This is a genomic window from Sinorhizobium fredii NGR234 (genome assembly GCF_000018545.1).
In the GTDB taxonomy this organism is placed as follows: Bacteria; Pseudomonadota; Alphaproteobacteria; order Rhizobiales; family Rhizobiaceae; genus Sinorhizobium; species Sinorhizobium fredii_A.
In genome coordinates, this window is the sequence record NC_012586.1 from 1,767,984 (window position 1) to 1,824,931 (window position 56,948).

General features: G+C 63.7%; 51 protein-coding genes (2 of these 51 cut by a window edge). 20 read left to right on the forward strand and 31 right to left on the reverse strand.

What is annotated here, in order from left to right; all coding sequences use genetic code 11:
• On the reverse strand, window positions 1-602 hold the beginning of the coding sequence (locus NGR_RS08340) for a phospholipase D-like domain-containing protein (RefSeq protein ID WP_164923968.1). Its footprint begins 1,018 nt before the window's first position; 602 of the gene's 1,620 nt are visible here — the first part of the coding sequence; it begins with the start codon at window positions 600-602; its stop codon lies off the left edge, out of view.
• A gap of 86 nt (window positions 603-688) precedes the next feature.
• Between NGR_RS08340 and NGR_RS08345 the strand changes: the two genes are divergently transcribed.
• Window positions 689-3,283: a malto-oligosyltrehalose synthase gene (locus NGR_RS08345; protein ID WP_032490825.1), complete on the forward strand. Its 2,595-nt coding sequence runs from the start codon at window positions 689-691 to the stop codon at window positions 3,281-3,283.
• Between the two features lie 212 nt (window positions 3,284-3,495).
• Here the strand turns inward: NGR_RS08345 and NGR_RS08350 are convergent, their stop codons facing one another.
• From NGR_RS08350 to NGR_RS08460, 23 genes are all read right to left on the reverse strand, one after another.
• Complete coding sequence (locus NGR_RS08350; RefSeq protein ID WP_015887813.1) at window positions 3,496-3,933, reverse strand: RpiB/LacA/LacB family sugar-phosphate isomerase; 438 nt, start codon at window positions 3,931-3,933, stop codon at window positions 3,496-3,498.
• A 39-nt stretch (window positions 3,934-3,972) separates the two neighbouring features.
• Window positions 3,973-4,740 carry a triose-phosphate isomerase gene (locus tag NGR_RS08355; protein ID WP_015887814.1) on the reverse strand — a complete coding sequence of 256 codons (768 nt, stop codon included), beginning with the start codon at window positions 4,738-4,740 and terminating at the stop codon, window positions 3,973-3,975.
• The gene (locus NGR_RS08360) at window positions 4,737-5,522 is read right to left on the reverse strand and encodes a DeoR/GlpR family DNA-binding transcription regulator (RefSeq protein WP_015887815.1); all 786 of its coding nucleotides are present in this window, start codon (window positions 5,520-5,522) and stop codon (window positions 4,737-4,739) included. The genes NGR_RS08355 and NGR_RS08360 overlap by 4 nt, the downstream gene beginning before the upstream one ends.
• 109 nt (window positions 5,523-5,631) lie before the next feature.
• Window positions 5,632-6,558, reverse strand: coding sequence for a sugar phosphate isomerase/epimerase family protein (locus NGR_RS08365; protein ID WP_015887816.1), 927 nt, complete (start codon window positions 6,556-6,558; stop codon window positions 5,632-5,634).
• 14 nt (window positions 6,559-6,572) lie between these two features.
• The gene (locus NGR_RS08370; RefSeq protein ID WP_015887817.1) at window positions 6,573-7,418 is read right to left on the reverse strand and encodes a TIGR01459 family HAD-type hydrolase; all 846 of its coding nucleotides are present in this window, start codon (window positions 7,416-7,418) and stop codon (window positions 6,573-6,575) included.
• Window positions 7,415-8,698: an FGGY-family carbohydrate kinase gene (locus NGR_RS08375; RefSeq protein WP_015887818.1), complete on the reverse strand. Its 1,284-nt coding sequence runs from the start codon at window positions 8,696-8,698 to the stop codon at window positions 7,415-7,417. The genes NGR_RS08370 and NGR_RS08375 overlap by 4 nt, the downstream gene beginning before the upstream one ends.
• Window positions 8,695-9,750, reverse strand: coding sequence for a class II aldolase/adducin family protein (locus NGR_RS08380; protein WP_015887819.1), 1,056 nt, complete (start codon window positions 9,748-9,750; stop codon window positions 8,695-8,697). Before NGR_RS08380 ends, NGR_RS08375 begins: the two co-directional genes overlap by 4 nt.
• A gap of 14 nt (window positions 9,751-9,764) precedes the next feature.
• The gene (locus NGR_RS08385) at window positions 9,765-11,276 is read right to left on the reverse strand and encodes a glycerol-3-phosphate dehydrogenase (protein ID WP_015887820.1); all 1,512 of its coding nucleotides are present in this window, start codon (window positions 11,274-11,276) and stop codon (window positions 9,765-9,767) included.
• Between the two features lie 10 nt (window positions 11,277-11,286).
• Window positions 11,287-12,324, reverse strand: coding sequence for a 2-hydroxyacid dehydrogenase (locus NGR_RS08390; protein ID WP_015887821.1), 1,038 nt, complete (start codon window positions 12,322-12,324; stop codon window positions 11,287-11,289).
• A complete protein-coding gene (locus NGR_RS08395; protein WP_015887822.1) occupies window positions 12,321-13,898 on the reverse strand; it encodes an FGGY-family carbohydrate kinase in 1,578 nt (525 codons plus the stop codon). The genes NGR_RS08390 and NGR_RS08395 overlap by 4 nt, the downstream gene beginning before the upstream one ends.
• Window positions 13,898-15,022, reverse strand: a complete 1,125-nt coding sequence (locus NGR_RS08400; protein WP_015887823.1) for an ABC transporter ATP-binding protein — start codon at window positions 15,020-15,022, stop codon at window positions 13,898-13,900. The genes NGR_RS08395 and NGR_RS08400 overlap by 1 nt, the downstream gene beginning before the upstream one ends.
• Window positions 15,019-16,137, reverse strand: coding sequence for an ABC transporter ATP-binding protein (locus NGR_RS08405; protein ID WP_015887824.1), 1,119 nt, complete (start codon window positions 16,135-16,137; stop codon window positions 15,019-15,021). The genes NGR_RS08400 and NGR_RS08405 overlap by 4 nt, the downstream gene beginning before the upstream one ends.
• Before the next feature lie 6 nt (window positions 16,138-16,143).
• Window positions 16,144-17,001: a carbohydrate ABC transporter permease gene (locus NGR_RS08410; RefSeq protein ID WP_015887825.1), complete on the reverse strand. Its 858-nt coding sequence runs from the start codon at window positions 16,999-17,001 to the stop codon at window positions 16,144-16,146.
• Window positions 17,002-17,010: 9 nt separating this feature from the next.
• Window positions 17,011-17,934, reverse strand: coding sequence for a carbohydrate ABC transporter permease (locus tag NGR_RS08415; RefSeq protein WP_015887826.1), 924 nt, complete (start codon window positions 17,932-17,934; stop codon window positions 17,011-17,013).
• Between the two features lie 133 nt (window positions 17,935-18,067).
• A complete protein-coding gene (locus NGR_RS08420) occupies window positions 18,068-19,513 on the reverse strand; it encodes an ABC transporter substrate-binding protein (protein WP_015887827.1) in 1,446 nt (481 codons plus the stop codon).
• A 118-nt stretch (window positions 19,514-19,631) separates the two neighbouring features.
• Window positions 19,632-20,591 carry a sugar-binding transcriptional regulator gene (locus NGR_RS08425; protein ID WP_164923969.1) on the reverse strand — a complete coding sequence of 320 codons (960 nt, stop codon included), beginning with the start codon at window positions 20,589-20,591 and terminating at the stop codon, window positions 19,632-19,634.
• Window positions 20,592-20,909: 318 nt separating this feature from the next.
• Window positions 20,910-21,878: a DUF3618 domain-containing protein gene (locus tag NGR_RS08430; protein WP_015887829.1), complete on the reverse strand. Its 969-nt coding sequence runs from the start codon at window positions 21,876-21,878 to the stop codon at window positions 20,910-20,912.
• Complete coding sequence (locus tag NGR_RS08435) at window positions 21,875-22,294, reverse strand: phage holin family protein (protein WP_015887830.1); 420 nt, start codon at window positions 22,292-22,294, stop codon at window positions 21,875-21,877. The genes NGR_RS08430 and NGR_RS08435 overlap by 4 nt, the downstream gene beginning before the upstream one ends.
• Window positions 22,287-22,895 (reverse strand): nutrient deprivation-induced protein, encoded by a 609-nt coding sequence (locus tag NGR_RS08440; protein ID WP_015887831.1) that lies wholly within the window; start codon window positions 22,893-22,895, stop codon window positions 22,287-22,289. Before NGR_RS08440 ends, NGR_RS08435 begins: the two co-directional genes overlap by 8 nt.
• Before the next feature lie 448 nt (window positions 22,896-23,343).
• On the reverse strand, window positions 23,344-23,580 hold the full coding sequence (gene rpsU / locus NGR_RS08445; RefSeq protein WP_015887832.1) for a 30S ribosomal protein S21: 237 nt from the start codon (window positions 23,578-23,580) through the stop codon (window positions 23,344-23,346).
• A gap of 119 nt (window positions 23,581-23,699) precedes the next feature.
• Window positions 23,700-23,987, reverse strand: coding sequence for a cold-shock protein (locus tag NGR_RS08450; protein WP_015887833.1), 288 nt, complete (start codon window positions 23,985-23,987; stop codon window positions 23,700-23,702).
• Window positions 23,988-24,153: 166 nt separating this feature from the next.
• Complete coding sequence (locus NGR_RS08455; protein WP_014331580.1) at window positions 24,154-24,363, reverse strand: cold-shock protein; 210 nt, start codon at window positions 24,361-24,363, stop codon at window positions 24,154-24,156.
• 268 nt (window positions 24,364-24,631) lie between these two features.
• Window positions 24,632-26,065, reverse strand: a complete 1,434-nt coding sequence (locus NGR_RS08460) for an FAD/NAD(P)-binding protein (protein WP_015887834.1) — start codon at window positions 26,063-26,065, stop codon at window positions 24,632-24,634.
• 230 nt (window positions 26,066-26,295) lie between these two features.
• Here NGR_RS08460 and tauA point away from each other — a divergent pair, with 230 nt between their 5' ends.
• The 3 genes from tauA to NGR_RS08475 all read left to right on the forward strand — a co-directional run bounded on the left by tauA (window position 26,296) and on the right by NGR_RS08475 (window position 29,027).
• Window positions 26,296-27,306 (forward strand): taurine ABC transporter substrate-binding protein, encoded by a 1,011-nt coding sequence (gene tauA / locus NGR_RS08465; protein ID WP_015887835.1) that lies wholly within the window; start codon window positions 26,296-26,298, stop codon window positions 27,304-27,306.
• Window positions 27,307-27,372: 66 nt separating this feature from the next.
• Window positions 27,373-28,176: a taurine ABC transporter ATP-binding protein gene (locus NGR_RS08470; protein WP_015887836.1), complete on the forward strand. Its 804-nt coding sequence runs from the start codon at window positions 27,373-27,375 to the stop codon at window positions 28,174-28,176.
• Window positions 28,173-29,027, forward strand: coding sequence for an ABC transporter permease subunit (locus NGR_RS08475; RefSeq protein ID WP_015887837.1), 855 nt, complete (start codon window positions 28,173-28,175; stop codon window positions 29,025-29,027). The genes NGR_RS08470 and NGR_RS08475 overlap by 4 nt, the downstream gene beginning before the upstream one ends.
• A gap of 362 nt (window positions 29,028-29,389) precedes the next feature.
• On the opposite strand, the gene kduD is transcribed toward NGR_RS08475, so the two are convergent.
• From kduD to NGR_RS08490, 3 genes are all read right to left on the reverse strand, one after another.
• Window positions 29,390-30,154, reverse strand: coding sequence for a 2-dehydro-3-deoxy-D-gluconate 5-dehydrogenase KduD (gene kduD, locus NGR_RS08480; RefSeq protein ID WP_015887839.1), 765 nt, complete (start codon window positions 30,152-30,154; stop codon window positions 29,390-29,392).
• On the reverse strand, window positions 30,151-30,999 hold the full coding sequence (gene kduI, locus NGR_RS08485) for a 5-dehydro-4-deoxy-D-glucuronate isomerase (protein WP_015887840.1): 849 nt from the start codon (window positions 30,997-30,999) through the stop codon (window positions 30,151-30,153). Before kduI ends, kduD begins: the two co-directional genes overlap by 4 nt.
• Before the next feature lie 95 nt (window positions 31,000-31,094).
• The gene (locus NGR_RS08490) at window positions 31,095-32,372 is read right to left on the reverse strand and encodes an ABC transporter substrate-binding protein (protein WP_015887841.1); all 1,278 of its coding nucleotides are present in this window, start codon (window positions 32,370-32,372) and stop codon (window positions 31,095-31,097) included.
• A gap of 194 nt (window positions 32,373-32,566) precedes the next feature.
• Here NGR_RS08490 and NGR_RS08495 point away from each other — a divergent pair, with 194 nt between their 5' ends.
• From NGR_RS08495 to NGR_RS08520, 6 genes are all read left to right on the forward strand, one after another.
• Complete coding sequence (locus tag NGR_RS08495; protein WP_015887842.1) at window positions 32,567-35,089, forward strand: hypothetical protein; 2,523 nt, start codon at window positions 32,567-32,569, stop codon at window positions 35,087-35,089.
• Between the two features lie 13 nt (window positions 35,090-35,102).
• The gene (locus NGR_RS08500; RefSeq protein ID WP_164924108.1) at window positions 35,103-36,197 is read left to right on the forward strand and encodes a glycoside hydrolase family 88/105 protein; all 1,095 of its coding nucleotides are present in this window, start codon (window positions 35,103-35,105) and stop codon (window positions 36,195-36,197) included.
• A complete protein-coding gene (locus tag NGR_RS08505) occupies window positions 36,194-37,528 on the forward strand; it encodes a glycoside hydrolase family 28 protein (RefSeq protein ID WP_015887844.1) in 1,335 nt (444 codons plus the stop codon). Before NGR_RS08500 ends, NGR_RS08505 begins: the two co-directional genes overlap by 4 nt.
• A gap of 103 nt (window positions 37,529-37,631) precedes the next feature.
• A complete protein-coding gene (locus tag NGR_RS08510; protein ID WP_164924109.1) occupies window positions 37,632-38,726 on the forward strand; it encodes an ABC transporter ATP-binding protein in 1,095 nt (364 codons plus the stop codon).
• A 2-nt stretch (window positions 38,727-38,728) separates the two neighbouring features.
• The gene (locus tag NGR_RS08515) at window positions 38,729-39,718 is read left to right on the forward strand and encodes a carbohydrate ABC transporter permease (protein ID WP_015887846.1); all 990 of its coding nucleotides are present in this window, start codon (window positions 38,729-38,731) and stop codon (window positions 39,716-39,718) included.
• 2 nt (window positions 39,719-39,720) lie between these two features.
• A complete protein-coding gene (locus tag NGR_RS08520) occupies window positions 39,721-40,779 on the forward strand; it encodes a carbohydrate ABC transporter permease (RefSeq protein WP_015887847.1) in 1,059 nt (352 codons plus the stop codon).
• A 45-nt stretch (window positions 40,780-40,824) separates the two neighbouring features.
• Here the strand turns inward: NGR_RS08520 and NGR_RS08525 are convergent, their stop codons facing one another.
• On the reverse strand, window positions 40,825-41,865 hold the full coding sequence (locus NGR_RS08525) for a LacI family DNA-binding transcriptional regulator (protein ID WP_015887848.1): 1,041 nt from the start codon (window positions 41,863-41,865) through the stop codon (window positions 40,825-40,827).
• 262 nt (window positions 41,866-42,127) lie between these two features.
• Here NGR_RS08525 and NGR_RS08530 point away from each other — a divergent pair, with 262 nt between their 5' ends.
• Window positions 42,128-42,325, forward strand: a complete 198-nt coding sequence (locus NGR_RS08530; RefSeq protein WP_015887849.1) for a hypothetical protein — start codon at window positions 42,128-42,130, stop codon at window positions 42,323-42,325.
• A gap of 36 nt (window positions 42,326-42,361) precedes the next feature.
• Here NGR_RS08530 and NGR_RS08535 read toward each other — a convergent pair whose 3' ends face one another.
• On the reverse strand, window positions 42,362-44,356 hold the full coding sequence (locus NGR_RS08535) for a glycosyltransferase (RefSeq protein ID WP_015887850.1): 1,995 nt from the start codon (window positions 44,354-44,356) through the stop codon (window positions 42,362-42,364).
• Window positions 44,338-45,570, reverse strand: a complete 1,233-nt coding sequence (locus tag NGR_RS08540) for an HlyD family secretion protein (protein WP_015887851.1) — start codon at window positions 45,568-45,570, stop codon at window positions 44,338-44,340. The genes NGR_RS08535 and NGR_RS08540 overlap by 19 nt, the downstream gene beginning before the upstream one ends.
• 351 nt (window positions 45,571-45,921) lie before the next feature.
• Between NGR_RS08540 and NGR_RS08545 the strand changes: the two genes are divergently transcribed.
• From NGR_RS08545 to NGR_RS08570, 6 genes are all read left to right on the forward strand, one after another.
• A complete protein-coding gene (locus NGR_RS08545; protein ID WP_015887852.1) occupies window positions 45,922-47,616 on the forward strand; it encodes a putative bifunctional diguanylate cyclase/phosphodiesterase in 1,695 nt (564 codons plus the stop codon).
• A 100-nt stretch (window positions 47,617-47,716) separates the two neighbouring features.
• Window positions 47,717-48,235 (forward strand): ubiquinone/menaquinone biosynthesis methyltransferase UbiE, encoded by a 519-nt coding sequence (locus NGR_RS08550; RefSeq protein ID WP_015887853.1) that lies wholly within the window; start codon window positions 47,717-47,719, stop codon window positions 48,233-48,235.
• The gene (locus NGR_RS08555) at window positions 48,232-49,410 is read left to right on the forward strand and encodes a class I SAM-dependent methyltransferase (protein ID WP_015887854.1); all 1,179 of its coding nucleotides are present in this window, start codon (window positions 48,232-48,234) and stop codon (window positions 49,408-49,410) included. The genes NGR_RS08550 and NGR_RS08555 overlap by 4 nt, the downstream gene beginning before the upstream one ends.
• The gene (locus NGR_RS08560) at window positions 49,407-51,767 is read left to right on the forward strand and encodes a SpoIIE family protein phosphatase (RefSeq protein ID WP_015887855.1); all 2,361 of its coding nucleotides are present in this window, start codon (window positions 49,407-49,409) and stop codon (window positions 51,765-51,767) included. The genes NGR_RS08555 and NGR_RS08560 overlap by 4 nt, the downstream gene beginning before the upstream one ends.
• A 4-nt stretch (window positions 51,768-51,771) precedes the next feature.
• Window positions 51,772-52,332, forward strand: a complete 561-nt coding sequence (locus NGR_RS08565; protein WP_015887856.1) for a slr1658 superfamily regulator — start codon at window positions 51,772-51,774, stop codon at window positions 52,330-52,332.
• Window positions 52,333-52,347: 15 nt separating this feature from the next.
• Window positions 52,348-52,686 carry a slr1659 superfamily regulator gene (locus NGR_RS08570; protein ID WP_015887857.1) on the forward strand — a complete coding sequence of 113 codons (339 nt, stop codon included), beginning with the start codon at window positions 52,348-52,350 and terminating at the stop codon, window positions 52,684-52,686.
• Between the two features lie 30 nt (window positions 52,687-52,716).
• On the opposite strand, the gene NGR_RS08575 is transcribed toward NGR_RS08570, so the two are convergent.
• Entirely contained in the window at window positions 52,717-53,874 is a 1,158-nt protein-coding gene (locus tag NGR_RS08575) for a helix-turn-helix transcriptional regulator (protein ID WP_015887858.1), read from the reverse strand.
• Between the two features lie 337 nt (window positions 53,875-54,211).
• Here NGR_RS08575 and NGR_RS08580 point away from each other — a divergent pair, with 337 nt between their 5' ends.
• The 3 genes in view from NGR_RS08580 to NGR_RS08590 are tightly spaced (each overlapping or abutting the next) and all read left to right on the forward strand, a layout consistent with a single transcriptional unit that may run on beyond the window.
• The gene (locus NGR_RS08580) at window positions 54,212-55,252 is read left to right on the forward strand and encodes a UDP-glucuronic acid decarboxylase family protein (RefSeq protein ID WP_015887859.1); all 1,041 of its coding nucleotides are present in this window, start codon (window positions 54,212-54,214) and stop codon (window positions 55,250-55,252) included.
• On the forward strand, window positions 55,252-56,235 hold the full coding sequence (gene galE / locus NGR_RS08585) for a UDP-glucose 4-epimerase GalE (protein WP_015887860.1): 984 nt from the start codon (window positions 55,252-55,254) through the stop codon (window positions 56,233-56,235). The genes NGR_RS08580 and galE overlap by 1 nt, the downstream gene beginning before the upstream one ends.
• A protein-coding gene (locus NGR_RS08590; protein WP_015887861.1) for a glycosyltransferase family 2 protein crosses the window boundary here: on the forward strand, window positions 56,235-56,948 show its beginning. 1,140 nt of this gene lie beyond the right edge of the window; only the first 714 of its 1,854 coding nucleotides appear in the window; it begins with the start codon at window positions 56,235-56,237; its stop codon lies beyond the right edge, outside the window. The genes galE and NGR_RS08590 overlap by 1 nt, the downstream gene beginning before the upstream one ends.

The following is a 56,948-nucleotide window of genomic DNA, read 5'->3' on the forward strand; positions in this document are numbered from 1 at the left end:
GGATTTCCATCGGGGTCTCGGCGCAACTCATTCTCGGCCAGATGATCCGGCGTGTCCCAACGCCGCGCGGTCAGATCGATGCCGCCGACGAAGGCGATGCGGTCGTCGATCGAGACGAGCTTCTGGTGATGCGAGCCGCGAAACGCGCGGTGGCTGGCAAAACGAAGTTCGATCTGCGGATGCGCCGCCCATTTCTGCTTGCGAAACAGCCGCAACGATTTCCCCGAATAGATAGGCCCCATCGCCCAGACCAGGATTCGAATCCTGAGCCTCGGCTTTTGCGCGATCAGCCGCTCCAGCTTGGTGCCGAGCGCCTCTGCGTCCGGATCATCCGGCCTGAGCTTGATGCGGGGATCGAAATCCCATCCGGTGATCCAGAGCTGTTCTTCCGCCTGCTCGAGCACCTGATCGAGACAGGCGTAGTAGGCGGCCCCATCGACGAGGAAGGACACACGCTCGGCAGGCGCGCTGCGCCAGATATTCTCGTCTTCCCTGACGATCGGCCGGCGCGCCCGGCGCCATCGATAGGGCGAACTGTCAGTGAAAACGGTCTTCCAGGCCAAGCTTCTTTTCCCGTGAGTGGCGACTGCAAAAAAATCCATTTCAACCGAGATTGTTCCCGTCAGAGCCGCCGGAACAAAGCTCGATCGAATGGTGTTGTGCTGAACAGATGTCAAACCGACCCGCCATGCCGCTGCCCAACGCGACCTACCGACTGCAATTTCGAAACGGGATGGACTTCGAAAGGGCCGCCGGGTTGATCCCGCATCTCGTCGGGCTCGGCATCTCTCATCTCTATGCGTCGCCGATCTTTTCCGCAGTCAGCGGCTCGACGCACGGCTATGACATCGTCAACTTCAGCGAGATCGATCCCGCCTTGGGCGGCTTGGAAGGGTTTCGCCGGCTCGTCGGCGAATTGAAGGCGCACGGGCTCGGCATCATCCTGGACATCGTGCCGAACCACATGGCCGCGCATCTCGAAAATAGCTGGTGGCACAGCGTCGTCGAATGGGGCCAATCGAGCGAATTCGCCGGCTATTTCGACATCGATTGGCCGCAGCCGCTCACCCTGCCATTCCTCGGCGCGAGCTTCGAGGAAGAGCTCAGCGCCGGAAAGATACGGCTGGCATTCGACCGAGACCGGAACTGCCTGGCCTTCGCGTATTATGACGCGCTCTATCCTCTCAAACCGACCTCCTACCCAGCAGCCCTGGAAGGCTGCAGTTCCGCTCTCAACGGGCTTGTCACGGTCGCCATCACAGCAGAAGCCAGCAACGCCGGCGCTTTTCACGCCGAGTTGAGCTCTCTGGTGGAATCGAGCTCTGCTACCGCCGCGCTCGACGAGCATCTCCGGCGGGTCTCCACCGACAAGCCGTTCTTGCAGCGGCTGCACGCGATGCAACACTGGCGGCTCACAAGCTGGAAAACCGCGCGGGACAAACTCAGCTACCGAAGGTTCTTCGAGATAACCGGCCTCGTCGGCCTCCGCGTCGAGGATCCGGCAGTCTTCGAAGCAACCCACCGGCTTCTGTTTGCTCTCGTCGAAGAAGGACTGGTCGACGGGCTGCGGGTCGATCACATAGACGGGCTTGCCGATCCCGAACGGTATCTCCAACAACTGCGAGAGCGCGCCGGCGACAGGACCTACTTGATCGTCGAGAAGATCCTGGAGTCGGACGAATCGCTGCCGGAAGAATGGCCGGTCGACGGCAGCACCGGCTACGAGTTCATCTCGACACTCGCCGACCTCCTCTCTGAGGAGGCTTCCGAACTTTGGGGCGACGGCCACCAAGCCGCAAGCGAAGGGGCGGTCATTGAATGCAAGCTGCAGGTGCTGAGCCACAATTTCAACGCGGAAGTCACTCGCCTTGCTGGACTGGCGGCGCGCCTGCAGGACGCTGATGGTCGATGGCAGGACCAGGAACGAATGGCCGCGGCCGTTCGCCAATTGATCGCAGCGATGCCGGTCTACAGGACCTATCTCAGCGATCGTGGCGCATCCAGGCGCGATAGCCAGAGGCTCGACGAGATCGAAGCGAAGGCCCGCGCTGCCGCACCAAAGGTCAACGCCGAAATCGCGATGATCGTCGATGGTGTGAAGGCGAATGAACAACCGGCCGCCGAATTCCGGACGCGCTTTCAGCAAATAAGCGGCGCCGTTATGGCCAAGGCGGTCGAGGATACGTTTTTCTATCGCCGCGGCGACTATCTCGCCGCCAACGAGGTGGGTGCCGCGCCCACCTGGGCACCGGGCGGCGTCGACCGATTCCATGAGCGGATGCGGGAGCGCGCCAGCAGAAGCCCCACCAGCCTGTCGGCGACCTCGACCCATGACACGAAGCGCGGCGAGGACGCCCGCGCCCGGCTCCATGTGATCAGCGAAGCACCAGACCTCTGGGCTAAAGCAGTCGGCCGCTGGCGCGACATTAATCGGGCCCGCCGTCAGGCCGGCGGCGAGGCACCGGAACCATCCGTCCAGCAGTTCCTCTATCAGAGCCTGCTCGGCACCTGGCCGATCGCACTTCTGGAACAGGATCTCCCTGCCCTGCGCGAGCGCATGGCAAGCTTCGCCGTGAAGGCACTTCGCGAGGCCAAGCTGAGGACAAGCTGGGACGCGCCGAACGAGCAATACGAAGCTGCGGTCAGCGGATTTCTGCGCGCTATTCTCGATCGAGGGAACCAGGCGTTTCTCGACGACTTCGAGAAAACCGTTGTCCCCTTCATCCGGGCCGGATTGATCAACAGCCTTTCGCAAACCCTGGTGAAACTGACGGCGCCCGGAATTCCGGACATCTATCAAGGCAGCGAGCGCCTCGATCTCTCCCTGGTCGACCCCGACAACCGCCGCGTCTTTTCACCTCGGCCCTCCCCGGCCGAGCTGCCGCAGCACCCAACGACCGCCGACTTCGAAGACTGCAAGCAGGCGCTGATCGGCCTCTGCCTGAACTTTCGTCGAGAAAGAGGAGCGGATCTGCTGGCGCGCGGCGAATATCGCCCCCTGTGCCTGCAAGGTCCCGGCACCCGGCACGCCGCTGCATTCATGCGCCGCACGCCGGATGCGCTTTCCGTCACCCTCGTCCCGCGGCTTGTTTTCCGCCATCTCGGAGACGGGCTCTCCGTTCGATCCGATCTTTGGCGTGAGACCTATCTGTCGTGGCCCGCCGATTGCGGGTTCAAGCGATTGCAGAACCTCGCAACGGGCGGGACGGTTCACTCTCAGCACCAGATTCCAGTGGCGGAGATTCTCGATCGCTTTCCGGTAGCATTCCTCGTTTCGCAATGACCGGGCGCGACACAAATGGCCGCTCTCCGAACCCGGCGGAACCAGTCCTTCTTTGCAGAGCTCTGTTGTGGTCGAGATCGAGCCGCGACCACAAGTTCGCTGACCTCCAAACTGTCGAGCTGCTCGGCACACACGAAAACACCCGGCATTGCTGCCGGGCGTCAACGCCGCACCGCACGAGGGAGGATCACGTGCGATGCAGAAATGGAGCCTTACTTACCGGCATCTAGGCGATCGATTGCCTGGACATTGCCGGCGGACGGCCCGTACGGATCGAATTCGGCGGCGAGCCAGGTATCGACGATCGATTTCGCCAGCTCCGGGCCGATGACCCGCGCGCCCATGGTGATGATCTGCGCGTTGTTGGACTTCGCGGCCCGCTCGGCCGAATAGGTGTCGTGGGTGAGCGCGGCCCGGATGCCGGGTACTTTGTTGGCGGAGATGCAGACGCCGATGCCCGTGCCGCAGATCAGGATGCCGCGGTCGTTCTCCCCGGCGGTGATCGTCTTTGCGAGATGCTCAGACAGGTCGGCGTAGAAGCCGGCCTGGCTCAGATCCTTGACCTCGACGTCGCTCCGGCCGGCGAGATGGGCGGCGATGACGTCGAGCAACGGCTTGCCTGCGCTATCGGCTCCGATTGCGATTTTCATGGGTGTTTCCTTCCGCACTTGTTCTAATCCTTCGGCCGGTCAGATCGTGCCGGCGACCCGCTCCAGAATGTCGAGGTAGCCGTCGACCTCCCAGGCAGAACGGCCGATGAAGAGGCCGTCGACATGGGGCTGCGCGATCAGTTCCTCGCAGTTTCCAGGATTGACGCTGCCTCCGTAGAGCACCGGCACGGCGACGCCGAGCGCCGCCTCGGCCACCTCGGCAATCCGCTGGTGGCGGGCATCGGCGTAATCGGCGGTCGCCGGTATGCCGTTGACGCCGATCGCCCAGACGGGCTCGTAGGCGAGCAGGATCGGCGCCTGTTTCGCGGCGCCATCGAGGAGCGCGAACGCCCCTTCCACCTGACGCTTCAACACCGCATCGGCCTCGCCCGCCTCCCGTTCGGCGAGCGTCTCGCCAATGCAGATCAACGGAACGAGGCCATGCCTGACGGCCGCCGCCGTCTTGAGACCGACGCTGCGATCGGTCTCGCCAAAATGTTCGCGCCGCTCGCTGTGACCGAGTTCGACAAGATCGAGCCCGCAATCCTTCAGCATCAGGGGGGAGATTTCGCCGGTCCAGGCGCCGGCATCCTCCCAATGCATGTTCTGTGCGCCGATCTTGACGCTCGTCTCCTTCAGTCTCTCCTTCATCTCGCGGACCACTGTGAACGGCGGAATGACGAAACGCTGGATGCGGTCGTCACGCTTCGCATCGGCGGCCGCAAGCCCATCGGCGAAGGCGATCGCCTCCGAGAGCGTCTTGTTCATCTTCCAGCTGGTACCGACCCAGAGCCGCGACTTGCTCATGTCTTCTCCGCCATTTGCCGATCCTCGACCGTGATGAGCTTGACGCCGGCATCGCCGAGCGCTGCGGCATGGCCTTGCGAAACCTCTCTGCCGGTCAGCACCGCATCGAAGACCTCGAGCCCGGTCAGGTAATGCAGGGCCGGGCGCCCGAACTTGTCGTGGTCGACGAGCAGGTATTTGCGCGTCGCCGATTTCACCATCTGGCGCTTCGTCTGCACGACCTCCTGGTCCTGGTGGAAGGCGGTTGCGCCTTCGATCGCCGAACTCGACAGGAAGGCGACGTCGGCTCTGAGCGAACGCAGCGCCTCCTCGGTGACGATGCCGAAGAAGCCGTTGAATTTCTTGCTGTACTGGCCGCCGAGCGCGATTAGGCTGATGCCCGGCGCGCCCGACAGCTCGACAATGACGCCGAGATTGTTGGTAATGACGGTGAGCGGGCGGATATCCTTGACGCAGGCGGCGATCGCGCCGGCCGTGGAGCTGTCGTCGATGATGATGCTTTGGCCCGGTTCGATCAGCGTCACGGCATGTTCGGCAATCCGCCGTTTCTCAGCCGTGGCGATCTTCTCGCGGTAGCGGAAATCGCTCTCGAACTGCGGGCTCGACTGGATCGACGCGCCCCCATGCACCTTGCGCAAAAGCCCGGCCTGCTCCAGGTCGTCGAGGTCGCGATGCACGGTCATCTTGCTGACGCCGAAGCGAATCGAAAGGTCTTCGACGGAGGCCGTTCCCGCCTCCATCAACACGTCCATGATCGCCTGTCGCCTGTCTTCCGGCTTCACTGTCATCGTCCCTTCGGTGCGGATCCAGCCCCCATCCCAACGAGAACATAACACGGATATGTGATCTTTCAACTCATTATATGTTATTTTGTGACATTACATTGTTATTTTACCGGTCATTAAACCCCGTATCGATGTGAGGCTCCCAGAACGCCACCGACTCCCGGATCATCTCGACCACCCGGTGATCGGTCGGCTCGCGTTCGCGGAACGACAGTTCAAGGCAGATCTCGTTGTCCGTCCCGCCGCCCTTCCTGACGGCATCGAGCAGGCGCTCCGGCGTGATGCGACCGTCCCTGTTGTAGGCGGCGGTAAAGGGCCAATGGCCACCCTTGTTCATCGACGACTGCTTAATATGGATGATCGGCGATTGCCGCGGAAAGGCCTCCGCCCAGGCATAGGGATCGACATCGGCGGGGTTGTCCGAGGTCACGTCGCCGTGGTCGATATCGACCATCATCTTCATCGGGATCGGCAGCTCGGCCTCGGCGAAACGGCGGTCGAGCGCCCGGCATGCATCGATCGTATGGCCGAATTCACGGCCGACCGACATCGGCTCCCAGAAGACATAGGAAAGACCCGCCGCCTTGGCGTGCTCCGCCACCTCGCGCCAGCAGTCGAAGGCGATCGCCATCAGTTCCTCGCGCCGCACCGGCTCGTCGTAATCCTTGAGGGTGAAGATCGCGAACTGCGTGCCGATGCCGGAGGCGCCGAGTTCGGCCGCGATATCGGCGAAGGTCTTGAACCAGTCGACATAGTAGCGGCGCACATCGGGGTCCGGATGGCCGAAGTGGTTGAGCCGACCATAGGGACCGGTCATCCCTGAGGTGATCTTCACGCCGGTGCGGACAAGGGCCGCCCGGAATTGCCGGGTTACCTTCCTGATTGTCGCCGCCGGCCAGGCCGGATTGACGAATTCGTGGGTGAGTTGCACGTAGCCGATCCGGATCTTCTCGGCGATCGTGTCGATCAGGTCGTCCGGCTCGGCAAAGCGGTTGACGAGTGGATTGGTGTTGAGCGACAGCGTGAAGGCCATGGCCGGTCTCCTGGCTACCAGAGAAATCTCGGGAGAATGAAATCGGGCGTGACGCCGTGCTCGTCGAAGAGCCTCCGACGCTCTTCCTCCGACTGGTGCTCGAGAATGCCGGTGGTGACCAGTACCGATCCGAGTCCGGCTCCGGTCGCGCCGGCAATGTCATGCTCGATGCTGTCACCGATCGCACAGACCCGCGCCGGATCGGGCCGGCCGAGGAAATCGAGCGCCAAGTCGTAGATGTCGGGGAACGGCTTGCCGATCCAGCGCACCTTGCCGCCAAGCCCTTCATAGAGCTCGGCGATGCGGCCGGCGCCGAAGGCTTGGCCGCTCGGCGTCAGCATCACCTTGTCCGGATTGGTGCAGAGACAGGGAACACCGCGCCGCGCCGCCGGTCGAAGCAGGTCCTCGTAATGGGCAAGCGGATAGACGTCGCCCTCGCTTGCCGCGATGAGCACGATATCGGCCGCCTCGCCGCTATCGGTCCGGACGAGATCGAGACCGTTGAGCGGTGACAGGTCTCCGTCGCGGCTGACCAGCAGGCATTTGCGCGTCCCGCCCGCCGTGGCCGCCGCTTCCTGGTTCAGAAGCTGCCAGGCAACCTCCCCCGAGGTCAGGAACCAGTCCCAGCTGCCGGGCTCGAAGCCGAGCTCTGCCAGCCGGCGGTCGTTTTCGGCCGAGCGCTTGCCGGAATTCGATAGAATGATGATCCGCTTGCCGGCCGTCTTCAGGCGGACGAGCGTCTCGGCGGCACCGGGATAGGGGCCGCGCCCGTCTCGCAAGACCCCGAATTGATCGACCAGGAAGGCATCATAGGCGTCGGCGATCACGGATAGGCCGAGGATTGTACGAACGGCGCTCATAGCACGCCCGCCTTTCTCGCGCCGGAAAGCGCCAGCCGCGCTGTGCCGGCGGCCGCCTCCTCGGATTTGGCCGGCAGAAACGGCACGCCGAGTTTGCGCTCACGGATCGCCGCCCAGGCCGGGTTCCTGGCGCCGCCGCCGACGGTGCGGACCGAGCAAAGCCGGGGGCTGCCAAGTGAGACGAGCCGTTCATAGGCCAGTGCCTCGACGCCGGCGATCCCTTCGAAGATTGCCTTGAGGAAGTCGCCGTCTTCTGCGGGGCGCGGCGTCATGCGCGGCATCAGCTGCGGATCGGCGATCGGGAAGCGTTCGCCGGGCTTGGTCAGCGGGTAGAAATCGAACCCTGTCTCGGTCGCGGGATCGATGGTTTTGGAAAGTTCGGCGATCCGCTCGGCGCTGAAATGGGCGGCGAGGACCGCACCGCCCGTGTTCGAAGCACCGCCGGCAAGCCACATGTCGCCGATCCGGTGGCTGTAGAGCCCGTATTCCGGGGCAAACAGCGGCCGGTCCGACAGCATCTTCACCGTCAGGGTCGTGCCGAGCGCGCTGACGCCGTCGCCCGGCCTGTCCGCGCTGGTGGCCAGGAACGAGGCACAGCCGTCTGTCGTGCCGGCAACGACGACCACGTCGCCCGGCAGGCCGAAGGCATCCGCTGCCGCAGGCGAAAGCGTCGCAACCGGTGCGCCGGCCGGCAGGACGTCCGGCAGCAGTCCGGTCCGCGCGCCGGTCCGCGCCAGCCAGTCCGGCCAGCAACGGCTGGCCGGATCGTAGCCGGTCTTCAGCGCATTGTTCTCGTCGCTAACGTCGTAGAGGCCGGTAAAATGCCCGGCGAGCCAATCGGCCTGGTGGATCACGCGGAAGACGCCGGGGAGCGATTGAAACGCCAGGAGCTTGGCGACACCGGAGGTCGCGCCGTGGGCGGCGCTTTCCTTCGGCGCATGCGCGGCAATGCTGTCGAGAATGGCGGGGTCTGCGACCGGGTCGTTATACATCAGCGGAGTCGCAAGCGGCGCCCCGTCGGCGGCAACCGGCAGCATCGTGCCGGAGGTGCCGTCGATGCTGATCGCCCGCACGCGCGCCGGAGCGATCGTCGCCAGCGTCTCCAGAAGCGCTGCCTGCAGCGCCTTCCACCAGCCGAGCGGATCACGATGGTCCCCGGAAAAGACAGCGAGCTTGGCTGCACCCGTCGCGACGATGTCGCCGGCACTATCCATCGCAACGGCACGTGCCCCGGAGGTGCCGACATCGATGCCGAGGACGAGCCCGTCTTCCCCACTCATTGCAGCACCTGCCCGGCCCGGTTCAGCTGTTGGCGGTATTTCTCCGCATCCCAGCCGAGCAACTCGGCATTTTCGGCATCCGTCAGATAGCGCAGCCGGGCGCTCGCCGGGATGCGTGCGGCCACATCCGAAAGGCAGCGGGCCATGGCAAGCGCGCCGGCGGACGCATCCTTCAGCACCAACGCCCCCTTGCCGGGGAACAGAAGGAGCGGTGGCAGCGCCCCTCCGGCGCCACGAAAGCGCTCCTCGATCGAAAGGGCGGTATCCCCGGGCGCGGCGATGACCGAACCCTTGCCGAGAAAGATCACATGGTCGGGATAGAGGCTGCCGCCGGCAGCGATCCTGCAGCTTTCGAGATCGGTCGCGGCATCATGCAGCCTTTCGTCATCCGGAAGTCTGTAGGCGCTGTTGACGGCCAGGCGTGCAAGCGCCTGGAAATCAGCTGCCGGAGCCTGGCGCACGAGCCCGCCAAAGCGATCGGAGACCTCGACAAGAAGAAGCGCCGCGTCCTCGATCGTATCGCCGGCGACCGCGAGGCCGTGATTGCCGAGCACCAGCACGGACGTCTCCGCATCGATCCGTTCGCCGATCGCTCTCGCAAGCGGCAGGCCGGGGCGCGCATAAGGAACGAAGGCGTAGGGAATGTCGGCAAGTCTTTCAGCCGCGATCGCCGCGGCATTGGTCTGCACCACGGTTGCGATTGTCGACACGCAATGGACATGGATCACCACCTTCTGCGGCAACAACGCGTGCACGGTGGTCTCGATCGACGGCCTGAGCCCGGAAGGGTTGAGCTCCCGGATGACGAAATCCTGCGCCCTCTCCGCCGCCGGATCGCCTCGCTCCAGGGCATCGAGCAGCGGGTCGAGCGCGACCGGCACCATGATGTCATCGGCATGCGCCTGGGCGAGCCAGAGTCCCGAGGCCTTGATCCAGAGAGTATCGCCCTCCTTGATCGAGGTATTTCCGCCTGCACCCTGGACAAGCTCCGGATCGGCGCCGATGCGCGCCGATAGATCCAGAAGCGCTTCGAACTCGGAGCTTCGCAACATCGCCTGCCCCTTTCTCATGCTGCTGCCTGCTGGCCCTCGAGCCAGCCGCTGAAGGACCGCTTTTCGGCTTCGCTCATATGCAGTCCATGCTTGGTGCGGCGCTGGAGCAGGTCTTCCACTGTCCGCGCCCATTCTGTCTCGATCAGGAAGCGGGCCTCTCGCTCGCGGAAGAGGCGGCTGAAGGCGGTGCCGAGTTCCTCGAGCGAATTGGCGTCGCCGATCAGCGCATGGGTCCGCGTGCCGTAGAGCCTTGCATAATGTTTGGCGAGATCGGCCGGCAGCCAGCGATAGCGGCTCCGGAGCTCGCCGAGGAACCGGTCGAAATCCGCGTCCGCCATGTCGCCGCCCGGCAGATGGGCGCGCGCCGTCCAGGCCGGTCCGATCTTCGGAAAAAAGGGCTTCAGCCGTTCCAATGCATGCTCGGAAAGCTTGCGGAAGGTGGTGATCTTGCCTCCGAAGACGGACAGCAGCGGCGCCTCTCCGTTTGCCGCATCCAGCTCGAAAATATAGTCGCGCGTCACGGCCGACGGATTTTCGGCATTGTCGTCATAGAGCGGCCTGACACCCGAGAAGCTCTGGATGATGTCCGCATCGCTAAGCTGCTGCTTGAAATAGCGGTTCACCGATTTCACGAGATAGGCGATCTCGTCGGCGTCAGCCGCGACGTCCTCCGGCCGACCGTCGTAGGGGATGTCGGTGGTGCCGATCAGCGCCAGATCGTTCTGATAGGGGTTGATGAAGATGACGCGCTTGTCGGGATTCTGGACGAGATAGGCCTGTCGCCCCTCCCAGAACTTCGGCACGACGATATGGCTGCCCTTGACGAGCCGCACGCTGCGCCGGGAATTGAGCCCGGCGACCCGGCCGATCACGTCGTTGACCCAGGGGCCGGCAGTGTTGACCACGCAGCGCGCCCGAACTTCGGCCTTCGCGCCGGTCACGGCGTCGGTCATCTCGACATGCCAGAGATCGCCGCGGCGGCGGATGTTCGAACAGGCGGTGCGGGTCAGGATACGGGCGCCCCGTTGTTCGGCATCGAGCGCATTCAGGACGACGAGCCGGGCATCGTCCACCCAACAGTCGGAATATTCGAAAGCCCTGCGATAGGCCGGCTTGATCGGCGCACCTTCCGGCGCCGTCCTGAGGTCGAGCGTCCGCGTGCCCGGCAGGCGCTTGCGGCCGCCGAGATGGTCATAGAGTAAGAGCCCGAGGCGGACGAGCCATGCCGGCCGGTCGACGGGATTGTGCGGCAGCACGAAGCGCATCGGCCAGATGATGTGCGGCGCCGATTGGAGCAGCACCTCGCGCTCGATCAAAGCCTCGCGCACCAGACGGAACTCGTAATATTCGAGATAGCGCAAGCCGCCATGGACGAGCTTTCCGGACCGTGAGCTGGTGCCCTGCGCAAGATCGTCCTTCTCGCAGAGCAGCACGGAAAGACCACGTCCCGCCGCATCGCGGGCAATGCCCGCGCCGTTGATGCCGCCGCCGATGACGAAAAGATCGTATGTGCGGGTGTCGCTCATCGCCGCCCCCTCAGCACGGATTGACCGGCGGCAGGCCGGCGATGTAGCGGCGCACCTCCTCCGCCGCCATTTCCGCCGCATGAGTGACGGTCCTGACCGAGGCGCCGGCAATATGCGGCGTGAGGGTGACGTTGGGCAGCTTGAGCAACGGCCAGTCTTCCGGCACCGGCTCGACCGCGAAGGTCTCCAGCATGGCGCTCGACAGATGGCCGCTGACAAGGCTCTCATAGAGCGCCTCATAGTCGCAGAGCGGCCCGCGTGCGGTGTTCACGAAGACCGCCCCCGGCTTCATCTTCGCGAAGGTCTCCGCATTCATCATGTTCCGCGTCTCCGCCGTGACGCGCGGGTGCAGCGTCACCACGTCCGATCGGGCCAGCAGGTCGTCGCGCGAGACATGCTCGACGCCGGCATTGCGGTCCTCGGCGCTCAACTGCACATAGGGATCATGGACGAGTACCTCGGTGCCGAAGGCACGCAGCAGCCGGACGACCTTGGTGCCGATATTGCCGTAGCCGATAACGCCGATCGTCAGTTCCGAGAGTTCCCGTCCCGTGCGGTCGGCACGGTAGAGATCGCCCCGCCATTCGCCCTTACGCAATGCTTCGTGGCCGACCCGGATCAGCCGCGTCTCGGCGAGGATGGCGCCGATGGTGAATTCCGCGACGGCACTCGCATTGCGGCCGGGCGTGTTGACGACCCGGACGCCGGCATCGCGGGCGGCATCCATGTCGATATTGACCGGACCGCCGCGGGAGACGGCGACCAGCTTCAGGCGCGGCAGTTCGGAAAACATCGCCCGAGACAAGGGCGCAAGCTGCGTCACCAGGATTTCCGCATCGCCAATGAAATCAACGATTTCCTTGGGTTTGCCAAGATATTCCTTCAGCCCGTCCATGCCTTCGACGGCGTAGCCATGTTCCATCGGCACGTCCGGCCAGGGCTGTTCGAGCGTACGGATGTCGTGCCCGTCGCCGCAAGCCGCGACGATCTTGTCGCGGAACACATCCGGCAACATGAACCGGTCGCCGATGATGGCTATCTTCTTCATTTCTGTCTGTCCTGTTGATCTGCCGATCCGGCCGCGTGGGAGAGCGCATGCCAGACGGGCCTGAGCGCGAGGCGCGACTGCTGATAGGCTGGGAAGAGCGCGTCATAGCGGCGGACGAGCTCCTCGTCGGCCGGTTCGGCCGGGCGTTGGTGCGGCCGCACCCAATCGGCGACGCAATCGGCCATCGACGGGTAGATGCCGAGCGAGACCGCGGCGATCATCGCCACGCCCGCCGCCCCCGCCTCTTCCCGTTCGCTCGTCTGGATGCTGGCGCCAAGCGCACCGCCAAGGATGCGCCGCAGAGAGGCGCTGCGCGCCGCGCCGCCCGTCAGTCGAATACGCTCGGGCAGCGGGCCCATTTCGGCATAGCAGTCGCGGGCGGCAAGGGCGAGGCCGTCGAAGACCGCCCGCAGCATGTCGCCAAAGCCATGGGTGCTCGACAGGCCGACGAAGGAAGCGCGCGCCGAGGCATCGACGAAGGGACCGCGCTCGCCGGCTTCGGAAATATAGGGTTCGAAAAGAAGCGGCGTGCCTTTCGCTTCCTGGAGCCAGCCATCGACATGGGCGAGCAGCTCGCCCTTGGACTTCTCGACGCCCATGCCTTTCAAAACACCGCCGGCGATCGAGAGTATCCAGTCGATATTGAGCGTTGCCGCCATGTTCGACTGCATCTGCGTAAAGGTGTCGGGGATCGGCATGCACATGGTGTAGCCGGTCAGATCCCGGTTGAGCCGCACGTCCTCGGCACTCGTCGCGAGGCGCATATGCATCCCGGTCGAGCCGATGATCGAACAGCCCGCATCGGTCCCCGGATCATAGAGGCCGGCCCCCAGCGCCGTGCAGACCACGTCGACATAGCCGAGCACAACGGGTATTCCGGCAGGTAGGCCGGTCGCCGACCCGGCCGCCTTTGACAGCGCATGATGCGACGTCGCCCCATCGACGATTTCCGGCAGCAAATGCCTCAGCTTTTCTAGGCCGAGGAAGGAAATAACCTCGTCGCTATATTGGCGGTCCCGGAAATTGCCGAAGGTGAAGTTCGCCTCCGACGGATCGGTGGCGCGTTGTCCGGTGAGATTGAAATAGAGCCAGTCCTTGCAGTGGAAGGCCGTCGCCGCGCCGGCAAGCATTTCCGGCGCATGATCCATCATCCAGCGCAGTTGCGGCCCCTGCTGGCAGGCTGCGAGCCCCGAACCGGTGCGCGCGAAGCGCTCGACATCGCCGCTGTCGCCGCGCAGCCGCTCGACGGTTTCGCTGGCCCGCGCGTCGAGCCAGAGCCAGCCCTTGCCGACCGGCTCGCCGTCGCCGTCGATCATCCAGGTGCCGTCCCCCTGACCGGTCACCGCAATCGCGGCAACACGGCCAGGGAGGTTCTCGACCCCGGCCGAAAGCTCGACCAGGGTTTTGACGGTATCCGCCCAGGTGCGGCTGAGATCCTGCACGCTGCCGGTCCGCCCCACCGCCTCATAGCTGTTTGGGACGGCGGCGATCGCGAGCTGCCGGCCGCCGAGGTCGAAGGCGACCGACTTGATGACCGACGTTCCCGCATCGATTCCGATCAGGACGTCGCGCATCAGGCGAGCTCCTCTCCATGCGAGATCGCCTTGCCGCTGTCGCCGTCGAAGAGGTGCAGGCTCGCCGGCTCGAGACGGATGCCGATCGGCTGGCCGATCTCGAGTTTTGCGCGATCGTGCTCGACCAGCACCAGGGTCCCGCCGGCGAAATCCGCGGCGATATGGGTCTGGTCGCCGAGCCACTGATTAACGGCGACGCGGCCGGTGACACCATCGGAGCTTCTCTTCACCGCGTAGGGCCTAACGCCGAGAACGACACGCTCGCGCCTCGTCAGCGCGTCGCGGACGGCATGCGAGAAATCGGAAGCCGCGTATTCCAGCCGGATCCCATCCTTCAGGCTGAAGGCAAGGCGGCTCTCGGAGGCAGTGACGCTCGCCTCGAAGACGTTCATCGGCGGCTCGCCGACGAAGGTGCCGGTGAAGAGATTGGCCGGTCGCTCCTTTATCCGCTGCGGCGTGTCGAACTGCTGCAGCACGCCGCCCTCCATGACGGCAATGCGGTCGGCAAGCGCGTTCGCCTCGGTCTGGTCGTGGGTGACGAGAATGGCCGTTAGCCCACGCTCCTTGATGTAGTGTTTGATGCGGCCGCGCAGCACCGCGCGCAATTGCGGCTCGAGCTGGCCCATCGGCTCGTCGAGCAGGTGCAGGCCGGCGTCGCGGATTAACGCCCGGCCCAGCGAGGCGCGCTGCTGCTGGCCGCCGGAAATCGAGCTCGGATAGCGGCCGAGTATGTCCTCGATCTCGAGCAGCCTTGCGATGCCCGCCACCTTCTCGTCGACTATACTCGGCGATAGCTTCGAAGCCTTCAGCGCAAAGGCGATGTTCTCCCTGACCGTCAGCGGCGGATAGAGCGAATAGCCTTCGAAAGCCATCGCCACGTTGCGGCGGACCGGCGGGAATGTCTGGATCTCGCGACCGCCAAGCGAGATCTTGCCGCGCGACACCGCCTCGAAGCCGGCGATCATCCGCAAGGTCGAGGTCTTGCCGCAGCCGGACGAGCCGAGAAGCGCGACGATCTCGCCCTTCCTGACATCCATGCTGAGCTTCCTCACGGCGTGAACCCCGAAGTCGATCGGCCCATAGAACTTGTCGACGTCCTTCAACAAAAGCGCGATGTCGCTCATGCCGCTTCTCCGTTCCGCTTGGAGGCGAGCTCCGAGGGCCGCATCAGCCGGCCGCTTTCCTTGTCGAACAGCAAGGTTGCCCGGCTGTTGATGGCAAGATACGCCGGCCCGGTTTGCGGGCCCGGCATGCCGGCTGGACGCGACACGAGGATTTCGCGGCGCCGGGCGGTCAGAGCCAGGGTGACGGTCTTCTCGTTGAGTGGCGTTTCAGCTTCGACCGTCACCGGGATCGCCCCAGGAGCCGACGCATCCGTGAAGACGATGCTTTCCGGCCGAATCCCGAGCACGCAGGATTTTCCGACGATCTCCGGCCCGAAGCCCGGCAGGCGGAGGCGGACGTCGGAGAGTTCCACGAAGGCGCCGTCCGGCCCGCGCTGCGGCACGACGTCGAGCAGGTTGATGGTCGGGTCGCCGAACAGCCGGGCAATCTCTATCTCGGCCGGCGTATTGTAGATATCCGCCGGCGTGCCGATCTGGCGGATACGTCCCTCGAACATCACGGCGATCCGGTCGCCAAGCGCCATCGCCTCCTTGTAGTCCTGGGTGACATAGATCACGGTCGCGCCCTGCGCGGCGAGCAGCCGCGGCAGCTCCAGGCGCATCTCGAAGCGCAGCTTGGCATCGACGTTCCTCAACGGGTCGTCGAGGAGCAGCAGTGGCGGCGAGCCGACCAGCGCTCGGGCCAGCGCCGTGCGCTGCTTCTGCCCGTTGGAGAGCGCCTTCGGATGGTGGGTGAGCACGTGGTCGATCTTCAGGAGCTTCGCCACCTTCCCGACCCCGGCGGCGATCGCCTCCTTCGAAAACCGGCGGGCCGTCAGGGCGCTGGCGATATTGTCGAAGGCGCTCATATGCGGGAACAGCGCGAAATTCTGGAAGGCCATGCCGACGCCGCGATACTCCGCATCGACCTCCGTCATGTCCTCGCCGCCGATCAGCACCCGCCCCTCGTCCGGGTCGATGACACCGGCGACCAGCCTCAGGAGCACCGTCTTGCCGGCGCCGGAAGGGCCGAAGAGCACCAGGCGCTCGCCATCGGCCACCTCGAGCGACAGGTCGTCGAGAACCGTCTGGCTCTTGTAGCGCTTGACGATGTTCTTCAATTGCAATGTCGTCATCAGCGATTATCCCTTCACCGCACCGAGCGACAGGCCTTCGACGAGGTAGCGCTGGGCGTAGAGTGCGAGTGCGAGCGTCGGCGTGATCGACAGCACGATGGCGGCGGCGATCTGGCCGTATTGGATGCCGGAGGCCGTGACGAAAGCAAGGGCGCCAACCGTCACCGGCTGCTTGTCGGCCGATGCCAGCACCAGCGCGAAGACGAAATTGTTCCAGGCGAAGATGAAAGCGAGCAGGCCGGCCGCGGCGATCCCCGGCCCTGCCAGCGGCAGGGCGATCTTGCGGAACGTCGAAAACCAGGAATGGCCGGCAATGCGATAGGCATATTCGACATCGGCCGAGATATCCTCGAAATAGCCGCGGACGATCCACAGGATGAGCGGCAGGCAGATGAGCTGATAGACCCAGATCAGTCCGAAATAGGTGTTCGAGAGGCCTAGCCACTGGAAATATTGCGTCAGCGGCAGGAGCACCAGCAAGGGCGGCGCGAAACGGAAGGAGAGCAGCGTGAAGGCGATGTCCTCCGACCCCTTGAACTTGTGCCTCGCGAAGGCATAGGCCGCCGGCACGCCGAGGGCGAGCGCCACGGCGACCGAGACGACCGACAGGAACACCGAGTTCCCGAGGTTGCGCATGAAGGCGATGTCGAGCGTTCCGGCTGCGGTCTGCAGCTTGCCGGTGATCAGCGCCGCGTAATTGTCGAGCGTCGGCGTGAAAACCACCGATGGCGGTATCCTGAGGATCGTCTCGTTGGTCTGGAAGGACATCAGGAAAATCCAGACGATCGGGAACATGAAGAAGACGACGACCAGCGTCAGCGCGAGGCCGCGCAGCAGCCGTTCGAGCGGAGACATGGTTTCCATCTTGCCCTCCTATGCCTCGCCGCGGGCGCGTTCGCGCAGGCGCAGCCAGTTCTTGATGAAGACGTTCGACAGCGTGTAGGTGATCGCCCACAGGATGATCAGCAGCGCTGCGGAACGGCCCACATTGGTCGACTGGAAGAAGTTCAGATAGGCCTCGACCTGGAAGACAGTGAGCGTATCGCCCGGACCGCCCTGGGTCATCGCATAGATGATGTCGAATTGCTGGATCGAGTCGAGCAGCCGGAACAGCGTCGCCGTCAGGATATAGGGCGTCAGCATCGGCAGGGTGATGCGGAAGAACACGAAGGTGCGCGGCACGCCGTCGAGTGCGGCCGCTTCGAAGGGCTGGGTCGGCAGGGACCTGAGGCCGGCAAGCAGCAGGATCATGATGAACGGCGTGTAGACCCAGATGTCGACGAGCACGACCGTCAGCAGCGCCGTATCCGGCGACGAGGCCCAGCGGAAGTTCTCGAGACCGATCAGGCTTGCGAAATAGCTGAGGATCCCGAAGCCCGGATTGGTCATCAGTTTCCACATCAGCGCCGCGAGCGCCGGTGCCGTCATCAGCGGCAGGAGCAGCATGATCGAGATGAAATTGTTGACGGTCGAGCGCCGCTGCAGGAGCAGCGCGATGCCGAGACCGAGCAGCAGTTCCAGGATCACGGTGGTGCCGGCGTAGAGCAGCGATACCCTGAGCGTGTTCCAGAAGCCGGAATCGGTGAAGAAATTCAGGTAGTTCTCACCCCAGTTGAACTGGCGTGCCCAGGGCTGGCTCAGCCGGTAGCGCTGGAAGGAATAGATCACCGCTGAGAAAAACGGGATCAGGATACCGATGCAGACGAGAAGCGCCGGCAGGGAAAGCACGTAGGGCAGAACCCTCTTGCTGATCCTGAAGCCGCGGGTCCCTGTCCCGGATTGCGTCACTGAAGCCATGACCAGTTCCGTTCAATGCCTTGTCGATGGCGATGAAGGGGCCGGCCGCGGCCGGCGCAGCCAGACCCCCTCCTCGTATGCACATTCGTCTTGTGATGACCGGCCCGCCTTGGCGGACCGGCGTCGCTCACGATCAGCCGAGGCCCGCTTCCGCAAGCTGGCGGTTGATGCTTTCGGCCAGCTTGTCGAGCCCCTCGTCGACCGGCACCTCCTTCGCCACCATCTTCTGGAGCGTCGCCGCCCATTCGGTGGTGAGGTCGAAGAACAGCGGCTGGGCGGTGAAGTGGATCTTTGCGCCCGGCGCCGAGACGTCGTGCATCTCCACATAGCCCGGATAGCTCTTCTTCAGCCGCTCGCGGAAGATCTCGTCCTTCCAGACGGAAGCCCGGACCGGATTGACGAAGTCCATCTTGGTTGCGCCGAAGATCGCATGCTCGAGACCCGACGCCCATTGCAGGAAGTACCAGGTCGCATCCTTGTCCTTGGAGAAATTGGACATCGACAGCGACCAGATCCAGATGTTCGGCGTCGGTGCCGAGGCGGCCGGGTTGGCGGCGAAGGGCGCATAGGCGAGCTTGCCGGCCATCTTGTTGTCGCCGCCGTTCATGAAGTAGCCGAGGATGTCGGCGTCGTAGATCATCGCCGAAGCGCCGGCGCCGAGGTCGGTGCCGACCTGGTACCAGGTATAGGTCGACCAGTCCTTCGGGCCGCTTTCCTGGATCATCTGCACCCATTTGGCGTGGAAAGCCTTGGATTCCGGCGTGTTCATCGCGGCCGAAAGCTTGCCGTCAGCCGAGACGTTCAGGTCCTTCTGGCCGAAGTTCGCGTAGCCGGAGAGGAAGCCCGGATGGATCGTCGCCCAGGAGCGCGAGCCGCGCACGCCGATGCCGTAGACGCCGCCACCGACGTCCTTGGTCAGTTTTGCGGCCGTGGTCAGCAGTTCATCGAGATTCTTCGGAACGCCGACCCCGACCTTGTCGAACATCTCCTTGTTGTAGGAGAGGTTGTTCTGCTCATAGCCCCAGGGAATGCACCATTGCTTTGCGTCTTCCGAACCCAGCGCCCCGCCCGGCTGGCCGTTCCAGGCGCAGGACGCCTTGACGCCGGGCAGGAAGTCGTCCCAGCCATATTGCGGGTTGGTCTTCGAGGTATCCTTGATCCACTCGTTAAGGTCGGTGATCCAGCCGGCCGGGCCGTAGGTCCAGGTCATGTAGGCGCCGGTCATGAAGGCGTCGTATTCGGTCGAGCTCGACGAGAGCGCCGCGGTCACCTTGTCGAAATAGACGTCCTCCGGGAAGACGTCGTAGGTGACCTCCATGCCCGTCAGGTCCTTGAAGGTCTGCAGGTTGGCGATCATCGCATCGGCATAGGGATGCTTGTTCAAGAGCAGCTTCACCGACTTGCCGGAATGCGCCTTCCAGTCGAAGTCGGCGGCAAGCGCCTCAGTCGACATCATGTTGAACAACGTGCCGGCGGTGCCGGCTGTAAGACCGGCCGCACCAAGGCCCTTCAACAGGCCGCGGCGGTCCACCTCACCGCGCAGGAAGGCGCCAATGAGGTCTTTCTCCTTCTCATACATCTCGTTCTCTCCTCCGTTGCGGGTAAGAATGCTCCACTGAGCTGACCGGCTACCCGACCGGTATGCCTCCCGGCCGCGGTGGTTTCCTCCCCCCTTCCGCGGCCGTCGAAATGCTCCTTCAGGCGGCGAGCGCCTGCGCCGTACGCTCATCGGTGATCAGCCCATTCAGGAGCCCGCTTCCGAGCACGGCGCGGATCGCCCGCGCCTTGATCCTGCCGCCGGCGACCGCCACGGTGCGGCGGTTCCGCAAATCCTCCCGGCCGAGCGTGAAGGTGCGGTTGGAAAGCGCCGTCTCGATCGGCCGGCCCTTCTCGTCGAAGAAATGGCCGAGCAGTTCGCCCATGGCGCCGCTCTTCTGAATGTCCTCGATTTCGCTCATCTCGATCATGCCGGTGGCGACCAGCGATGCCTCGCGCTCGGCCGTGCCGATGCCGACCATCAGGAGGTCGGCCGATTTCGCAAGTTCGAAGACCTCGCGGACGCCGCGCTGGCTGAAGAGCACGTCGCGGTCTTCCACCGTGTTGGCGAAGAACGGCACCGGCATCACATAGGCTTCGGCACCGGTGCGCTCCGCCAGGCGGTGGATCACGTCGTGCGGATTGGCCGAGAATTTGCGGGTCAGGCCGCCGAGCAGCGAGACGAAGCGGGTGTTGTTGCTGGCGGTGCGCGGCAGGTATTCGACGCAGGCGGCAAGCGTCCGCCCGTGGCCGACGCCGATCAGCGCCGTCTCGCCGCGCTCGATCTCGCGCCTCAGGAATTGCGCGCCCGAGATACCGAGCGCCTTCAGCGGCAGGTCGTCGCTGTCGAAATCCGGAACGACCTCGCAATAGTCGAGACCATAGCGGGCGGACAGCTTCTGCTCGAGCTCGACGCATTCGGAGACGTCGCCGTCGATATAAACCTTCACCAGGCCTTCCTGGTTGGCCTTCATGATCAGCCGGTGCGCCTTCAACGACGTCAGGCCCAGGCGCTTGGCGACTTCGGCTTGCGTCAAGCCGCCGGCGTAGTGCAGCCAGGCCGCCCGCGTCGCCATGCTGACTTCATCATCCCGAACCGCGGTTCCCCCGATGATTGCCATCGCCTCCATCCGAATGCTGCGTTGCGTGATATTTTTTGCATTGCATGATATTTTTATCTCTTGCTGAAAGAAATTTCACGTTCTGCAAAAAATGTCAACAGCGGGGTGGGACCGGTCGAGATAAAAGGTTCAGGGGTCAGGCTCGGAATAGCTGGGGCGGAGCGCTAAATCGTCCACGCCGGCCACGTTTTTGCAGCGGGCGGTCCCACTCAGACTATCGCGGACAGGATGGCGGCGGTCCTTCACTGCCGCGAGGAATGTCGGCAGCGGACGACACCCGAAGCGGTGTCGCCCGTCGAATTGTCCGAGCGGAAATCGTCATTCCCGAAGCGTTTCGCGGACGCGGTCCCTGGCAGCGTCGTGCGCCTCCAGGGCGGCATTGCTCGTCTTGTCCAGCATGTCTTGGGCCGTGCCCATTGCCTCGCCGACTGCCGCGTTTGCCTTGGCGGCTAGGCTGCTGCGCACTTCGTCCGCCGCCTCGCCCATCGCATCGTCCTCAGTGTCCGTGTGGGGCAACGCCGCCCCGATGGCTGCGCCGACGGCGAAGGCAAGCGCCCCGCCGACCAGCGGCTGGTCACGGAAGTGCTGGAGGATCGCCGCGTTGAGGCGCGCGCCCTGATCTTCCAGCGACCGTCCCGCCGACTGGGCGCTGCCGGCGAGAGACTTGCCGGTCTCCGAGATGGTATCCGACAGGCGGCTTGCCGAAGCACTGACCTGCCGCCAGGTCCTCGATGCCCAACCCGAGGCCTCGTCGAACAAATTGCCGGTCTCATCCCGTATGTCTTCGATCTGTTTTCCGGCCGCGTCGGCAAAGCCGCGATAGACCTTGCCGCTTTGATCGACGAAGTGGCCCGCCCGACGCCCCGCGGCATCCGTCATCGCCCTGAAACGATTGCCGCTTTCATCGGCGAAATGGCTGTACCGCTCGCCGAAGCTATCCTCGACCGGGCCGGTACGTTTCACCGAACCCGTCACGCTCGCAAGCGGATACTCGTCCGCAGCGTTGTCCGAGAACCGTGGTGCGCGCGAGCCCGGATTGGCAAGCAGCCAGGCGAGGCTTACCCCCATCAGCGCAACGGGGATGGGATTCGCCTTGAACGCCACGCCGAGATTGCTCAGATATTCGGCGCCGCCGCTCGTCTTGGCATAGTCGAGCACCTCGTCCATCAACTGACCGGGCGACATGCGCTCCTGGATGGCGTGCAGCTTTTCCTCGATCCGCTGGCGGTCGGCCTCGATCTCGCGCTGCAGGTCAGCAGCCGAGTGCGTGTGGGAATAGTCGTTCATTGCACTCTCTCCTTCACCACGTCGATGTCGCGCTGCAGGGAACTGGTCGTTCTATCGAACTTGAAGCTGCTGCCGCGCAAGACCGAGAGACTGCGGGAGATCATCGCCCAGGCGAGGAGCGCGATTGCGACGCCTATGATGACGGCAGCCAGGGCATCGGAGTTCGGCTCCGTCATGCCCTGCGTGACGAGAAAGGCCGCCAGTCCCTGGACGGCCGCACTCAACAACACGCCGATCGCCCCGATTGCGAAGATCAAGCCGATGAGAAGCGTTTCAAGGCTGCCTATGGCCCGGTTGACGTTCTCGGATGCCTCTGCCTTGGCCAGATCGATTTCCTTGCGGAAGAGCCCGGATATATCCGCCACCAGACCCGTCATGAGTTCCGACAGGGGGCGGTCGTCCCGATGATTAGCCATTGCGCCGATCCTCCTCGAAATTCCAGCCGCTTTCGCTTGTTCGGGTGCTTGCCGATGGCGACGACGAAGACGGTTGGGAAACGGGTCGCCTGCTGCGGCGATGAGCCGAGGCCGTCAGGAAGCGGCTGGCCGCCAATCCGGCGATCGCCGCCATGCCCAGAAAGGCGAGCGGCTGTTTTCGGCCGAAGTCTTCCGCCATCCCGGCAATTTCCCCGAGGTCACGACCTTCGATGCCGCGTGCCAAACCCTGAAGCGAACTGCCCATCTGCCTGGCATATCGGCCGAGCGCCCGTTGATCCGACTGTTCCAGCTCGCCGCCGACTTTCTCAAGGGCGGTCGCGACGCCGCTAAGCTGGCGTGCCGTCAGCTTTTTCTCGTCCTCGGCGATCCGGCTGACAGCTTGCTTGGCTTCTTCCGTCTGCTCATCGGCAAATTGGCGGAGTTCATCCAGATCCTCCCGCACGGCCTGCTGCAGGGAACGGTCCGTGGCGCCCTCGCCTTCCCTTGATCCCATGCCAGGCTGGTTGCGGGTATCTTCCGGCGTCGTTGCGGGCCAACCGGGTTGGTCGGCGGGGCGACGGCCGCTTATATCATTGTTCATGTTTGCTTCTCCCATGGCGGAATGACTGTTTATGTCATTCAAACCAGCCACTTGCGGGCTTGTTCCATGGCAGCGGAGCGAGCTGAGCAAGCCCGCGCCCCTTCTACCGGGTGCCACTGACGTGCACTGGCCGTCTGTGGGCCGAAGTCACCGTGCTCCTGCAGCGCCGTGCGTCTTTTCAGACGCACAAAGATAGCTGTGGCACATGAGGTAAATGCAGATCATTTTCGACACACCCTACCGGCCCGATTTTATCGAGGAGCTCGAAATCAGGAACTTGCGGATCGGATTCCGTCGACGTGGTCGCCAGCCGCTCCGGCACAGGCGTCGTATTGACGTGCGGGAGCGGCGCGGGCATGTGCGCGTCGTAACGCTCGTGTGAGCGAGTCCGCGCTGACTTACAGTGCCGCGCGTCTTTTCTGACGCGCAAGCGAAGGAGGAGACGCGATCACCGCGTGCGTGCCACTTTCTTCGGCGCGGGCAGAAGGCCTTCGCGCTGCAGTTTCTTGCGCGCAAGCTTGCGCGTGCGGCGAACGGCCTCGGCCTTTTCGCGAGCGCGTTTTTCGGAGGGCTTCTCGTAGGCGCTGCGCATCTTCATTTCGCGGAAGACGCCTTCGCGCTGCATCTTCTTCTTGAGAACGCGGAGAGCTTGGTCGACGTTGTTATCTCTGACGAGTACCTGCAAAATATATCCTTTCCGTGTTGATCTACGACATGTCCCCTCGGGCTGAACCGAAGGAGGGCAATTTCAAATGCTGCGGCGACCTCGGCGGGGATAACACCTCGGAGCCGAGGGCGACCATTTCACTTGGCTGCCCTGACACGTAACGGTTTAAGCCAGGGCCTGCCATCGACAGTTGCCGCCGGACTGTTCGCCCTGACCGGCGAGGCCGTTTCCGCAGCATCGATATCGTGTTCGAAGATGCGACGCTCAAAGGTCTCGGTACCGAGCCGGATGCGATACTGCGCTTCTCCGTGTTCGGCGGCGGGCAGGATGCCGACGATGCGGCAGGACCTGTCGGCGACCAGCATCCGCAATAGGTCGGCCTTCAGCACAACCGTATCGCCGACGCTGTAGGTGTTCCGGCTCATCGCCATCTCCTTCGTCTGTGCACCTTCGGGTGTCACAAGCAAAAAAGGCCGGGCGTTACCCCGACCTCCTCTTGAGCGCCGCGCATCCTTTCAGACGCGCAATGGCGCTCTGTCATTCAAGCGCTCCCTGCCAGTACATCCGTGGTCAGCGGAGGCGAATGACAAATCATGCAGCCCGCAGATTATCTGCCGAGCTCTTGCCGGACCTGTTGTCCCGGACGATGTCGTAGGTAACCTTCTGGCCCTCGACGAGCGAGCGCAGCCCGGCCCGTTCAACGGCGGAGATGTGAACGAAGACGTCCGTCGAGCCGTCGTCGGGCTGAATGAAGCCGAAGCCCTTGGTGCTGTTGAACCACTTTACGGTGCCTGAACTCATAACGATTTCCTTTCAATGGTGGAGATTGCGAGCGAGTACTCGCCCGATTTGATCGATATTTGAAAGGAAATCTGGCGAAGCGCCTCGGCGCGTAGACAAAGGTCACAAGCAATGTTCGACGGGGGTATATATAGACCCCGCTTTGAGATATGCAATGGAAAAACCAAATTTAAATGGCGAAAATGGCCTGAGCCACTCCAGAAATTGCACTTCGAAATATATTGCCTCTGAAGTGAGAGCAGGTGACGAATGCGCCGCGCCTTTGCGCTCAGCCGGCGCCGGGCTGCAGCCGGCTCGCTTCGTGACGTGAAAGCAGCGTCTCGATTTGGCGGGCGACGAAAACCGCATGCTCGGTCACCTGGGGCAGTCCCATTAATTCGCCGAAAGTGCCGCGCGCCAGCGGTCCGGCGATGAAGAGGGTCGGCTCCACCCGCCCGTTCTCGTCAACGGCGCGAGCTTGGAGATCGCAGGCGATCCCAAGACCGGTTTGGCACAGGGTGAGCACGCCCGCCCTCTCGAGTCCCGACAGAAAGGGTTGGGATTTCAGTATCTCACCATGGGCGGGGCCGGTGGTCACGACGATCGCGTCCACGAGAATGCTGCGCAACGCGTCGCGGCCCCGCTGCCTGAGTTCTGCCCTGATCTCTCTGCCATCCATCGCCACCGACGCGATCGAGGCGGCAAGAACTTCGAGCCGGCCGTCCTCGACCGCCTGATCCAGCACGGTTTCGACCTGCGGCGCTATGCGAAAACGATGCACGTCCCAATAGGCACGCGCCAGCCGGGCGATGCGGCGGCGCTCGCCGATCGGCAGGGCTTGCCAGATCTGCTGGCCCTGTGCCCGCACCGCATCGATAACCGGGTGCCAGCTCAATCCCTGTTGCCTGGCGATCCGCAGCGTCCGGCGGATGCGGCGAAGCAATTCGGATGCGCGGGTGATCGGCTCGGAGAGAAAGTCGCCAAACGGATCCTGAGCATCGGCGGGATGGCCGCGGGACCGCAAGCCGTGCCGCGATATGGAAATGACCGGCCCGCGGTGGCCCCTTTCGGTAAGCGCGGCAACCACGTCTGCCGCCGTCAGACCATTGCCGACGATGAGGACGCGATCCGTCGGCGCGATGCCGTCCAGCGCATCGGCCCTGGTCGAATCGGTGACCAGTTTCGGAGAGGACGAAAGCGCCAGCAACGCTTTCGGCAGCGACGGAGCCGGATGGCTGACCGCCAGCACGACGACGTCGGCGACAAGCGTTTCGCCATCCTCCGCATGAAGCGTCCACCGGCCCTTCGAGCGCGCGACCTTGCACACCCGTTTGGGCCGATGCTCGATTGCCCCGCTGGCGACACGGGGAGTGAGTTCGGCCGCAACATAGTCGCCGAACACCGATCGCCGTGGATAGGCTATGCCATCGGCGCTGCAGGCGCCCGGATCGGCGGCGAGGATATCGGCCCTTATCAGATAGTCTGCAAAGCTTTCCGGTTCGTCCGGATAGAGACTCATCTTGAAAGCGGGGACATTGATCCGGTGGGCGGGCTCGGGCGTGTCGTAGGCAAGGCCGGCACCAAGCCTGGCGCGCGGTTCGAAGACGACGATACGGACCGGTCGCTCCGCGCCCAGAACGCGCGTGAGATGCAGCGCCACGGCGCCGCCCGTGAAGCCGCCTCCGATGATCGCCACGACCGGCACGGGTTCGAATTTTCGCATGTGGCGCTCCCGAAGTTCTCGGCGCCCGGACACCGTCGAAGGGTGGAAAGCGACCGTTCGCCTGGCGCCGCAATCGATGCAGGCGCAACTCGAACCTCGCATGCGACGCGTTCGAAGGAAAGAACTCACACGCCTCCTTCGAAAAAGAGAATCATTTATCTCTACTAAATTTATCGATTAAATAATCTTAAATTGAGACTGGCCTTCGCCCGCCACTTCAGGAGAGGAAAATGACGATCCATCGTAGATCCTTCGCAGCACTCACTGCCGGCGTGGCCCTGGCCCTCGCACTCCCCACTTCCGCGGCATTCTCGGCAGACGTGACGCTCAACATCGGCTATCAGCCGATCGTCGAGCCGTCGCGCGTTCCGCAGGCTGACGGCACCTACGAGAAGGCGACCGGCGCCAAGATCAACTGGCAGAAATTCGACGGCGGCGCCGATGTCATCGCGGCGATCGCCTCCGGTTCCCTCGACATCGGCTATGTCGGTTCCTCGCCGCTCGCCGCGGCCGCCAGCCGTGAGTTGCCGATCGAAACCATTGCGCTCGTCGGCCTGATCAGCGAGGCCGAGGCTCTCGCGGTGCGCGGCATCGACAAGCCGGAACAGCTCGCCGGCAAGAAGATCGCCACACCCTTCGTGTCGACCGCCCATTACAGCCTGCTGACCGCCCTGAACCACTGGAACGTCGATCCGAAATCCGTCGAGATCCTCAACCTGCGCCCGCCGGAGATCGCCGCCGCCTGGTCGCGCGGCGATATCGATGGCGCCTATGTCTGGGATCCGGTGCTCGCCGAAATCAAGAAGACCGGCACTGTGCTTGCGACGTCGGCCGACGTCGGCAATTGGGGCAGCCCGACCTTCGACGCCTGGATCGTCAGCAAGACGTTCGCCGAGGCGCATCCGGACGTCGTCGCGGCCTTCGTCAAGGTCACAGGCGATGCGACGGCCGCCTATCGCGCCAATCCCGAAGCCTGGGACGCCAAATCACCCGAGGCGGAGAAGATCGCCCGGCTGACCGGCGCCAAGCAGGACGAGGTTCCGGCGCTCCTCAAGGGCTACACCTTCCCGACACTCGAGGAACAGGCCGGCACCGATCTTCTCGGCGGCGGCACGGTCAAGGCGGTCGCAGCTACCGCAGCCTTCCTTAAGGAGCAGGGCAAGATCCCGACGGTGCTGGCGGCTTACGGCGCCTATGTCTCACCGCGCTGGGTGCAGGACGCAGCCAAGCTCTCCTTCTGAGACATGGGACAGCGCGACGACGCGACCGCCCGCGGGCCGCGTCGTGGCAATTTCAAGGAGGAAGCCATGAGCCAATTATCGTTCAACGAGGCCAGCCTTATCTATCCGGCGCGCGGCCGTGATGGCGCGGCGCAACTGGTGCTGGACCGGATCAATCTCTCCGTGTCGACCGGCGAGTTCGTCGTTGTCATCGGCCGGTCGGGGTCCGGCAAGACGAGCCTCCTCAATCTGGCGGCGGGCTTTCAGGAGCCGAGCGAAGGGAAAGTGGCACTCGACGGCAAGATCATCGAGGGGCCGGGCAGCGACCGCGCCGTCGTCTTCCAGGACGATGCCCTCTATCCCTGGCTCGACGCCCGCGACAACGTCGCCTTTCCCCTGAGGATCAAAGGCATGGGCGAGCGCGACCGACGCGCCCGGGCCGGCGAACTGCTTGAGCTCGTCGGCCTTCCCGAGGCAGGGAAACGGCGCATCTGGGAGCTTTCGGGAGGCATGCGCCAGCGCGTCGGCATCGCCCGGGCGCTCGCCGCCGAACCCCGCTTCCTCCTGCTCGACGAGCCGCTCGGCGCGCTCGATGCCCTGACGCGCAGCCGACTGCAGACCTTTCTCCTGGACGTCTGGCGGAAGAGCCGCTCCGGCGCCCTTCTGATCACCCACAGCATCGACGAGGCGCTTCTCCTCGCCACCCGCATCGTCGTCCTGTCTCCCAATCCGGGCCGGGTCGCCGCCGACATCCCGAGCAGCTTTGCCGCCGACATTCTCGCCGGGGCGCCGGCAAGCGAGGTGCGCGCCTCGCCGGCCTTCAAACGCATGCATGACGGCCTGACGGGTCTGATCCAAGCCATCGGCCCGGAAGAGGAGCTTGCCGCATGACACTGACAACCGACCTGAACCAGTCCTATGGCTACGATGCCACTGCAGAAAGGCGCGAGCCGGAACGACCGCCCGTCCGAAGGAGACAGGTGCCGGTTTGGCTGATCTCGCTCCTTACGGTCATCAGCCTCTTGCTGATCTGGGCGGCCGCCGCCTCGGCCGAACTCGTCTCCCCCGTCTTCCTGCCCTCCCCGGCCGTCGTCGCGTCTTCGCTCTGGAACCTCGTCACGGTCGGCTTCGTCGACTCGACTCTTGCACAACACGTGCTCGCCAGCCTTGGGCGCGTGCTCGGCGCGCTCGGCGTCGCCGTGCTGATCGGTGTCCCCGCCGGGCTTGCCATCGGCACGAGCCGCATCGGCCGGGGCATTCTCGACCCGATCGTCGAATTCCTGAGACCGCTGCCGCCGCTGGCCTATCTGCCGCTGATCATCATCTGGTTCGGCATCGGCGAAGTCTCCAAGATGACCGTCATCGCGCTGTCGATGCTGCCGTCGATCGTCATCTCGACGGCGGCCGGCGTGCGCTCGGTACCGAAGGATCATATCAACGCCGCCCGTGCCTTCGGCGCCACCAGGCGCCAGGTGACGCTCCACGTCGTCCTGCCCTCCGCCCTGGCATCGATCCTGACCGGAACACGCATTGCCCTCGGCACCGGCTGGTCGACGCTGGTCGCGGCGGAACTGGTCGCCGCCACGCGCGGCCTCGGCTTCATGATCCAGTCGGCGGCCCAGTTCCTGGTCACCGATGTGGTGATCGCCGGGATTGCCGTCATTGCGCTGATCGCCATATTGCTCGAGATCGCCGCGCGCGCCCTCGAAAAATGGCTGGCGCCCTGGGCTTCGGCACGGTGAGTGCCGGCCAGACTCTCAATAGTCTCCGAAGCTATTCCAGCATGGTCGCGGCGATCGACGGCCTGCGCCTGCACCCGGATATCCGGTACTGCCGTGATCTCCCAGAACCGGCCGGCCGTCAAAGCCCCCGACCGCATAAAGGCCGGCCGCGCTCGCCTTTTCCGCCGAGGACGCGCGAGCCTGCATCGACGGAGAGGCCGAGACCGAGCAGGTCCCGTGTGATCAAGCCTTGCTGCTGCATTTGCTTGAGCAGCGGCGAATGGGCGACGCCGGCGCGCTCCATTCCGGTGCAATTGACGATCCGCGACAGAGAAACCATCCGGCCAAAGGCAACGCGGTCGATCAGGACGATCTGACCGGAGCTAGCGGGCCAGCCATCCGCCGTCGACGGCGAGGACCTGCCCGGTAACGTAGCTGCTGGCGGGCGAAGCAAAGAACAGGACCGCGGTGTCCAGGTCGCTCGGCTCGCCCCAGCGGCCGGAGGGAATGCGCTCGATAATGGCACGATAGCGGTCAGGATCGTTGCGCAGCGCTTCCGTATTGTCGGTCACCATATAGCCCGGTGCGATCGCGTTGACGGTGATCCCCTTGGCAGCGAGTTCGTTGGCCATCAGCTTGGTGAGCCCCGCCACGCCATGTTTGGAGGCCGTATAGGAGGCGACGCGGATTCCGCCCTGGAAGGAAAGCAGCGAGGCGACGTTGACGATCCGCCCCTTGATGCCGCGTTCGAGCATATGCCGGACCACCGCCTGGGAGAGCACGAAAGCGCTCTTCAGGTTGATGTTGAGGACGTCGTCCCAGTCTTCTTCCGTGAATTCGGTGAAGTCGGACCGCCGAATCTGGCCGGCATTGTTGATCAGGATATCGACAGCCGCGCCGTCTTCGACGAGGCCGGCAAACATCTTCGCAATGCCGCCCGGGTTGCGCAGATCGTAGACGACCTCTTCGAACCGCCTTCCGAGTGCCTCGACGGCACGCCGTGTCTCGGGCATGTGCTGCGATCCGAGCCCGATGATGTCGGCGCCGGCGGAAGCAAGCGCCAAAGCGAGGCCCTGCCCCAGGCCGGTGCGCGCCCCGGTCACCAGCGCGCGCTTTCCGGATAGGTCGAAAAGGCCTGCGGCGGTCATCGGATATCCCCCATCGGCACGAAGTCCATGTCCTTGAAGGACTTGTTGTCGCCGGCCATGCTCCAGATGAAGGCATAGGCCGAGGTTCCGGCGCCGCAATGGACCGACCAGGGCGGCGAGATGACCGCCTGCTCGTCCCGGACGATCAGGTGGCCCGTCGCTTCCGGCCGCCCCATGAGGTGGACCACGAAAGCATCCTTCGGCACTTCGAAATAGAGATAGGCCTCCATTCGCCGGTCATGCGTGTGCGCCGGCATGGTGTTCCAGACGCTGCCCGGCTCGAGACGCGTCATGCCCATCAGCAACTGGCAGCTCTCGACGACATCCGGATGGATGTACTGGTAGAGCGTCCGCTTGTTCGAGGTCTGCCCGTCGCCGAGGTTGAGCTCGATCGCTTCCGCCTTGCGGATCTGCCGGGCCGGAAAGGCGGCATGCGCGGGCGCGCTGTTGATGTAGAACTTGGCAGGCGCCGAAGGATCAGCGCTCTCGAAGGAGATGCTCCTGGTCCCCATGCCGAGATAGAGCGCGTCCTGGAAGCCGATTTCGAAAACGGCGTCGTCCGTCCTGACGATCCCCGGGCCGCCGATGTTGATCAGCCCCAATTCGCGCCGTTCCAGCAGGAATTCGCCACCGACGACGCGCGCCATGTCCTCGCCGAGGCTGATCGCCGCCCGGTCCGGCATCACGCCGATGAGGAGCAGCCGGTCATAATGGGTGTAGACCGCGTTCGCGCCGCCCGCCGAGAAGAGTTCCTCGATCAGGAAGTTCTCCCTTAACGCGCTCCCAGTCATCGTTTCCGACTGCGTGTAGTGAACCGCGTGGCGGACAGTTATGGACGATTGCATGGCTTCCTTTTCCTTTGGCTCGATCGCGAGAGACGACGCGCCCGCCGATCGGGCACGTCGTCCAGCCTGGGAGGTTTTTTTTGAAATGTTGCCGCTTACTGGGACGCCCGCGCTTCGTTGATCTTGCGGACGTCATCCTCCAGGACCTTGTAGGTTTCCTCGAGCGACAGCTCGCCGACGATCAGCTGGCTCATGCGCTGCACGATCTGCTGGTACATCGCCGACCCGCCCTTCTGGCGCTCGAAGTCGCGCGCCGCCTGCGGAACGTTCTTCTTGTTGTCCAGGAACACCGCCATGGCGGACTTGGCGTTCTCGCTCGAAAGCTTGTATTGCGGGTCCTTGATGTCGGCACCGGTCAGGATGACGTAGTTTTCGGCGATCTCCCGCTGGATCTTCTCGGAGCCGAGGAACTCGATGAACTCGGCCACCGCCTCGGGATGCTTCGTGCGCTTGAAGCCGACGATCGCCGTGGCGCCGGGCATGGCGTAGCATCCGGCCTCGCCGCAGGGCGCATTGATCGCCGTCCAGTCGAAGGCGTCGCCGATCTTCGTCTGGAACGGATTGACCATCCAGTTGCCGGCCAGATAGGTCACGACATTGCCGTTGACGAACTCGTCACCCATGTTCTTGTACTGCGATCCGCCGGCCGCGCCCCACATCTCCTTGGGGAAGCTGCCGTCCTGGGTCCAGGAATAGACGTCGGCGATGTATTTCTTCGCCGCCTCGTCCGGGAAGCTGAACCTGCCGTCCTTCACATAGGTCGCACCGTAGGAGAAGGCCGCACCCGAGAAGCGGTGGCCGGAGCGGTCCATGGTGAACGGAACCTGCACGCCCGTCGCCTTTGCGACCCGCGCCGAGGCTTCGACGATTTCCTTCAGCGTTGCCTTCGGCCCCGGCAGGGGCTCGCCGGCCTGCTCGAACAGCGTCTTGTTGACGAAGGGCAGGTTGAGCGTCTGCGACGCCACATAGCCGTTGATCGAATTCGGCTCGTTGATGTTCGGCAGGCGGAGCTGGTCAAGGCTTGCGCCGTGGAGCTTTGCGTAAGCCTCCGGGTCCTTCATGTAGGGACGCATGTCCAAGTAGTAGGGCGCGAGCTGCCAGTCGGTGATCTTGGCGAGATCGGGACCCTCGCCGACCGCAAGCTGCACCGGCAATTGCTTGGCGACGGCATCGTAGCCCGACGAAACGAAATTGACCTTCACGTCCGGGTGGGTGCTCTCGAATTCCTTGCTGAGCGCGGCCATGCGCTCGACATAGCCCTGGTCGTCATCGGTGAACAGAAAGGTGATCGTCTTGGATTCGGCATGAGCCGCACCCACTCCGACAAAACCGGCGAGTACCAGTGCGCTTACGCCTGAAAAGAGCTTCGACATGCATAATCCTCCTCATGAAAACTTTTTCATAAATCGAACCGGAGCTCCTCTTCCGAATTCGATTTTCACCTTTTTGCGACTTGACAGAGCAAACGTCAAGCTGTTTGTTTTGCGGAAACCTCATGGCGACACGCATTGAATGCAGCTTTCGCCGATGATGAAAACATTTTCATACGATCGATGGGAGGCGGTCTATGAAGGACAATTCCCTCGTTACGGCAGTATCTCTTGATCCGACCTATGACGTCGCCAAGGGCGAGACGATTACCGCCTGGATCGTCTCCGATCTGGTCGCCGCAGACTTCCCCGGCATCGCGGCGCCGGCGGAAGACCGTGTCAACTATCGCTTCATCAACGGCTTCGTCGATGTGGGCGACCTGCCCTGCCGCAAAGCCTTCTGGGCCGAAATGATCGGCCGGGCGATCGAACCGGACAGCGACTGGACGGCCGCGCATCTGAACCTGCCGGGCTCCAATCGCCGCGTCGAATTCACCGGCTTCTGGCATGTGCCGACCCATATCCGCCGCTGGCTGAAGGGCACCTTCCGGACCGAAGCCCCGCGCCGGCTTCACCTCCGGCTCCGGACCTGCGGCGGCGTGCGCATCTGGGTGAACGGCGTGGAGCAGGTGCGCTTCGAGCCGTTCCGCCGCAATGTCGAAAGCGCATCGGACGTGATGCTCGAGCTTCGCGCCGGCGACAACGAGGTGCTGCTTCATACGGAAGATCTCGCCGAAAGGGATACGATCTGGTTCTTCGAACTCGAGCTCTTGGATGAGGCGCCGCTGACGGTCGTCCTGCCGGTTCCCCTCGACAGCGAGGAGGTCGGCCGCCTTGCCGCACTCGTACGCGACGTCCGGCCGAGCCAGGATGTCTTCGTCGGTTCGGCGCTCGAGCTTGTCTTCGACGCCCCGCCCGAAAGCGACCTTCCGCTTCTCGTCGAGGTCGTGAGCCATGGCCACGACCGTGCCGTTCTGGCGCGCGCCGCCGAGACGCTTGGCGCCGCCGAGACGCGACTTGCCATTCCAGAGACGCTCGGCATCCCCGACGGCTATCACGGTGTGCGGCTGACGATCGGATCCGGCGCAGGCACGGTCACCCGGTTCATCGATGCGGCCTTCCTCGGCCGGCTTTCGCCGGTCTCATCGGCCGGCGACATCGCCGAGCGAAAGCGGGCCGCCCTCGATTTCAGTGCCGCTCACGGCGCCGAACGCATCGGCCGGGCCCTCGCCATGGCTGCCACCGGCAGCGACGACCGGTCGACGTTCGACCGCCTCATCGCGACGACGCTGCGATCGATCGACCGGCGCGAGGATTGCTCCGACTTCGTCCTGGTGCCTCTGCTCTGGCTGGTGCGTGCCTACGGCGACCGCCTTGGCCCCGAGACCGTCGAAAATATCCGGGCATCGGTTCTCGGCTACCGCTACTGGGTGGATGAGCCCGGCAATGACGTCATGTGGTTCTGGAGCGAGAACCACGTGCTGTGCTTCCATGCGAGCCAATTGCTGGCCGGCGAGTTCCTGCCGGATGCCGTGTTCGAGGCTTCGGGACGCAGCGGACGCGAGCAGGCGGCGCTCGCCAAGGCTCGCCTGCACCGCTGGTTCGACAGCGTCGAAGCGCACGGGCTGGCGGAATGGAACTCGGCCGCCTATTACCCGATCGACTTCATCGGCCTTCTGGCGCTCGAGCATTGGGCGGAGCCTGAGCTTGCCGGCCGCGCCAGGCACCAGCTCGACCTGATCTTCGAAATGATCGCGCTCCACACGCTTGCCGGTGTGCCGGCGGGCTCGCAGGGGCGTGCCTACGACAAGGAGCTGCGCGCCGGGCCGCTGACCGAACTCGCGCCCTTCGCCGCAGTCGCCTTCGGCGAGGGATGGCTGAACGGCGGCGTCGCCTCGCTGCCGATGTTCTGCTGCTCGGACTATGTCCCGCCGGCCCATCTCTCGCCGCTGGCAAGGCTGGAGCCCGGTCGCGCCATCGAGGCACGCTATGCGCAGGGGCTGGATGCGGGCAAGCTGGTTCTCTTCAAGAACGCGGCGGCGCAGCTTTCGACCGTCGTCGACCACAAGACCGGCCGGAAGGGACACCAGCAGCACGTCATGGACATCCGTCTTGCCGGCCATCCGATGGCGCGGCTCTGGGTGAACCATCCGGGCGAGGATGATCCCTGGGGCAACCAGCGGCCCTCTTACTGGGCGGGCAGCGGCATCCTTCCGCGTGTCGCCCAGCACCGCGACCTGGCGCTGATGGTCTTCGACACGCAGGACCATCGTAATGGCTGGACGCACGCCTATCTCGGCCGGGACGGCCTCGACGATGTCCTCGTCGAGGACAACTGGCTGATCGTCCGGTCTGGCGCTGGCTTCGCCGCCCTCCACGCCACTAACGGCATCACGATGGTAACGCAGGGTGCCACCGCCGGACGGGAGGCCCGCTCCGAGGGGCGCCTCTGCGGTTGGGTCGGCGCGATCGGCTGCGGCAACGACGGCAATTTCGGGCGCTTCCGCGAGCGGATTCGCTCGACCGTCGTGACCTTCGATCGCGATCGGCGCATGCTCTCGGTCACCCCTCCGGACCGCCCGGAGTTGCTGCTCTCCTATGACGGCGCCTTCTCGCTCGGCGGGGAGCCCCTGGCCTTCGAGCACACACAGCCGAAGCCCGAAATCACTTTCGACAGCACGGGTCTCGCCGCTCCGGCGGACCGTCTCTTTTATTCATGAGTGGACCATGCAGATGAACCAGATCAGCATCGAGCGATCGACGCTCAAGACCAAGATCGACAAGGTCGCGGCCGCCTTCAGTCGGCTGAAGGGCATCAAGGAGGGCCTCGTCGGCGCCGAGCATGCCGGCGGCATCCAGTTCGACGAATGGGATTGGGAGGTCGGCGTCGGTCTCTATGGCTTCCTGCGCCGCGCGATTGCGACCGGTGACCGCAAGGCAATCGACGATCTCGTCGCCTGGTATGCCTGGCAGATCGACCGCGGCCTGCCGCCGCGCCAGATCAATAGCTCCGCGCCGATGCTGCCGCTCGTCATCCTGACCGAGCATGTCGACCGTCCCGATTTCCGCGCCCTTGTCGAGGACTGGGCCGACTGGCTCGTGCACAAGCTGCCGAAGACCGAGGACGGCGGCTTCCAGCACGTCGTCAAGGAGCGGTTGAACGATGGCGAGCTCTGGGACGACACGCTGTTCATGGCCTGCCTGTTCCTCGCCCGCGCCGGGGTGATCTGCGAGCGCCGCGACTGGATCGACGAGGCGGTCTACCAGTTCATGATCCACACGCGCTATCTCTCCGACCCCGCCACCGGCCTCTGGTATCACGGCTGGACCTTCAACGGCCGGCACAACTTCGCCAAGGCCTTCTGGGCGCGCGGCAATGCCTGGATCACGGTGGCGATCCCCGAGCTTTTCGAACTCGTGCCGTCGCTCAACCCCAGCGACAAGCGGTTCCTCTCCAATGTGCTCGCCAGTCAGGTCCGGGCGCTCAAGCGCCATCAGCGCGACGACGGCATGTTCCACACGCTCGTCAACGACCCGACCTCACCCGTCGAGACATCCGCCACCGCCGGCATCGCATACGGCATCCTGCGCGGCATCGAAGCCGGCATCCTGAGACAGGGAGACCGGGTTCACGCCGATCGCGCCCTGATGGCGGTGCTCGGCCAGATCGACGCGGAAGGCGTCGTCCAGGGCGTCTCGGACGGAACCCCGATGGGCCACGACCTCGACTTCTACCGGCGGATCCCCAATCTCCCGACCCCGTACGGCCAGGCGCTGACCATGCTGCTGCTGATCGACGTCCTTCTCGAGGGGGATCCCCAATCGTGACGACGCCGCAGGACTTCCGGATTGAAGCGATCGGCCGCGACGCGACGTCCGAGATTCAGTCGGCAATCAACACCGTTTCCGCCAGCGGCGGCGGCCGCGTGTCGCTGCTGGCTGGCGAACACATGGCGGGCGGGCTGTTGCTGAAGAGCGGCGTCGAACTGCACTTGGCGGACGGCGCCCTGCTTCGCCCCATCCCCGATTACGAGGCCTATCGCGATACGACCGTGCGGGTCATTGCCGAAAAGTCGAACCGGGGGATGATCATCGCCCGGAACGCCGAAGACGTGCGCATCAGCGGTCCGGGCCGGATAGAGGCCGGTGGCGAGCATTTCATCACCGGCGACGACCCTGATGTCGGCACCTTCATCCCGGCGGAGTTCCGACCGCGCGTCGTGGTCTTCGAAGGATGCCGAACCGTCCGGCTTGACGGGTTTCAGGTGGCGGGGTCGCCGATGTGGACCCTGCATCTTGCCGACTGCGAGGACGTCGTGATCCGCAACGTCACGATTGCCAACGACCGGCGGCTGCCGAACACCGACGGGATGGTTCTCGACGCCTGCCGTCGCGTGCTGATCGAGGACTGCACCATTTCCACGGCCGATGACGGCATCTGCCTGAAAACCAGCGCGGGGCCGGACGGCAAGGCGATCGGGGTCTGCGAGGATGTCACCGTCCGCCGCTGCAACGTCTCGAGCCTGAGCTGCGCGTTGAAACTCGGCACGGAATCCCATGGCGATTTCGACAATGTCGTCTTCGAGGATTGCAAGGTCAGCACATCCAATCGCGGCCTCGGCCTGTTCTCACGCGACGGCGGGCAGATGCGAAACATCCGCTTCTCGCGCATCGAGGTCGACTGCCATGAAACGCCTGATGGCTTCTGGGGCTCCGGCGAGGCGCTGACCGTGACGGTGGTCGACCGGCGTCCGAATCGCCCGGCCGGCGCCGTCGAGAACCTCCTGGTCGAAGCGATCACCGGCCGCACGCAGGGAGCGATCAACCTCGTCTCCACCTCTGGGGCCGGAATCCGCAATGTCGCGCTTCGCGGCATCACTCTCGCCCAGGACCACGGGCCGCTCGGGACCGGACGTCGCTACGACCTGAGGCCGACCTTTGCCGACATCGCCCCGAGCGCCGAGGCGGCAGGACGTGCCAATGCCTGGACGCGGGACGCCGACGGCCAGATCGTCGGGCTTATCGATTACCCGGGCGGCATGCCGGCGATCTATCTCAAAGGCGTCGAGGGGCTGACCGCGCAGGACGTGGCGGTCAGGCGTCCGGCGCCCCTGCCGGAAGGCTGGAATGCAAAGGATATCGTCGAAGAGACGAATTGACCGAGCGGGATGCCCGCATCCCGCTCCAACGTATTCAGATTCGATCATGTCCATGATTTTCGGTCGATAACCCGAAACCATGGTGATCTACCGGGAGCAGGCGATGGGAGACCTCAGGCTTAAAAACCTCAACAAGTCGTTCGGCGCGGTTGACGTCCTGCACGACGTGAACCTTCAGATCGACAACGGCGAATTCGTCGTTTTCGTCGGTCCGTCGGGCTGCGGCAAGTCGACCCTGTTGCGCATCATCGCCGGTCTCGAGGACGTCACTTCCGGATCGATCGCCATCGGCGGGCGGGATGTCGGCGCGCTGTCGCCGGCCGAGCGAAAGATCGCCATGGTCTTCCAGTCCTACGCGCTCTATCCGCATATGAGCGTCCGCAAGAACCTCGCCTTCGGCCTCGAAAACCTCAAATTCAAGCGCGACGAGATCGACGCGCGGATCACCGAGGCCGCCCGCATGCTGGCCATCGAGCCCTATCTCGATCGCCGGCCGAAGCAGCTTTCGGGCGGGCAGCGCCAGCGCGTGGCGATCGGCCGGGCGATCGTGCGCGACCCGGAGATCTTCCTCTTCGACGAACCGCTCTCCAATCTCGACGCGGCACTGCGCGTCCAGACGCGCGCCGAGATCACCAAGTTGCATCGCGAAATGCAGACGACGATGATCTATGTCACCCACGACCAGGTCGAGGCGATGACCATGGCCGACAAGATCGTCGTGCTTCGGGCCGGCCGCATCGAGCAGGTGGGCACGCCGCTCGAACTCTTCGACCATCCGCGCAACCTCTTCGTTGCCGGCTTCCTCGGCTCACCGCGCATGAACATTTTGAAGGGCCGGATCGTGATCGGCGACGATCGCAGTGCCCTGGTGGACGTCGGCTATCCCACACTGCTCCAGAGCGCTATCGATCCCGCCACGGTCACCGCGGGACAGGAGGTGCTTGCCGGCGTCCGGCCGGCGCATTTCGCCCTTTCCGACGGCGAAGGCCTGCCATTCGAGGTCCAGTATCACGAGAGCCTCGGCACCGAAACCTACGTTTACGGCAACCTTCAGGGACAATCGGAGCAGATCATCGTCCACCAGGCCGGCCATTTCGCGCCCTCGCCCGGTGCCGTTCTGAAGATCATGCCGATCGACGGCCGCCTGCATGTCTTCGACCCGGCGAGCGAGCTCGCGCTCGGTCACGGGAGGGTCTGACCATGGCTCCGTCGACAGGACTTGCGGACCGCGCACTCGACCTCGTCATGGCGCTCTTCGAGGCGCCGATCAACGCCGTCGAGCGACTGATCGGCAGGGGGCGGATGCCCTATGTCTTCCTCGCGCCGAACCTCGTGCTCTTCGGCATCTTCACCTTCCTGCCAATCGGGATCGCCATCGGCTATGCGTTCACCGGCGGAACCGATCTCCTGATCTCGAACCGCCCCTTCGTCGGCCTCGACAACTTCCGCACGCTTTTGACCTGCGAAAGTTACCTCGTGCCGGGGAGCTGCGAGGAATCGCTCTTCTGGACGGCGATTTGGAACACCCTCTGGTTCGTCGGCTTCAATGTCGCCGCCACGCTTCTCGTCGCCCTCGTCACGGCGCTGATCCTCAACCGGGCGATCGCCGCACGCGGCTTCTTCCGGGCGATGTTCTTCTATCCGGTTCTCTTGTCGCCCGTGGTCATCGGCCTGATCTGGAAGTGGTTCCTCGACCGCAACGGACTGCTCAATGCCTTCCTGCAGATGCTCGGCGTGCCGCCGGAAATCTTCCTGCTCGATGTCGGCTGGTCGCGCTTCTTCGTGGTCGTCGTGTCGGTCTGGTTCCACATGGGCTTCTATACGCTGATCCTGCTCGCCGGCCTCCAGGCGATTCCCAAGGATCTCTACGAGGCCGCGGCGATCGACGCAGCCACGCCGTCGCGCACTCTCTTCCGCATCACCCTGCCGCTCCTCGGCCCGAACCTGCTCGTCGTCTTGATCCTGCTGATGATCCGCTCGGTGCAGATCTTCGACGAGGCCTGGGTGCTGACCAATGGCGGCGGCCCGGGCACGGCCAATACGTTCCTCGTCCAATACATCTACCAGATGGCCTTTGCCGGCGACCTCCGCCTGTTCGGGCTCGCCTCGGCCGCCTCCGTCCTCATGGGGCTGGTGCTTCTGGTGCTCACCCTGGCGCAGTTGCGCCTCGGCAAGAAGGTGGAGTCCTGATCATGTCCGCCAATGTCAGTGCCATCGGCTTTTTCACCCGCACCCGGCGCACCGGCCGGATCGACATCACCGACATCCTCTCCTGGCTGTGGCTGATCGGCGGCACGCTCGCCGTGCTCGTCCCGGTGCTGTGGGCCGGCATGTCGTCGTTGAAGCCTGAGGCAGAAATCACCCGCTTCCCGCCCACTTTGCTGCCGCGGGCTGCCGTGCAGATGGAGGTCCAGGGTTTCGACAAGGCCCTGAGCCTCTGGAACGTCACGGTCGATGACGAGACCCGCGAAATGGCGATGGTCCGCCGCATCGGGCTCAAGGCGCAGATGGTCGACCCGCAAAATCCCGGCGAGCCCGTCAGTGTCGATACCCGGACGATTTCGCCGGTGCAGCGGCTGACGGTCGCGACGGAGAACTACACGGATCCGCTGACCCGTTTCAGCTTCCTGACCTTCCTCAAGAACTCGGTCTTCGTCACCTTCGTCGCGACGCTCCTGACGCTGGCCGTCAATGCGCTCGCCGCCTTCGCCCTGTCGAAATACCGCTTTCGCGGCGACAAGGCGATCTTCGTGCTGATCATCTCGACGATGATGATCCCGCTCACCGTGGTGATGGTGCCGGCCTATCTCGTCATCGTCGGCGTCGGCCTCGTCGACAATCTCTGGGGCGTCATCATCCCGACGGTCGCCTCGCCGACCGGCGTGTTCCTGCTCAGGCAATATATGCTGACGATTCCGGACGAACTGATCGAGGCGGCGCGGGTCGATGCGGCAAGCGAGTTCCGCATCTTCTGGCGCATCGTCCTGCCGCTGACCGCCCCGGCCCTTGCGGTTCTGGCGATCTTTTCGGTGCTGTGGCGCTGGAACGACTTCCTGTGGCCCCTGATCGTCTTGAGCAGCCGCGAGAACTTCACGCTCCAGGTCGGCCTCAATGCCTTCCAGGGCGAGTTCTCGGTGCAATGGCACTATATTCTCGCCATGACCTTCCTGAGCCTCGTCCCGGTGACGCTGGTCTTCCTGTTCCTGCAGCGCTACATCACCACAGGCATTGCCGGAACCGGCATGAAATAGGTTCCTTAGAGGGGGGTATCGCCCATACACTTTCGACAATCCGCCCTACCGCCGCGGCGGCGCGATGCTGCCCCTGAGGATCAGCCGGCAGCCAAGCTCGAGCCGATGGGCGGGACGCAGCGGATCGTTGGCGATCAGGCGTTGCTCGAGGAGCGAGAGCGCCGCCGCACCCAGGCGATCGGCCGGCATCTGGATGGTGCTGAGCGGCGGCGCGCTGAACTCGCCCGGCACGATGTCGTCGAAACCGAGCACCGATATATCTTCCGGCACGCGAATGCCGGCCTCGGCAAGCGCCTCCAGGCAGCCGAGCGCCAGGTTGTCGGCCGCACAGAAGATTGCCGTGACGCCCCGGAGCTTTCGGTCCGCTTGCAAGAGCGCGCGGATCACCTGTTTGCCGTGGCGCGGCTCGTAGCTTTCCGCGACCACGACCATGTTCTCCGGCGCCGGCAGGCCGGCTACCAGATGCGCATCCACATATCCGTCGTAGCGCCGCCGGATCGTCGTGCGTCCCTGCCACGTCAGGTGCAGGATGCGGCGGTGCCCGAGCGACAGCAGATGCTCGGTGCCGAGCCGCGCCCCGAAACGGTTTTCGACCGTCACGGTATCGACCAGCATCGAGGGGTCCTCGCCGTTGAGGATGACCATCGACTTGTCGAGCACGGAAAGCGCCCGGATGAGTTCCGGCCTGTCGTCGTTGAGGACGAGGATGCCGTCGACGTTCTCGACCTCAGCCGCTTGGCGCACCTCGGCCGGATCGAGGCGGGTACTGGCGCTGACGAAAGGAACGATGCGGATTCCTCGCCTCTCGCATTCGCGCCGCACGCCATTGAGGATCGTCCAGCTCACCATGTTGAGGTCGCTCTGCGGCGCCGCGTCGCTCGTCAAGGCGAGCAGCACGACGCGCACCGTCGCGATCGTCGCCTTTTTCCGCCGGCTTTCGAGATAGCCGAGCCGGCGTGCGGATTCGAGAACCCGCTCGCGCACCTCGACAGTCAACGGCGCGGTGCCGTTGAGGGCGTGCGACGCCGTGCTGAGCGAAACTCCCGCCTCGCGCGCGACATCCTTGAGATTGGTTTTTCGATCCACGATCCGACCCTATCCGGCCCGTTGCAGCGCCGCGGATGCGCCCAGTCCGGCGCATGGCGCTGCAAAGCAACCTCAGCACAGTCTCAAACCATACAAGCACGGCATCCCGCAAGCTCAAAGCTTTCAAAGGGATCGGTGCCGGTCAGCACCGTTTGCCGCCGTGATGAAGGCTCCGCTGCGGGCATTGCGGACAATCCCAGCCAGGAACATTGACATGCCCGTCGGTAAATGAGAACATAAAGTGAACAAACCGGAGTTTTCCATGACTCACACAGAGCAAGTCATCGAGCGTGCAATGGCGGCGGTCGCGGCGGCCCGCCGGCAGCGAGAGCGCGATCAGGAGCGGCGGCGGCAAACATTCGGACGCATTCCGGTGGGACTTCCCTTGCCCACGCTCAGGCGCGGCGTGCAGCTTTCACTCGAACTGGACACGCGCCCGCAGGGCAGTGGTCCGATTTAAAGCACGCCGCATTCAATCGTCTTCCACAGGCAAGCATCAGGCGGTGCGCGTTCGCCCGAAGGCCCGCAGCAACAGGTTCACCGAGACCGCCACCTTGTCGATGTCAGGAACGTCTTGGGAATAGTTGCCGGTGTAGAGCTTGATGATCATCTTGTCGCGCTCGAAACCGCGCAGGTCGAAATGGAGATGCAGGTAATAGCGCCGCCTGTCGCCGGAACGGCTGATGTCGCCGCGTCGCTGCGTCACCTGCTTGAGTTCGGTCTGAAGCGGCGGGAAGCCATCGAGATTGAGGGTGACGCGGGTTGACTTGAACCGCGTTTCTGTTGGCACCGCCACGACCGCCTTGTCGAGCGAAAGGCTCACCAGGCTTGCCGCGCTGCCATCGACCTCGGCGGCTTCATCGAGCTTGAAAGCCTGGAGAAGGCGTCGCGGCTTCTCGAAGCAGATCAGCGAGGCGATGACGAGCACGACGATGTTGATGCCCGACCAGAGCGCCGCGATCGTCGAGAACGACCCCTCGATATGTGCGGTCTCCGGAACGATGTTGATCAGCAGTCCCGCCGCAGTGACGACGATGAAAGCGGCGATCCAGGTAAAGGTATAGGCGTCGAACAGGTTTGCCTCGTTGCCGCTGCCCTTCGGGGTCACCTTAAAGGGCTTGCCGAACGGCCGCACCAGGCTGGAAAGCACCGTCGGCAGCATGCGAAAGGTCGCGAACGTCCCGACGGCGGTGGAAACCAGAGGCAGGTAGCGGGTCGGCGCCAGCCAGAGCATCAGCAGGAAATAGGCGGTCAGCAGCGGTATCTGGTTCGAAACGTAGTCGGTGACATTGGTGAAATAGAGCGGCAGGGCGCCGAACCAGAGATAGACGATCGGGACGAGAAGCACCGCGAAGCGGACGAGGTATTGCACCAGCCAGGACATCGGCAGGAACATGATCCGCTGGAAGAGCGAGAGCCCCGGCCCGCGCAGGGGACCGTTATGCAGGTAGAGCGTCTGGATTCCGCCCTGGCACCAGCGTTCGCGCTGCACGAAATAGCCGGTCAGGTTCTCGGCCGCCAGGCCCATCGACAGCCGCTCGTTCAGATAGCGGGTCTTGTACCCCTTGTTGAGCATCGAAAGCGTCGTCAGCAGGTCCTCGGTGATCGACTCGGTCGGAAAGCCGCCGATCGTATCGACCGCCGCGCGGCGTGCGATCGAGCAGGAGCCACAGCAGAAACTCACGTCCCAGCCATCCCGGCTCGGCGCGATCTCGTCGAAAAACAGGCGCTGTTCATCCGGCCAGATATTTTCGAGGCCAAGATTGGATTGCACCGGATCCACGTTGAAGAAGTGCTGCGGCGTCTGCACGATGCCGATGGTCTCGTCCTGGAAGAACGGCAAGGTCCGCTTGAGGAAATGGCGATAGGGCACGAAGTCCGCGTCGAAGACGGCAACGAAGTCTCCGGAGCTGACCTGCAATCCGTTGTTCATGTTGCCGGCCTTGGCATGAGCGTTGTCGCTGCGCGTCACATGGACGGCGCCTCGCCCCTCGCAGAAGGTCTTCAGCCAGTCGCGCCGCCCGTCGTCGAGTACATAGACGGCGAGCTTGTCCTTCGGATAGTCGAGCGCCAGCGCCCCGACGATCGTGCGTTCCAGCACGTCGAGAGGTTCGTTGTAGGTCGGTATGAAAATGTCGACGCTTGGCAGCGCGCTCTCCGGCCGCGCGAAGAAACGCCGCGCGAGCTGGTCCGCCTCGGCGCTGCGGTCGACATAGCGGCTCATCAGGATGAGGAACAGCACGACCTCGGAAAAGGCGAGGAGCTCGACAGCAAACACGAACCAGACCCAATAGAAATTGGCGCCGTCATTCGGATAGGGCAGAACGGTTTCGGTGAAGCGCCAGAGCATGTAGCGCAGCGCCACGGCTGCGACGAAAGCACAGGTGAGCGCCCGCGCCCAGCTTCGACGACGCGACCAATTGGATGGCCCGAGCAAAAAGAAGGCGATGACCAGGAGGGTCGGCGCCAGTGCTAGAAGAGATTGAACCACAGGCTTTCAAACCACTGTGTCAGACGGATATTGCGTTTCGAGAAGCGCACCTGCGCCGTTCGCCCCACCTGGCAGAAATTGGCGAAGTCGGTGTTGAGCGCCGACGGCGTCAGCGCGACGCGAATCCGTGCATTGCGCTCCTCGGTCTCCGGCTCGTTGGCGGCGAGCGAATCTTTCTCGACGACCGCGGAACTGCCTTTGACCGCCTGGACCCGACCCTTGAAGACCTCAGCGCGACCGAACAGCCGGACTTCCGCCTCGCGGCCGGGATAGATATCGTCGTAATCGACCTCGGGAACGAGAATATCGACGAACAGTTCGCGGCAGTCGAGGATGCGCAGCATCTCGTTGTTCAGCATGACGTTCGAGCCGCTGACGATGTTCCGGCTCCAAACGACGCCGCTGAACGGCGAGGGAACCGTTGCCTGCTCGAGATTGCGGACGCGCTTGTCCTCCTCGATCAACTGCTGCTCGGTCTGACCGGCTCGAGTGTCGTTCTCCGCTATGCGGGTGTTGAGGTCGTTGATGCGAACGATCACCTCGTCCTGGCGCTGCCGGGAATAGGGCACGTCGTTCTGGCCGTCACCCATGACGAAAATGCCTTGGCGGAGCGCATCGAGGCGTTGCTGCAGCAAGTCGACGGTCAGATTGCTGATCTCGACCTCGCCGCCCGTTGCGGCGCCGGCGGCCTCGGCCGACTCCACCATCTTTCGCGTGAAGATGCCCTTCGATTCCAGTTCCTGCCGGCGGTCGAGGTCGACCTTGGCCACCACGTCCTGGGCGCGCGACACCTCGACGCGCTTCTCGAGAATCCGCAATTGCCGTTCGAGACTGGCGATGGTCGCGCTCTGGAAGACGCCCAGCCGTTGTGCAAGTTCGTCGCGCAGCAGGGCGAGTTCGTCCCGCTCCCGTCGCAGCGCCGCGACGCGCTCGCGCGCGGTTCCCTGCTCGGCCCGAAGCGAAGCCAGGACGGAGCGGTTGACGCGCTCGTTGCGGATGATCGCGAGTGTCTCGCCTTCCGTCACCGGCGTGCCGATGCGCGGCGGAGGCTTGGCGATCTCGCCATCGATCGGCGCATTGATGATGGCAAAGCGGGCGTTGACCGTGCCATCCAGGCTGGTATAGCCGGTCAACCCAGGCAGCAGGACGGCGATGGCGAGCGCCAGGAGCAGAATGCCGATCGAGATACGCGTAATACGATGATTGAGGATCACCTTCGCCGTTCCTCCTCGTTGTCCAGCGAAAATTGCCGATGCCGACACCCATCAGAATTTATCGTGATTCAGCGTTGAACAACCCTCAATATTGCAGGCTTTGGTAGTGCAGCCATAAAAAAGCCAAGGTTTGACCCCGCAAAACCGAGCGTTTTCTCGATGGGGGCCGACGGAGATACCCTGAGAAATCGGTTACTGATCGAACGCCCGGCATTGACCAGAAAAATGGCCGCGATAATTTCTGGACGAAGGGTTGAATTGAGCGACAACCCCGAATGGGGACAATACGATACCGCCGCCGGTTGCGGCACCCTTCAAACGAGCGCAAATAGAAAGGCAACGGAGACCGGCATGCCTGACACGGATGCGACGAAGTCTGCCTCATCTCCCGCCGAGAGCGACTTTCTCGCTCGCACCGACGAGCTCGTCTCCTTTTACGACGAGAGCTTCCACCTCGTCGATTGCTCGATGAAACTTCGGAAGGCCTATGCGGTCGACTCCCTGGTCGAGGCAACGCTCTGGCATGTCTATCCCGAACTGCTGGCGCCAAGACCCAGGGCCGCGATCGATGTCGTCGTGGCGAGCGGCATTCCGCGCAGCATCGAGATCACCGATGCGCGGGGGCGCGCCCACCGCAACCTGGTTGTGTTTCGCACCGAGCGCGGCATCGGCGTCGCGGAAGCGGAAGGCGATACCACCTGCCGCGAGACGTCCAGCCAAACCGAGAGCGATCGCGCGCTGCTGCTTCACCAGGCGACCCATGACGTTTTGACCGGGCTGCCGAACCGCCGGCAATTCAGCGATCAGTTGCGAGCCGCCCTGCCGGTGCCGAGCGGCGCCAAGCTGGCGCTCATGCAGATCGATCTGGACGACTTCAAGCCGATCAATGACACGCTCGGGCACGGCGCCGGCGACACCGTTCTCAAGATGGCGGCAGAACGGATCAAGGGCGTGCTCCGGGAGCGGGAGCTTGCCTATCGCCTGGCCGGCGACGAATTTGCCGTCATTCAGTGGAAGTTCGAGCAGCCGAGGGAGGCGGAGCGCCTCGCCGAGGCAATCGTCAATGCATTCAAGGAACCGTTCGCCGTCGACGGCATCAGCCTGTTTGTCGGAGCGAGCGTCGGCATCGCCATCGCCCCGGCGGACGGAAACGAAATCGAACAATTGATGAAAGCCGCCGACATCGCGCTCTACGCCGCGAAGAAGGATGGCCGCGGCCGGGCGAGAACGTTTACCCGTTCGATGCTGATCGTGCTCGAGCAGCGCGAAATGCTGCGTCGCAGTCTGCGCACTGCGCTCCAGGAGGGGCAGTTCTTCATCGAATATCAGCCCTTCGTGAAGCCGCGCGCCTCGGTGGTCGGCTTCGAAGCGCTGTTGCGATGGCGCCATCCGCTGGTCGGCATCATCCCGCCAAGCGTCTTCATTCCGATGGCCGAAGCCGACGGCCTCATGAGCGAGATCGGCCAGTGGATGCTGGAGCAGGCGTGCCGGGCGGCCATGACCTGGCCGTCTCATTTCACCGTCGCGGTCAACCTGTCGCCGGCAGAGTTTCTGCATGAGGGCCTCACCGATCGAGTCGCCCAGATCCTCGATCTGACCGGTATCCGCGCCGACCGGCTGGAACTGGAAATCACCGAATCGGTGCTGCTCGAGCGCACCATCAACAATCTCGACACGCTCAACACCTTGAGCCTGCTCGGCGTTCAGATTTCCCTGGATGATTTCGGCACCTATTACTCGTCGCTGAGCTACCTGAAGAACTTCCCCTTCGATACGATCAAGATCGACCAGTATTTCATCAAGGATCTCGAGCATGACGAGAAGAGCCAGACGATCGTCCGGTCGATAATCGCGCTCTCCCACGGCTTGGGCATGGATGTCACCGCCGAGGGCGTCGAGACGGAAGGCCAGGCCGCCTGGCTTCAGAAGGAGGGTTGCGACCGACTGCAGGGCTATTTCCTGGGCTTCCCGCTCCCGGGAGCAGCGATCGGCGATTTCCTGCGCAAGTCGGGGGCAGTGCCCCTGGCCGGGGCTCTCAGGACCTGACGGCTTGAAACGGCCAGAGAGTTCTGGCCATCGCAGCCGGTCGGATATAGTCATGGGAGTGAGCGAATCAGGATTCGCTCATGCAGTCGGAGAAAGCAGCATGAACGCAGCCCAAAGGCAGCCGGCGGAAGCGAAGTTCGAGCCCCTGCTCCAGTTCGAGATGGAGATGGGCACCTTCCTGTCCGACTGGCAACATTGCGATCAGTTGTCGACCTTCATGGCGCGGATGATCAGTCACAACCGGACGGATCCGCTGCGGCACTCGAACTTTTTCTCCTCTGCCCTCAACGAGCTCCTGGAAGTGTCGTTTCGCGGCGGCACGCCGGAGGGTCGCATCGGCTGCGCCGTCTATCGACACGGTCCGAAGGAGCGCGTGAAGCTCTCCTTCCCGTGCCCGCCCGGCCAGCGACAGTTCTTCCGTGAAGCGGTCGCGAAAACCCACAGGAACGACGCATACGCCCGTTATCTGGACGCGCTTTCCTCCGATCTTGGACCAAGCCGGGAGGTCGTCCTGCTGGACCTGGCGATCAATTTTGATGCCGAGATTCATCTCGAAGAAGAAGCCCCGCCGTCGATCACCATCATTGTGGATCTCCCCCTTGAAGGAATAGTGCGTTGAGTACGGCAATGCTTGCAGCGCCCTTCCAGGCGGAATTCGACGCCAACAGCCAGGAGTTCTCCCTTGCCGGCGTCCTCAGGCCGCGTTCCGTCGACGAGATCGCTCACAGCATTACGGAGTTCCGGAGCGCAATCGAAGAGGCGCGCGGCGTCCTCTACATCAATGTGAAGCGCCTTGCGCAGATGAACAACACGGCCTTCCACGCCTTTTCGCGCGTGGTTCTCGACGCCTGCCGCACGCGCTCGGACATCCGTTTCGTGGTCGTCACGTCGAGCGTCGTCGGCTGGACCGAACGGATGTTCCGGCACCTCGGCAAGATCGAACCGCAGATAACGGTCGAGGTCTACGATTCGAAATTCTATCCGGGCCAGAGCTTCGTCGAAGACACCAGCTTCATTCCGATCCTGCGCACGCAAACCAAGATGACCTGGCGCCATGAGCGCACCATCCTGCCGCGCCACGGCATGCGCCCGGGGATCGTGATGGCCGACATTTGCTGCGGCATCGGCGACTTCGCCGTGTTGGTGCGCAAGGAGTTCCAGCCGGCCCGCATCGTGGCGCTCGACCACTCCAGGGCAAGCCTTGCCTATGCCCGCGACGTGGCGGCGAATTTCGGCATTTCGGATATCGAATACTCCTATGGCGACGCATCCGAGATGCTGCTCGAGGACAATCAGTTCGACCTGGTGACCTGTCGCCATTCGCTGCAGATCTTCAACCAGCCGGATCTGCTGCTGAAGGAACTGTACCGGATCTGCAAGCCGGGCGGGCGCGTCTACATCACCAACGAGAAGAATTCGCACTGCCTCGGCGAACCGCGGGCGCAGAGCATCCAATGGACCTATAACGAGGTCGCCAAGCTGTTCGCCCATTTCGAGATGGATGTGGAACTCGGGCCGAAGAGCCGTCGCTTTCTTGCCGAGGCCGGATTCGACGACATCCTCGTCGAGTCCTTCATGGTCACCAATCAAGACGGGGACCCGCAGGACTTCGCCGACGTCATTACCGCCTGGGAGAATGTCTATGCCGGCGAGATGGCCGTGAAGCGCGGCGATCCGCCGGAGTTCATCGAGCGGTTCCGCCAGGGCTTTCGCGACCATATCTTCGCGGCCCTCCACCCCAAGGGCTACGCTGGCTGGCCGATCTGGGCAGCATCCGGGCGCAAGCCGCTATGAACGCGTTCGATAAGAAGACCACCCGCTTCGGTTTGCGTTCGTTCCGCGCCAAGTTCATCCTCGTGGTTGGCGGCGCAGTGCTTTTCGACCTGCTCGTGACCGGGGGGCTTGCGCTCTTCAACGTGCAGCGCCTGTCCCGCGATGCCACGACCGAGGTCGGCCAGGGCCTGGAGAAGGCGAACCAGGACTATATCCGCTCCTATGCGGAAACGACCGCCGCTCGCGTCAACCTGCTTCTCAACCAGGTTCACTCCGACGTCGGCACGCTGGCCGGCGTGCTGCAGGCGCAGATCGACCGCCCCGTCAGAAAGTCGCAGATCGGCGAGGCGATGGCGCGCGGCGCCCCGGGCACCGTGACGGTCACCTATGACGAAAAAGGCGGATGGGCCCAGAACCTGCCCGGCCCCCCGTCGGTGGTCAGCGTCTGGGGATACCTGCTCGATGCCAAGCACGTCCCCTTGCCCGAGGTCCAGACGGATATAGAAAACAGCGCGGTTCTCGACCTGGTCGCTCCGAGCCTGCTGGCGAACGGCCAATCGAAGCTGCAGATGTACTATATCGGTCCGAAGGAGCGGCCGATCTTCCGCACGGCCCCCTATACGGAACAGGCTCAGACCTTCGACCGACTCTATCCGGGCCACAACCAAGCCGAGTTCTGGCCGTTCTTCTTTCCGGGACTCTACGAATCGTGGGAGCAGTGGGCGAGCAACCCCGCGTCCCGTCCGGTGAACAACGACATCACCCAGACGGCGTCCTATACGGACGCGATCACCGGCAAGCTGATCGTCAGCTTCTTCCAGCCCTTGTGGTCCTACGACCGCAAGCGGGTCGCGGGCGCCGCCGGCGCCGATATCACCCTCGACCAGCTTGCCGAGATCGTCGAGAACGTCCGGGTCGCCAACAACGGCTTCGGTTTCCTGACCATGTCGGACGGCAATGTCGTCGCCATCAACCCGGTCGGCGAAAAGGTAATCGGACTTCAGTCGTCGAGCGACACCAGCGGCGCGGGCGTGACGGGCCTCGATCGCTCGCTGCGCAACAGCGCGCAAGCCGCGATCGCCAAGTTGCCGCTGGATCAGGATGGCCTATTGCAGCATGTTCTGCTCGACGAAAACGGCGAGAAGGTGCCCTATCTCGTCGTCCTGAAACAGCTGCAGCCGACGAACCTCTGGATCTCCGGCCCCGTTCGGCGCGAATCCATGCTGCTCGGCATTGTCGTGCCGGAGCGGGAAATCTACGCCTCGCTCGTTGCCGCGCAGGCCGGCATCACCGAGGCGACAAACAGGATCCTGATCTACCAGGTCCTGGCGCTGCTCGTGTCGCTACTCTTCGTCACTTCCGCCGTGTTCGCCATATCCGGGCGTATAACGAGCGGCATCAGTGCGCTCGCCGATGCAGCCCGGCGCATTCAGACCAAGGACTATTCCGTCCGGGTCGATATCTCGACGCGCGACGAGGTGGGCGAAGCGGGCGCGGCCTTCAACCGCATGGCTGAGCAGATCAGCTACCACACCGAGAACCTGGAGCAGCTCGTCGAGGACCGGACGAAGGAGATCGAAGAGGCAAACCTGCAGATTTCGGCGCTGAACGAGCAGCTGCGCAGCGAGAACCTGCGCCTCGGCGCCGAACTGGCGGTCGCCCGGCAGATCCAGATGATGGTGCTGCCCAAGGCCGGAGAACTCGAGGAAATTTCCGACGTCGAAATTGCCGCCTATATGCGGCCCGCCGACGAAGTCGGTGGCGACTACTATGATGTCCTGAGGGACGGAGAGCGGCTGAAGATCGGCATCGGCGACGTGACCGGTCACGGCCTGGAAAGCGGCGTGCTGATGCTGATGGTTCAATCAGTGGCGCGGGCCTTACAGGAGGCCGGCGACATGGATCCCTCGCAATTCCTCAACCGCGTGAACCGCGCCCTTTACAAGAACATCGTCAGAACCAACGCGAACAAGCATCTCTCCCTTGCCTTCCTGGACTATGACGGCAGCCGCCTGATGCTTTCGGGCCAGCATGAGGAACTGATCGTGGTGCGGAGCGCCGGGTGCGTCGAGCGGATCGACACGCTCGACCTCGGTCTGCCGATCGGCTTGGAGCCGGATATTTCGGCCTTCGTGGCGACGCAGGAAATCGCCTTTGACCAGGGCGACATGATCGTCCTCCACACCGATGGCGTGACCGAGGCGGAGGGGCTGGACGGAGAACTCTTCGGAATAGAGAGACTTTGCGAAAGCGCGCGCCGCCGCCACGGCCAGAGTGCTGAGGAAGTCAAAGCGGGAATCATCGAGGATCTGATGGCGCATATCGGCACACAGAAGATCCACGATGATATAACAGTCGTAGTGATGAGACACAGGTAGGCGGATGACGACCTTATATGGAATGGCAGACTTGGCCATCGGTACGGGCGAAAATGTGACCACGCTTCGCCTGTTCGACGGCCCGCTCGACTTGAGCTGGAAGCACTGCGCGATGACGTCGGATTTCGTCGCCGAGTTCGTCGCCTTGCGCTATCGGACCTCCCGCAACCTCTACAAGGAGGTACGGCACAATGTCGGCTATCTGACGAACGAGCTCATCGAAAATGCGGTGAAGTTCCGTGCTTCCGGCGAAATCGTCGTCGAAGCGGCGGTCGGGTCCAATGCCTTTCGCGCCAAGGTTTCCAATTTCGTCGACAAGGAAACGGCGCAGCGCTTCCAGCATCTGCTTTCCGAGATCACAACCGGGGATCCGGGCGAGCTTCTGATAAAACGGATTGAAGAGAATGCATCGGGCGACGGGCCCAGCGGCTCGGGCCTTGGCCTGCTGACACTCATGAGCGATTATGGCGCTCATTTTGCCTGGGTTTTCGGATCCGGCGAGCAGGAGAGCCAGATCCCGCTGGAGACCTACGCGTCTATTACAGTCCCCGATCCCTCGAATTGATGGGCAAGGAAAAACATGGAAATCAAGGAAGAAGAGTATCGCGTTTGGTCCGAGGGCAAGGACATTTACCTCGATGGGACCATGCGGCTGCCGAGTACGGAAGCCTATGCTCCGATCTATTCCTTGGTAATGAGCATCCTTGAAGCCGAGCCGGACCGCCTGACGATCGACGTCACCGGTCTGCAATTTCTCAATTCGTCCGGAATCAACCTGCTTGCAAAGCTGACGATCGAGGCGCGCAAGCGGCCCAACATCCAGTTCACCGTGCGCGGCAGCTCGGAGTTTCCCTGGCAGTCCAAATCACTGCCGAACCTCAAGAAGTTGCATCCCGGCGTTGATCTCAGGCTCGGCTGAAAACCCGGCGGGCCGCACGCTCTCTATCCCTCAGTTGCCGAGCGCCTTCAACCAGTCGCCGATCGTCGAGCCACGGTGTCGCCCGGCCGGAGCGACCGGTGCGACGGGCCGCTCCGTCGCGGCAGCTTTCCTGATTTCCCGCGGGCTCACCCCGAACTCGTGGCTGAAGGCACGGGTGAAATTGGCGGCGACGTCGAAACCGGCTGCCTCGGCGATCTCGGCGATCGGCCGGCCGTCGGACGGATCGCTGAGCGCCGCATGCGCCTGCTGCAGCCGGCGCCTGCGGATATAGTTGAGGACACCGCCGCTCGCTTCGAACAATTGGTAGAGGCGGGTGCGCGAGATGCCGATCGCTCGGGCGATGGCATCCGGCGTCAGCTCGGCCGAATGCAGGTTAAGATGGATATGGCGATGCGCTCGCTCCATCATGCCCTTGTTGGTCTGCGCCCCGGCGGCATCCGGTCTCGCCGACGAGGCGACGCAAGCGACGACCATGTCGTGCACCGTGTGGACGATACGCGGTATCTCTTCCGCCGTCAGGCGGTCGAGGCGCGGCTCGATCCCTTCGATAAAGGTGATCAATAGATCGGCCAGGTTGCCCGACAAGACCAGGTTGTTGGCTTCGCCCAGCACCGCGGCATCGTCGGCGAAAAGCTCGTAGGGCATGAACAGAAGAACGCCGTCCGCCGCCGTCGTTCGGCCGCGAAAGGGATAGCCGAGCGAGCGGAAGACCAGCCGGCCGGGCGCATTCTCGGTGACGCGGCGATCGGCTTCCGTCCAAGTCGTGCCGCTGTGAAGCAGTTCCACGCACCAGTGATCGATCGGGCTGGCGCGCAGCATCGTCTGCGGGCGCAGGTAGCTGTGGCCGGCGACGCGCTGTTGAACGATGAGCAGATTGCCGCAATGCCAAGCGGTCTGCTCAGCGACAAACCCTTCCTCGGGCGGAAGGTTGTCGGGCAGTCGGACCTCGGCAAGGGGCGCCATATGAGTCCGCCAGGCCTGAAACTGCTCTGCCGGATGCAGTTCGCGAGTCGAGAACCGCACGGGGACCAGCGCCGGCGGCGCAACGGAGCGCGGCGCATGGCCGGCGGCCTCGCGCGGCCAGCGGCGGCGTTCCGGCTGCGGCTGCAGGGCCGGCGTCCCGGCTTGGTCCTCTTCCGACTCGGGCACTGTAGGACGATCACGCATACAGACTCTCCCGCCCTCGAATGCAGGCGATTACACGTTCTGGGCGTGGCTACCGACTCGGCCGCATCGATATATGGCGTCGTGCAGAGCCCGCTCAGCACTTAGCAGAGCTTAGTTCTACGCCATTTTTGGTAGAAATGCACGGCGCGATAACTATCGGGATCGCACGATAATGACAATCGCCCCGAGCGACTGTAATGATACACCCATAGTCAACGCCAAGTATTGCGTAAAAGCGTTGAACGTATCTTGATTGAGTATAATTTAAATTACCTATTTATATTGTCCATTTGGAATACATCTTTCGCAGTTCAGTCAATTGTTTTTGGGGATATTGATGGAATACCCGAGAAATTTCGATGGAAATTTTGAAATATCGGTTTGCGAAGATAAAGTATTTCAGCAATCGGAGAGCCCAAAGCGGGTTCTGGTCACTGGCGGCGCAGGTTTCCTGGGGTCACATCTTTGCGCCCTGCTTCTTAAGGCAGGACACCAGGTCATCTGCGCCGACAATTTTTCGACCGGGTTGCGCCGCAACGTCGAGCCTCTGATGCGCTATGACGGCTTCCATCTGATCGCCCACGACATCGTCGAACCTCTCGATGTCGAGGTCGACGAAATCTACAACCTGGCCTGCCCGGCATCGCCGCCGCACTACCAGGCCGATCCCATCCAAACGACGAAGACCTGCGTGCTGGGTTCCCTCAACATGCTTGAGTTGGCGGCACGCTACGACGCACGCATCCTGCAGGCCTCGACATCGGAGATCTACGGCGATCCGCAGGTCCATCCGCAGGTGGAGAGCTACTGGGGCAACGTCAATCCCTTCGGCCCGCGCTCCTGCTACGACGAAGGCAAGCGCTGTGCGGAGTCCCTGTTCTTCGATTTTCACAAGACTCGGCAGGTCGAGATCAAGGTGGTCCGCATCTTCAATACCTATGGTCCACGGATGCGCCCGGATGACGGCCGGGTCGTCTCGAACTTCATCGTCCAGGCGCTCAAGGGAGAAGACATCACGGTCTACGGCGACGGTTCGCAGACCCGCTCCTTCTGTTTCGTCGACGATCTGATAGACGGCTTTGTTCGTCTGATGGCCTCGCCGGCGTCGCTGACCGCTCCGATCAATCTGGGCAATCCCGGCGAATTCACGATCGTCGAGCTCGCCGAGCAGGTGATCGAACTCACCGGCTCGCGATCGAAAATCGTGCAGCGGCCCCTGCCGGTCGATGACCCGCGTCAGCGCCGCCCGGATATCTCGCTTGCCGAACGGGAGCTCGGCTGGCGTCCCAGGGTCGAGCTCACCGCCGGCCTGATGCACACGATCGACCATTTCGATGCGCTTCTCACGCAGTCGAACACACTCCCGGAGGTCGCCTGATGGACACGCCCCGCATCCTGGTAACCGGCGGCGCCGGCTATATCGGCAGCCATACCGCAAAACTTCTTCGTCTGGAGGGCCTCGAGCCGGTTACCTATGACAATCTAACGACCGGCAACCGCTCGTCGGTGCGCTGGGGGCCGTTCATCGAGGGCGATATCCTCGACTCGGCTCATCTCATCGAGGTCATCGAGCACTATGCGCCGGACGCGGTAATCCATTTCGCCGCGTCTGCCTATGTCGGCGAATCCGTCGCCGACCCGGCAAAGTACTACCACAACAATGTCTGCGGAACCTTGTCGCTACTCGATGCGTGCCGGCGGACGGGGCTTGGGAAGGTGATCTTCTCGTCGAGCTGCGCCACCTATGGCGTACCGGCCGCGCTGCCGATCGACGAGGCGACGCGGCAGGAACCGATCAATCCCTATGGCAGGACGAAGCTGATCGCCGAACGCATGCTGTCCGACTACGCGGCGGCTTTCGGCCTCTCCTATGTGGCGCTGCGCTATTTCAACGCCTGCGGAGCCGACCCGGAAGGCGACCTCGGCGAATGGCACGACCCCGAGACGCATCTCATTCCGCGCGCGCTGATGGCGGCCGCCGGCCGGATCGGCAAGCTCGAGGTCTTCGGCGACGACTACGATACGGCTGACGGCACCTGCGTGCGTGACTACATTCATGTCGCGGACCTCGCGCAGGCGCATGTGCTGGCCTACCGGCTTCTTGCAGAGGGCGGCGCGAACCTCGCCCTCAACCTCGGGTCCGGCCGCGGCTTCTCGGTCCGGGAGGTGCTCAGCGCCGTCGGTGCGGTCACCGGCCGGGATGTGCCGGTGGCGATCCGCCCCCGCCGGGCCGGCGACCCGCCGGTCCTCTATGCCGATGCGAGGCTTGCCCGCGAGGTGCTGGGCTTCTCGCCGCTCTATTCCGATCTCGAGACCATCGTGCGTACCGCTGCCCCCTTCTTCGGACTGGAGGCCCGCTGATGATCCGCTCCGTGAACCGCGACGGCGCAGGCCTCGACCATGCGGTCGACGGGCCGCTGCTCGTGCCGGTGCTCACCGGATACCGCCGGGTCGAATATCTTGTCGGGGCGACCGCCTGGCTCGCCGCACTCGCCTGGTTCTGGGCCTGGTGGCTGGATCCCGGCCATCACCGGGACCTCTTCGGGAGCCTCACGGTGACGGCGGTGCTCGCCTGGATTACGCTGCTGCCGGGCTATTTCATCGCCGTCTTCTATCGCGCCAGGAAGCCGAACGGCCCGTTGCGGCTGCCGGCTGAAAGCCGCGTCGCAATGGTCGTCACCAAGGCACCCTCCGAACCCTTTGCCGTCGTTGCCGAGACGCTGGAGGCGATGCTCGCCCAGTATGTGCCGCACGACACCTGGCTCGCCGACGAAGATCCTTCTCCCGCAACGCTCGACTGGTGCGAGAGGCATGGCGTCTTCGTTTCGACCCGCAAGGGGTGTGCCGACTACCACCGCACGTCCTGGCCGCGGCGTACCCGCTGCAAGGAAGGCAACCTCGCCTTCTTCTACGATCACTACGGTTACGATCGTTACGACTTCGTCGCCCAGCTCGACGCCGACCATGTTCCGGAGCCAGGCTATCTCTTCGAGATGCTGCGTCCCTTTGCCGATCCGAAGGTGGGCTACGTTTCGGCGCCGAGCATCTGCGACAGGAATGCCAGTGAGAGCTGG

What these genes read in the sequence shown, in the direction of transcription:
- NGR_RS08345 (WP_032490825.1), top strand. Translation starts at nt 689, where the DNA reads ATGCCGCTGCCCAACGCGACCTACCGACTGCAATTTCGAAACGGGATG.
- NGR_RS08350 (WP_015887813.1), bottom strand. Translation starts at nt 3,933, where the DNA reads ATGAAAATCGCAATCGGAGCCGATAGCGCAGGCAAGCCGTTGCTCGAC.
- NGR_RS08355 (WP_015887814.1), bottom strand. Translation starts at nt 4,740, where the DNA reads ATGAGCAAGTCGCGGCTCTGGGTCGGTACCAGCTGGAAGATGAACAAG.
- NGR_RS08365 (WP_015887816.1), bottom strand. Translation starts at nt 6,558, where the DNA reads ATGGCCTTCACGCTGTCGCTCAACACCAATCCACTCGTCAACCGCTTT.
- NGR_RS08370 (WP_015887817.1), bottom strand. Translation starts at nt 7,418, where the DNA reads ATGAGCGCCGTTCGTACAATCCTCGGCCTATCCGTGATCGCCGACGCC.
- NGR_RS08375 (WP_015887818.1), bottom strand. Translation starts at nt 8,698, where the DNA reads ATGAGTGGGGAAGACGGGCTCGTCCTCGGCATCGATGTCGGCACCTCC.
- NGR_RS08380 (WP_015887819.1), bottom strand. Translation starts at nt 9,750, where the DNA reads ATGTTGCGAAGCTCCGAGTTCGAAGCGCTTCTGGATCTATCGGCGCGC.
- NGR_RS08385 (WP_015887820.1), bottom strand. Translation starts at nt 11,276, where the DNA reads ATGAGCGACACCCGCACATACGATCTTTTCGTCATCGGCGGCGGCATC.
- NGR_RS08390 (WP_015887821.1), bottom strand. Translation starts at nt 12,324, where the DNA reads ATGAAGAAGATAGCCATCATCGGCGACCGGTTCATGTTGCCGGATGTG.
- NGR_RS08395 (WP_015887822.1), bottom strand. Translation starts at nt 13,898, where the DNA reads ATGCGCGACGTCCTGATCGGAATCGATGCGGGAACGTCGGTCATCAAG.
- NGR_RS08400 (WP_015887823.1), bottom strand. Translation starts at nt 15,022, where the DNA reads ATGAGCGACATCGCGCTTTTGTTGAAGGACGTCGACAAGTTCTATGGG.
- NGR_RS08405 (WP_015887824.1), bottom strand. Translation starts at nt 16,137, where the DNA reads ATGACGACATTGCAATTGAAGAACATCGTCAAGCGCTACAAGAGCCAG.
- NGR_RS08410 (WP_015887825.1), bottom strand. Translation starts at nt 17,001, where the DNA reads ATGGAAACCATGTCTCCGCTCGAACGGCTGCTGCGCGGCCTCGCGCTG.
- NGR_RS08415 (WP_015887826.1), bottom strand. Translation starts at nt 17,934, where the DNA reads ATGGCTTCAGTGACGCAATCCGGGACAGGGACCCGCGGCTTCAGGATC.
- NGR_RS08420 (WP_015887827.1), bottom strand. Translation starts at nt 19,513, where the DNA reads ATGTATGAGAAGGAGAAAGACCTCATTGGCGCCTTCCTGCGCGGTGAG.
- NGR_RS08425 (WP_164923969.1), bottom strand. Translation starts at nt 20,591, where the DNA reads ATGGCAATCATCGGGGGAACCGCGGTTCGGGATGATGAAGTCAGCATG.
- NGR_RS08430 (WP_015887829.1), bottom strand. Translation starts at nt 21,878, where the DNA reads ATGAACGACTATTCCCACACGCACTCGGCTGCTGACCTGCAGCGCGAG.
- NGR_RS08435 (WP_015887830.1), bottom strand. Translation starts at nt 22,294, where the DNA reads ATGGCTAATCATCGGGACGACCGCCCCCTGTCGGAACTCATGACGGGT.
- NGR_RS08440 (WP_015887831.1), bottom strand. Translation starts at nt 22,895, where the DNA reads ATGAACAATGATATAAGCGGCCGTCGCCCCGCCGACCAACCCGGTTGG.
- NGR_RS08450 (WP_015887833.1), bottom strand. Translation starts at nt 23,987, where the DNA reads ATGAGCCGGAACACCTACAGCGTCGGCGATACGGTTGTGCTGAAGGCC.
- NGR_RS08455 (WP_014331580.1), bottom strand. Translation starts at nt 24,363, where the DNA reads ATGAGTTCAGGCACCGTAAAGTGGTTCAACAGCACCAAGGGCTTCGGC.
- NGR_RS08460 (WP_015887834.1), bottom strand. Translation starts at nt 26,065, where the DNA reads ATGCGAAAATTCGAACCCGTGCCGGTCGTGGCGATCATCGGAGGCGGC.
- tauA (WP_015887835.1), top strand. Translation starts at nt 26,296, where the DNA reads ATGACGATCCATCGTAGATCCTTCGCAGCACTCACTGCCGGCGTGGCC.
- NGR_RS08470 (WP_015887836.1), top strand. Translation starts at nt 27,373, where the DNA reads ATGAGCCAATTATCGTTCAACGAGGCCAGCCTTATCTATCCGGCGCGC.
- NGR_RS08475 (WP_015887837.1), top strand. Translation starts at nt 28,173, where the DNA reads ATGACACTGACAACCGACCTGAACCAGTCCTATGGCTACGATGCCACT.
- kduD (WP_015887839.1), bottom strand. Translation starts at nt 30,154, where the DNA reads ATGACCGCCGCAGGCCTTTTCGACCTATCCGGAAAGCGCGCGCTGGTG.
- kduI (WP_015887840.1), bottom strand. Translation starts at nt 30,999, where the DNA reads ATGCAATCGTCCATAACTGTCCGCCACGCGGTTCACTACACGCAGTCG.
- NGR_RS08490 (WP_015887841.1), bottom strand. Translation starts at nt 32,372, where the DNA reads ATGTCGAAGCTCTTTTCAGGCGTAAGCGCACTGGTACTCGCCGGTTTT.
- NGR_RS08495 (WP_015887842.1), top strand. Translation starts at nt 32,567, where the DNA reads ATGAAGGACAATTCCCTCGTTACGGCAGTATCTCTTGATCCGACCTAT.
- NGR_RS08500 (WP_164924108.1), top strand. Translation starts at nt 35,103, where the DNA reads ATGAACCAGATCAGCATCGAGCGATCGACGCTCAAGACCAAGATCGAC.
- NGR_RS08510 (WP_164924109.1), top strand. Translation starts at nt 37,632, where the DNA reads ATGGGAGACCTCAGGCTTAAAAACCTCAACAAGTCGTTCGGCGCGGTT.
- NGR_RS08515 (WP_015887846.1), top strand. Translation starts at nt 38,729, where the DNA reads ATGGCTCCGTCGACAGGACTTGCGGACCGCGCACTCGACCTCGTCATG.
- NGR_RS08520 (WP_015887847.1), top strand. Translation starts at nt 39,721, where the DNA reads ATGTCCGCCAATGTCAGTGCCATCGGCTTTTTCACCCGCACCCGGCGC.
- NGR_RS08530 (WP_015887849.1), top strand. Translation starts at nt 42,128, where the DNA reads ATGACTCACACAGAGCAAGTCATCGAGCGTGCAATGGCGGCGGTCGCG.
- NGR_RS08545 (WP_015887852.1), top strand. Translation starts at nt 45,922, where the DNA reads ATGCCTGACACGGATGCGACGAAGTCTGCCTCATCTCCCGCCGAGAGC.
- NGR_RS08550 (WP_015887853.1), top strand. Translation starts at nt 47,717, where the DNA reads ATGAACGCAGCCCAAAGGCAGCCGGCGGAAGCGAAGTTCGAGCCCCTG.
- NGR_RS08560 (WP_015887855.1), top strand. Translation starts at nt 49,407, where the DNA reads ATGAACGCGTTCGATAAGAAGACCACCCGCTTCGGTTTGCGTTCGTTC.
- NGR_RS08565 (WP_015887856.1), top strand. Translation starts at nt 51,772, where the DNA reads ATGACGACCTTATATGGAATGGCAGACTTGGCCATCGGTACGGGCGAA.
- NGR_RS08570 (WP_015887857.1), top strand. Translation starts at nt 52,348, where the DNA reads ATGGAAATCAAGGAAGAAGAGTATCGCGTTTGGTCCGAGGGCAAGGAC.
- NGR_RS08575 (WP_015887858.1), bottom strand. Translation starts at nt 53,874, where the DNA reads ATGCGTGATCGTCCTACAGTGCCCGAGTCGGAAGAGGACCAAGCCGGG.
- NGR_RS08580 (WP_015887859.1), top strand. Translation starts at nt 54,212, where the DNA reads ATGGAATACCCGAGAAATTTCGATGGAAATTTTGAAATATCGGTTTGC.
- galE (WP_015887860.1), top strand. Translation starts at nt 55,252, where the DNA reads ATGGACACGCCCCGCATCCTGGTAACCGGCGGCGCCGGCTATATCGGC.